This is a genomic window from Streptomyces mobaraensis NBRC 13819 = DSM 40847, from assembly GCF_017916255.1.
GTDB lineage: Bacteria > Actinomycetota > Actinomycetes > Streptomycetales > Streptomycetaceae > Streptomyces > Streptomyces mobaraensis.
The window spans coordinates 3,497,501-3,555,171 of sequence record NZ_CP072827.1; the positions used below are offsets into that span (position 1 = coordinate 3,497,501).

Genomic DNA, 57,671 nt, shown 5'->3' on the forward strand with positions numbered 1-57,671 from the left:
CTTTCCTCCGGGCGCTTCCCTTCGGTGTTTCCAACCTTACCAGATCCTTTTCCGTTCCGTTTCCGGCCCGGATTCGAAATCCGATCCCCTGTTGGCGGGGTTTGTTTCTCGCCTTGCGGCGTGATCACTACTTTACCGGATTTCCCCCGTGGCTCCTAATCGGAGCCCCGGGCCTGAATCGAAACGAATTCCGGCATGCCGAAATCCATCCCGTTCAGGGGCCGTGCAGTAGTGGATCCCGCCGAGTGGCGTGAAGCGCCGCCCCGGTTCCCTCTCGGGCCCCGCTAGCAACTCGAAGAACCTTACACGAGCGACTTGGTCCGGATCAAACCCGTGGCGCAAGCGGTTTCCTGGCGGTACGGTCGTCGGCATGACCCTGCATGCCCGTAACGGCCAGTGGTGGCCCGCCTGACGGCGGCCACCCCCTGCGCGTACCCACGCATGCACCCCACGGCCGCCGCCTCGGCGGCCGTTTTTGCTGTCTGTGGCGGTGGTCCCCGTTCCCAAGGAGAGGGACCCCATGACCTCCACGACCCGGATCTTCAGCGGTGTGAAGCCCACCGGCCACCTGACCCTCGGCAACTACCTGGGCGCCGTCCGGCAGTGGGTCGAGTCGGACCAGCACCGCGCCGACGCCCTTTTCTGCGTGGTCGACCTGCACGCACTGACCGTCGAGCACGATCCGGCGCGGGTCCGCCGGCTGAGCCGGCAAGCCGCGACCCTGCTCCTGGCGGCCGGCCTCGACCCCACCCTCTGCACGGTGTTCGTGCAGAGCCACGTCGACGAGCACACCCGGCTGTCCTATCTCCTGGAGTGCACGGCCGCGGACGGCGAGATGCGGCGGATGATCCAGTACAAGGAGAAGTCGGCACGGGAACGCGCGACCGGCGGAAGCGTCCGCCTCTCCCTTCTCACCTATCCCGTTCTGATGGCCGCCGACATCCTCGCGTACCGCGCCGACGAGGTTCCCGTCGGCGACGACCAGGCGCAGCACGTCGAGCTGACCCGCGACCTCGCCGTGCGCTTCAACCAGCGGTACGGGCAGACGTTCACCGTCCCCCGCGCCGTCCTCCCGCCGGTCGCGGCCCGGGTCATGGACCTCCAGGACCCCACGTCGAAGATGGGGAAGTCGCACGCGGAGACCTCCGGCATCGTCTACCTCCTCGACGAGGCCGACGTTGTACGCAAGAAGGTGATGCGCGCTGTCACGGACAGCGCGACCGACGTCGTATACGACCGCGCCGAGCGGCCCGGTGTGGCCAACCTCCTGGAGTTGCTCGCCGCCTGTACCGGGACCGCGCCGGACACCCTGGCCGCGGGCTACGGCTCGTACGGCGCGCTGAAGCGGGACACCGCCGACGCGGTGGTGGAGCTGTTGCGCCCGGTACGGGAGAGGCACGCCCAACTGTGCGCCGACCCGGCGTACGTGGACGGCGTCCTCCGCGACGGGGCCCGGCGGGCCCGGGAGCTGGCCCGGCCGACGGTCGACGCCGCGTATCGGGCCATCGGTCTGCTCCCGGCAGCCTGACCGCAGGGCCTCCACCGTCCGCGGATGACCACGGAAGTCCGCGGACCAGCGGCCCGCCCTCCCTCGTCAGCCCGTTCCGGAGGCCAGCTCGCGGCTGCGGTCGCGGGCCGCCTCCAGGGCGGCGATGAGCGCGTGCCGGACACCGTGCTTCTCCAGCTCGCGGATGGCGTTGATCGTCGTGCCGGCCGGCGAGGTCACGGCCTCGCGCAGCTTGACGGGGTGTTCGCCGCTGTCGCGGAGCATCACGGCGGCACCGATGGCCGCCTGGACGATCAGGTCGTGGGCCTTGTCCCTGGGCAGGCCGAGGAGGATGCCGGCGTCCGTCATCGCCTCGACGAGGAAGTAGAAGTAGGCGGGGCCGGAGCCCGAGAGCGCGGTCGCGGCGTCCTGCTGCGTCTCGGGGACGCGCAGCGTCTTGCCGACGGGCTTGAAGATCGCCTCGGTACGCAGCAGGTGTTCCTCGGTGGCGTGCGTGCCCCCGGAGATGACCGACATGCCCTCGTCCACCAGGACCGGGGTGTTGGGCATGACGCGCACCACCGGCGTCCCGGCCTGGAGCCGCTCCTCGAAGAACGCGGTGGGGACGCCGGCCGCCGCGCTGATGACGAGCCGGTCGGCCGGCACGTGCGGGGCGAGTTCGTCCAGGAGCGTCGCCATGTCCTGCGGCTTGACGGCCAGGATGAGCGTGTCGGCCGCCTTCGCGGCGTCGGTGTTGCCGACGGTCTCGACGCCGTAGCGCTCGCGCAGCGCCGCGGCCCGCTCCGGGCGGCGGGCGGTGCAGAGCAGCTGCGCGGGGTCCCAACCGGCCCGGATCATGCCGCTGAGCAGCGCTTCACCGATCTTTCCGGTCCCGAGGACGGCGACTGTCTGGGTCACGGTGCTCACCTTTTCCGCTTTCGCTGTGCCGTGCTGTTGCCGCCCTGCGCCACGTCGTCCGACGGGATGGCGTGGTCGAAGAGGGCCGGTTGTCATCCTCGCACCCGGCTCCACGCCACGGTGAGCGACGAGGGCGAGCGACGGCGCAGAGCAGGGAGTCACGGCGCGTGCTGGGGCGCGTGGGTCGCGGCATCCGCCGGAGTGAACGGACGGAGTTCTTCCTCCTCCTCGATTCCGCGTTTACAACGCGGTAACGCACCGGTCGGTCCAGGGGCACAGGGCTTGGTCACACTGTGGGCGGGTGTTCACGGCGCGATGCCGAAGGAGGCGAGGACGCGTCCGTACGGGCACCGCGCGCGGACCCGTACGACGTACCGCCGCCGGCTCCCGCCCCTCCGCTCGTCCCCGCCCTTCTCTCCCTGCTCACCCTCTCTCTTCACCCTTTTCGCCCTCTTCACCCTTCGGCCCGACCCGTTCCGCGCGCAGAGACTTCCCGGTCCGTACGCCCGTACTCGTCGTCCACCGCAGGTTCTCGATCCCCGGCCGCCGCCGTGCGCCCGGGGTCGTTGGAGGCAATCCCCATGGAACACAAGGAACTTGGCCCCGCCCGCTTCCTCACCCCCCGCCTCGACACCGGCTCCCTCCTCCGGCTTCCGCGGCTCCTCCGAGCCGACGTCCACGCGTCCCTCGTCGTCTTCCTCATAACCGTGCCGCTCTCGGCCGGTGTGGCCATGGCCTCCGGAGTGCCGGTGGAGCTCGGCCTCGTCACCGGGATCGTCGGCGGGCTGCTGACCGGGCTGCTCCCCGGCAGCAGCATCCAGGTGAGCGGACCGGCCGCGGGCCTCGCCGCGCTCGTGTACGAGGCCGTGCGGACCTACGGGCTCGGTGGCCTCGGCATACTCGTCCTCGCCACCGGCCTGTTCCAGGTGGTACTGGGTCTGCTGCGGCTCGGCCACTGGTTCCGGAAGGTCCCCGTCGCAGTGGTGCAGGGCATGCTGGCGGGAACCGGACTCGTCCTGATCACCGGCCAGTTGTACGAACTCGCCGACGCGGACGCCCCCGGCGGCGGCCTGGAACGGCTCGGCGGCCTCGTCCTCCTGGTCACCGGAACCCTGGAGTCCCCGACGGCGCTGACCGCCGGCGCGGTGGGCGTCGGCACGATGGCACTGCTGGCGTTGTGGCAGCGCTGGCCGCGCGGCGTGCGCCTGGTCCCGGCGCCCCTGGTCGCGGTTCTCGCGGCGACGGTCGTGGCCTCGGCACTGCGCCTGCCGGTGGACCGGCTGCGCATCGGCGATCTGATGACCGCCGTCCAGCCGCCGGACGGCCCGGACTTCGTGCGGCTCGGGCAGGTCGGCGTTCTGGGCACGATCCTGGCCTTCACTCTCGTCGCCTCGGCCGGCAGCCTGCTCGGGGCGACGGCGGTCGACCGGATGCACGACGGTCCGCGCACCGATTACGACAAGGAGCTCATCGCGCAGGGCGCCGGCAACACGGTGTGCGGCATCCTCGGCGCCCTCCCGCTGACCACGGTCGTCGTGCGCAGTACCGCCAACGCCCGCGCGGGCGCGCGGACTCGGGCTTCCCGTGTACTGCAGGGCGTGTGGCTGGCCGTGTTCGCCGCCCTGCTGCCCTGGGCATTGGGAGCGGTGCCGGTCGCGGCACTCGCCGGTGTGCTCGTGGCCCTGGGGCGGCAGCTGTTGCCGGTACGGGAGTTGGGGCGGTTGTGGGGCGGGCACCGGAGCGAGGTCGTGGTCCTCCTCGCCACCGCCGGCGCGATCCTGGTGACCGACCCCTTCGAGGGCGCCGTCATCGGACTGCTCCTGGCCGGCGCCAAGGCCGGCTGGGAGGCGACGCGGTTCCGGGCCGACCGCGAGCGCGGGGCACAAGGGCGGGCTGATGACGACCAAATGCCTTTGATCGGCAGGAAGTAGAGCCGCGGACGGCATGGGGCGCCGGGAATGGCGCCGGAAACGCAGAAGAGCCCCGGGCCGGATTGCTTTCACAATCCGAGCCCGAGGCTCTTCTTCAAATTTAGTTCGGCGGCGTCCTACTCTCCCACACGGTCCCCCATGCAGTACCATCGGCGCTGAAAGGCTTAGCTTCCGGGTTCGGAATGTAACCGGGCGTTTCCCTAACGCTATGACCACCGAAACACTATGAAACATATCAATCAACAACCGGCATATTGGTTGTTCGTGGTTTCAGAACCAACACAGTGGACGCGAGCAACTGAGGACAAGCCCTCGGCCTATTAGTACCAGTCAGCTCCAACCGTTACCGGTCTTCCACACCTGGCCTATCAACCCAGTCGTCTACTGGGAGCCTTACCCCATCAAGTGGGTGGGAGTCCTCATCTCGAAGCAGGCTTCCCGCTTAGATGCTTTCAGCGGTTATCCCTCCCGAACGTAGCCAACCAGCCATGCCCTTGGCAGAACAACTGGCACACCAGAGGTTCGTCCGTCCCGGTCCTCTCGTACTAGGGACAGCCCTTCTCAAGACTCCTACGCGCACAGCGGATAGGGACCGAACTGTCTCACGACGTTCTAAACCCAGCTCGCGTACCGCTTTAATGGGCGAACAGCCCAACCCTTGGGACCGACTCCAGCCCCAGGATGCGACGAGCCGACATCGAGGTGCCAAACCATCCCGTCGATATGGACTCTTGGGGAAGATCAGCCTGTTATCCCCGGGGTACCTTTTATCCGTTGAGCGACGGCGCTTCCACAAGCCACCGCCGGATCACTAGTCCCGACTTTCGTCCCTGCTCGACCCGTCGGTCTCACAGTCAAGCTCCCTTGTGCACTTACACTCAACACCTGATTGCCAACCAGGCTGAGGGAACCTTTGGGCGCCTCCGTTACCCTTTAGGAGGCAACCGCCCCAGTTAAACTACCCACCAGACACTGTCCCTGATCCGGATCACGGACCCAGGTTAGACATCCAGCACGACCAGAGTGGTATTTCAACGACGACTCCACACACACTGGCGTGCATGCTTCACAGTCTCCCACCTATCCTACACAAGCCGAACCGAACACCAATATCAAGCTATAGTAAAGGTCCCGGGGTCTTTCCGTCCTGCTGCGCGAAACGAGCATCTTTACTCGTAGTGCAATTTCACCGGGCCTATGGTTGAGACAGTCGAGAAGTCGTTACGCCATTCGTGCAGGTCGGAACTTACCCGACAAGGAATTTCGCTACCTTAGGATGGTTATAGTTACCACCGCCGTTTACTGGCGCTTAAGTTCTCAGCTTCGCCTGGACGAATCCAAGCTAACCGGTCCCCTTAACGTTCCAGCACCGGGCAGGCGTCAGTCCGTATACATCGCCTTACGGCTTCGCACGGACCTGTGTTTTTAGTAAACAGTCGCTTCTCGCTGGTCTCTGCGGCCACACCCAGCTCAAGGAGTAAATCCCATCACCGGACATGGCCCCCCTTCTCCCGAAGTTACGGGGGCATTTTGCCGAGTTCCTTAACCATAGTTCACCCGAACGCCTCGGTATTCTCTACCTGACCACCTGAGTCGGTTTAGGGTACGGGCCGCCATGAAACTCGCTAGAGGCTTTTCTCGACAGCATAGGATCATCCACTTCACCACAATCGGCTCGGCATCAGGTCTCAGCCTTAACGTGTGACGGATTTGCCTACCACACGGCCTACACCCTTACCCCGGGACAACCACCGCCCGGGCTGGACTACCTTCCTGCGTCACCCCATCGCTTACCTACTACAAGTCTGGATCGTCGGCTCCACCACTTTCCATTCCCCGAAGGGTCCGGAACGGCTTCACGGACTTAGCATCGCCTGATTCGATATTGGGCGTTTCAAAGCGGGTACCGGAATATCAACCGGTTGTCCATCGACTACGCCTGTCGGCCTCGCCTTAGGTCCCGACTTACCCTGGGCAGATCAGCTTGACCCAGGAACCCTTAGTCAATCGGCGCACACGTTTCCCACGTGTGTATCGCTACTCATGCCTGCATTCTCACTCGTGAACCGTCCACAACTCGCTTCCGCGGCTGCTTCACCCGGCACACGACGCTCCCCTACCCATCACAGTCCCCGTTAGAGGTATGTACTGCAATGACACGACTTCGGCGGTACGCTTGAGCCCCGCTACATTGTCGGCGCGGAATCACTTGACCAGTGAGCTATTACGCACTCTTTCAAGGGTGGCTGCTTCTAAGCCAACCTCCTGGTTGTCTCTGCGACTCCACATCCTTTCCCACTTAGCGTACGCTTAGGGGCCTTAGTCGATGCTCTGGGCTGTTTCCCTCTCGACCATGGAGCTTATCCCCCACAGTCTCACTGCCGCGCTCTCACTTACCGGCATTCGGAGTTTGGCTAAGGTCAGTAACCCGGTAGGGCCCATCGCCTATCCAGTGCTCTACCTCCGGCAAGAAACACACGACGCTGCACCTAAATGCATTTCGGGGAGAACCAGCTATCACGGAGTTTGATTGGCCTTTCACCCCTAACCACAGGTCATCCCCCAGGTTTTCAACCCTGGTGGGTTCGGTCCTCCACGAAGTCTTACCTCCGCTTCAACCTGCCCATGGCTAGATCACTCCGCTTCGGGTCTTGGGCGCGCTACTCAATCGCCCTATTCGGACTCGCTTTCGCTACGGCTTCCCCACACGGGTTAACCTCGCAACACACCGCAAACTCGCAGGCTCATTCTTCAAAAGGCACGCAGTCACGACACAAGAAGCAAGCTCCCTGTGCGACGCTCCCACGGCTTGTAGGCACACGGTTTCAGGTACTATTTCACTCCGCTCCCGCGGTACTTTTCACCATTCCCTCACGGTACTATCCGCTATCGGTCACCAGGGAATATTTAGGCTTAGCGGGTGGTCCCGCCAGATTCACACGGGATTTCTCGGGCCCCGTGCTACTTGGGTGTCTCTCAAACGAGCCGCAATGATTTCAGCTACGGGGGTCTTACCCTCTACGCCGGACCTTTCGCATGTCCTTCGCCTATCACTACGGTTTCTGACTCGTCCCGTCGCCGGCAGACGACAGAAGAGAGATCCCACAACCCCGCATGCGCAACCCCTGCCGGGTATCACACGCAAACGGTTTGGCCTCATCCGGTTTCGCTCGCCACTACTCCCGGAATCACGGTTGTTTTCTCTTCCTGCGGGTACTGAGATGTTTCACTTCCCCGCGTTCCCTCCACACTGCCTATGTGTTCAGCAGCGGGTGACAGCCCATGACGACTGCCGGGTTTCCCCATTCGGACACCCCCGGATCACAGCTCGGTTGACAGCTCCCCGGGGCCTATCGCGGCCTCCCACGTCCTTCATCGGTTCCTGGTGCCAAGGCATCCACCGTGCGCCCTTAAAAACTTGGCCACAGATGCTCGCGTCCACTGTGCAGTTCTCAAACAACGACCAGCCACCCGTCACAACCCACCAACAGGCGGACCTTTACCGGGGCCGGCAGAAGGCAACAAGCTCACGCTCGCACCCTCAGACACCCAACAGCGTGCCCGACCCAGCCTCGCAAGACCCTGTGTTCCACGCCGAAGCAGTACTAACAAGTCCTTTGAAACTGTGCCGAATAGTCAACGTTCCACCCATGAGCAACCGTACGAGACATTCGCTCGTAGTCGGCTATGTGCTCCTTAGAAAGGAGGTGATCCAGCCGCACCTTCCGGTACGGCTACCTTGTTACGACTTCGTCCCAATCGCCAGTCCCACCTTCGACGGCTCCCTCCACAAGGGTTGGGCCACCGGCTTCGGGTGTTACCGACTTTCGTGACGTGACGGGCGGTGTGTACAAGGCCCGGGAACGTATTCACCGCAGCAATGCTGATCTGCGATTACTAGCAACTCCAACTTCATGGGGTCGAGTTGCAGACCCCAATCCGAACTGAGACCGGCTTTTTGAGATTCGCTCCACCTCGCGGTATCGCAGCTCATTGTACCGGCCATTGTAGCACGTGTGCAGCCCAAGACATAAGGGGCATGATGACTTGACGTCGTCCCCACCTTCCTCCGAGTTGACCCCGGCAGTCTCCTGTGAGTCCCCATCACCCCGAAAGGCATGCTGGCAACACAGAACAAGGGTTGCGCTCGTTGCGGGACTTAACCCAACATCTCACGACACGAGCTGACGACAGCCATGCACCACCTGTACACCGACCACAAGGGGGCACCCATCTCTGGATGTTTCCGGTGTATGTCAAGCCTTGGTAAGGTTCTTCGCGTTGCGTCGAATTAAGCCACATGCTCCGCTGCTTGTGCGGGCCCCCGTCAATTCCTTTGAGTTTTAGCCTTGCGGCCGTACTCCCCAGGCGGGGAACTTAATGCGTTAGCTGCGGCACGGACGACGTGGAATGTCGCCCACACCTAGTTCCCAACGTTTACGGCGTGGACTACCAGGGTATCTAATCCTGTTCGCTCCCCACGCTTTCGCTCCTCAGCGTCAGTATCGGCCCAGAGATCCGCCTTCGCCACCGGTGTTCCTCCTGATATCTGCGCATTTCACCGCTACACCAGGAATTCCGATCTCCCCTACCGAACTCTAGCCTGCCCGTATCGAATGCAGACCCGGGGTTAAGCCCCGGGCTTTCACATCCGACGCGACAAGCCGCCTACGAGCTCTTTACGCCCAATAATTCCGGACAACGCTTGCGCCCTACGTATTACCGCGGCTGCTGGCACGTAGTTAGCCGGCGCTTCTTCTGCAGGTACCGTCACTTTCGCTTCTTCCCTGCTGAAAGAGGTTTACAACCCGAAGGCCGTCATCCCTCACGCGGCGTCGCTGCATCAGGCTTTCGCCCATTGTGCAATATTCCCCACTGCTGCCTCCCGTAGGAGTCTGGGCCGTGTCTCAGTCCCAGTGTGGCCGGTCGCCCTCTCAGGCCGGCTACCCGTCGTCGCCTTGGTAGGCCATCACCCCACCAACAAGCTGATAGGCCGCGGGCTCATCCTGCACCGCCGGAGCTTTCCACCACCGAGCATGCGCTCAGCAGTCATATCCGGTATTAGACCCCGTTTCCAGGGCTTGTCCCAGAGTGCAGGGCAGATTGCCCACGTGTTACTCACCCGTTCGCCACTAATCCCCTCCCGAAGGAGGTTCATCGTTCGACTTGCATGTGTTAAGCACGCCGCCAGCGTTCGTCCTGAGCCAGGATCAAACTCTCCGTGAATGTTTCCCCGTAATCGGGGCGACACCACGAGAGCGGAACGACCAGGCGGAATAGGCCCGGTCGTTCACAGCGTCCTCGCTGTGTTTTTCAAAGGAACCTCATCCAGGACCACAAGGATCCGTGGACGGGGTTGTTTTATAGTCTGGCGTTGACTTTTGGCACGCTGTTGAGTTCTCAAGGAACGGACGCTTCCTTTGTACTCACCCGAGAGACTCTCTCAGGCTTTCCTCCGGGCGCTTCCCTTCGGTGTTTCCAACCTTACCAGATCCTTTTCCGTTCCGTTTCCGGCCCGGATTCGAAATCCGATCCCCTGTTGGCGGGGTTTGTTTCTCGCCTTGCGGCGTGATCACTACTTTACCGGATTTCCCCCGTGGCTCCTAATCGGAGCCCCGGGCCTGAATCGAAACGAATTCCGGCATGCCGAAATCCATCCCGTTCAGGGGCCGTGCAGTAGTGGATCCCGCCGAGTGGCGTGAAGCGCCGCCGCTGAGAACCGTACGGCTTCGCGGCAGCTCGGAGTACATTACGGATCCGCCGACCCCGTGTCAACTGGGCTGCGCCTCTGCCTTACAGGCGGGTCAGTCGAGGTCCCTGAGGCGTCCGCCGGCGTCCGGCTGGGCCGTTTCCACCCGGCGGAGGAGCCGGATCAGAAGTTCGCCGAGCTTGCTGCGGTCCTCGCCGGAGAGATCCTGGAGGAGCTCCTCCTCGAAGACGGAGGCGAGCCGCATCGCCTCCAGCCACTTCTCCCGGCCGTCCTCCGTGATGCCGACGATGACGCGCACGCGGTTGGCGCCGTCGCGCTCCCGGGTGACGAGGCCCTCCGCGACCATGCGGTCGATGCGGTGGGTCATCGCGGCCGGGGTCAGGCCGAGCCGCTTCGCCAGGTCGCCCGGGCCCAGGCGGTACGGGTGACCGGCGAGGACGAGCGCCTTGAGGACCTCCCACTCCGCGTTGCTGATCCCCAGCTCCGCGGTTTGCCGGCCGTAGGCGACGTTCATGCGCCGGTTGAGTCGGCTGAGAGCCGAGACGACCTTCTCCACCTGGGGATCGAGGTCCTGGAACTCGCGCTGGTAAGCGGCGATCTGCTCTTCGAGGCTCGGCTCGGCGGAGCCGGGGGTGTCAGCCATGGGCCGCAGTATGACACGACACCTTGCCGCTAAAGCCCTTTGATGTGTACTCTTTAGCTTCGAAGTTTAGCTCTGAAGTCTTCAGGTCTGGACTGTTGCCCGTACGCGGCACGGTCCGGACCGTTTTCGTGATCAAGGAAAAGGAAGGTGAGTGTGACCACCGCGATGGGCGCGGCACTGCGCCGGATCCAGCTGGGCAACGCGCTGAGTGCGTTCGGCAACGGCTTCACGGTTCCGTTCCTGTTCATCTATGTGTCGCAGGTACGGAACCTCGGGGCGAGTACGGCCGGTGTCGTGCTCGCGACGTTCGCCGTGGCCGCGTTGTTCGTGCTGCCCTTCGTCGGGCGGGTGATCGACCGGCGGGGCCCCCTCCCCGTCGCCGTCGCGGGTACGGTGTCGGCCGCCGTCGGTTCCATGGGTCTCGGTCTGGCCGACAGCGAGTTCCTGGTGGTCGCGGCCGCCGCCGCGCTCGGTGCCGGTATCGCGGTCGTCCAGCCCTCGCTGGCCACGATGATCGTCTGGTGTTCCACGACGACCACCCGGTCGCGGGCGTTCGCCACGCAGTTCTTCCTCAACAACCTCGGTCTGGGTGTCGGCGGCCTGCTGGGCGGCCAGCTGGTGGACACCTCCGACCCGTCGAGCTTCGTCCGGCTGTTCGCGATCGAGGCCGTGATGTTCCTGGTGCTGGGCGCCACCGTCGCGACCGTGCGGCTGCCGAAGGCGCCGCGGGTCGAGGACGCCGTCCCGACGGACGGCTCCGCGCGGAACGGATGGCGGGCGCTGCTCGCCGACCGGGCCATGGTGCAGCTGTGTGTGCTGGGCTTCGTGATGTTCTTCGCCTGCTACGGGCAGTTCGAGTCGGGTCTCTCCGCGTTCGCCGTGGAGGTCACGCGGATCTCGCCCGCGACGCTCGGCATGGCCCTCGCGGCGAACACGATGGCGATCGTGCTGACGCAGTTCGTGGTGCTGCGGCTGGTCGAGCGGCGACGGCGGAGCCGGGTCATCGCCCTGGTCGGCCTCATATGGACGGTGGCCTGGGTGGCGGCCGGGGTCTCGGGTCTCGTTCCGGGGGCGCACGCGGTCGCGACCACGCTGCTGATCTCGACGTACGCCCTCTTCGGTATCGGTGAGTCGATGCTGGCGCCGACGATGGCGCCGCTGGTCGCGGATCTGGCCGCGCCTGGGCTCGTGGGGCAGTACAACTCGGCCTTCGCCCTGGTGAAGCAGCTGGCGCTGGCCGCGGGGCCGGCGGCCGGCGGGCTGATGGCCGGTTCGGGTCTCTACGCGCCGTACATCGTGCTGCTGGTCGCCTGCTCGCTGGGCATCTCCGCGCTGGCCTTGCGGCTGGGGCGCCGGCTCACGCCCGCGCAGGAGAACCCGCTGCGGGCCCAGGAGCAGCGCACGGTGGCCGCGCGGGTCGTTCCGCAGGAGGAGCGGGCCACGGTCGGCGCCTGACGGTCGGCACGGCACGGACGGCGGAGTGGTGCGGCGGAGCGGTGGGCTCCGGTCGTACCGCTCCGCCGTCGTCGTTGTCCCGTCGTTGTTCTGTCGTCGTTCCGTCCGCGCGGTCGGGGCGGCGTTTCCCCGGCGTCCTCGTCCCGGCCGGCTCCGGCCGGCTCGTGTGCGCCGGCCCGGTGCCGGGCCGCCGCGGTCACACGTGCGCGTGTTTCGTGGGCAGGGCGAATTCGCACCAGACCGCCTTGCCGCCGCCCGGCGTGCGGCGTGAGCCCCAGGACGAGGCGATGGTGGCGATGATCGAGATGCCGCGGCCGGCCTCGTCGGCGGGTTCGGCGCGGCGGCGGCGCGGGAGGTGGTCGTCGCCGTCGGTGACCTCGATGATCAGGCGGCGGTCGGTGCGGCGCAGGCGCAGCTTCATCGGGGGCGTGCCGTGCTGGAGGGAGTTGGCGACGAGTTCGCTGGCGGCGAGGACGCCGAGGTCGCGCAGTTCCGGTGGGAAGCGCCAGCTGGCGAGGACGCCGGAGGCGAAGGCGCGGGCGCGGGGGGCGGCCTCGACGCCGCCGAGCAGTTCGAGCGCCGCGTTGTGGAACAGCTCGGCGTCGTGGCCGGTGCGGGCGGGGTGCTGGAGGACGAGGACGGCGACGTCGTCGTCGTGCTCCTCGGTGATGCCGAGGGAGCGGATGAGGCGGTCGCACATGACCTGGGGGGTGCCGGTGGCGCCGGCGAAGGCGCGTTCGAGGGCGGCGACGCCGTCGTCGATGTCCTCGTCGCGGCGTTCGACCAGGCCGTCGGTGTAGAGGACGGCGCTGCAGCCGGGGCCGAGCGGGACGCTGCCCGAGGTGTGCAGCCAGCCGCCCGTGCCGAGGGGCGGGCCGGTGGGTTCGGCGGCGCGGTGGACGGTGCCCTCGGGGTCGCGGACGAGGATGGGCAGGTGGCCGGCGGACGCGTAGACCAGGCGGCCCTCGTTGGGGTCGTGGACGGCGTAGACGCAGGTGGCGATCTGGGTGGCGTCGATCTCGGCGGCCAGGCCGTCGAGGAGCTGGAGGACCTCGTGGGGCGGCAGGTCGAGGCGGGCGTAGGCGCGGACGGCGGTGCGGAGCTGGCCCATGACGGCCGCGGCGCGCACTCCGCGGCCCATGACGTCGCCGATGACCAGGGCGGTGCGGCCGGCGCCGAGGGTGATGACGTCGTACCAGTCGCCGCCGACGGCGGTGTCCTGGCCGCCCGGCTGGTAGGTGGCGGCGACGCGCAGGTCATCGGGCTGTTCGAGCTCCTGGGGGAGCAGGCTGCGCTGGAGGGTGACGGCGGCCTCGCGCTGGCGGCGTTCGCTGGTGCGCAGCCGTTCGGCGGCCTCGACCTGGTCGGTGACGTCGGCGGCGAAGATCAGGACGCCGGGTTGCGGCGGGCCGTCGCCGGGGACGCCGACGCGCAGGGGGCTGCAGGTGAAGGTGTAGTAGCCGTGCCGGGGGCGGGGGGTGGTGCCGCCCGGGTCCGCGGTGGTGTCGGGGGTGGTGACGCGGCGGGATTTGACGGTGCGGGGTTTGCCGCTGCGCAGTACCTGGTCCATGAGGGCGAGGAGGCCGAGTTCTTCCAGCTCGGTGAGGGCCTCGCGGGCGGGGGCGCCGGGGGTGCGGGGGCCGAAGAGGGCGGCGTAGGCGTCGTTGACGTAGGCGATGCGGTGGTCGGGGCCGTAGACGACGGCGACGAGGGCCGGGACCTGGCCGAGGACGTCGTGGACCGACAGCCCGTCGAGGGTGGCGACGGGGCCGTCGGGCGTGGGGAGCGGGCCGGAGCCGGCGCGTGCGGCGGGGACGGATCCCGTGGCGGGCGTCGCCGCGGTGGGGGCGGCCGGGGTGCTGCGGTCGGCGCGCGTCGCGGCCCGGCGCTGTGTGCCGGGGAGCCGGGCGCTCCAGCGGGTGAAGTTCACTGAGGATTACCTCGCGGAGTCGGTCCGGGTCAGCTCGGCGACGCGTGGCGGCCGAGCCGCGCGCCCGGCGCGGGGGCGCGGTGGTCGGTGCGGGGGCCGGCCCCCGGGGGAATGCGGCAAACGTCTGATTCCTTCGAATCCTCGCGATCGTTACTCTTCGGAAGTGCGAACCCACCCATGGTCACACGTCCAGTGTGGCCGACCGGACTGACATCCGTGAGACGTCGGAGCCGGCGGCGGGAGTTCCCCGCTCCGGTACCGGCGTGGCGCGTGCGTCACCCGGCCTCCGGATGGCGGCCGGTGCCCGCGGCGAGTTCGAATTCGGCCCGGGGGTTCTCCAGCGAGCCCAGCGAGACGATCTCCCGTTTGAAGAGGCCGGCGAGGGTCCATTCGGCGAGGACGCGGGCCTTGCGGTTGAAGGTGGGGACGCGGCTGAGGTGGTAGGCGCGGTGCAGGAACCAGGCGGGGTAGCCCTTGAGCTTCTGCCCGTACAGGTAGGCGACGCCCTTGTGCAGGCCCAGGGAGGCCACCGAGCCGACGTACTTGTGCCGGTAGTCCGTGAGGGAGTGGCCGCGGAGGGAGCACAGGACGTTGCCGGCGAGGACCTTCGCCTGGCGGACGGCGTGTTGCGCGTTGGGGGCGCATTCGACGCCCGGTTCGTGCGCCGTCAGGTCGGGGACGGCGGCGGCGTCACCGGCCGCCCAGGCGTGGTCCACCCCTTCGACGCGCAGGTCAGGACGGCACTTCAGCCGGCCGCGGGCGTTCAGCGGCAGGTCGGTGGCGGCGAGGAGGGGGTGTGGTTTGACGCCCGCGGTCCACACGAGTGTCCGGGCGGGGTGGCGGGAGCCGTCGCTGAGCACCACGACGCGGTTCTCGCAGGAGTCGAGGCGGGTGTCGAGGCGGACGTCGATGTTCCGGCCGCGTAGCTCGCGGACGGCGTAGCGGCCCATCTCCTCGCCCACCTCGGGGAGGATGCGGCCGGTGGCCTCGACGAGGATGAAGCGCAGATCGTCCTGGTCGATGTTGTGGTAGTAGCGGACGGCGTAGCGGGCCATGTCCTCGAGTTCGGCCAGGGCCTCCACACCGGCGTAGCCGCCGCCGACGAAGACGAAGGTGAGGGCGGCGTCGCGGACCTCCGGGTCGCGGGTGGAGGAGGCGATGTCCAGTTGCTCCAGGACGTGGTTCCGCAGGCCGATGGCCTCCTCCACGGTCTTGAAGCCGATGCCGTGCTCGGCGAGGCCGGGGATCGGGAGGGTGCGGGAGACGGATCCCGGGGCGATGACCAGTTCGTCGTAGGGGACGGTGAGGGCGCCCGCGCCGGCCTCCTCGGTGGCCGCCGTCCGGACGGTGGCGGTCCGCGCCGCGTGGTCGAGGGCGGACACCTCGCCGACGAGGAGCCGGCAGCCCTTGAGGACGCTGCGGAGCGGGACGACGACGTGCCGGGGCGAGATGGAGCCGGCCGCGGCCTCGGGGAGGAAGGGCTGGTAGGTCATGTACGGGTCGGGGCTGACGACCAGGACCTCGGCCTCGCCCTTCCGCAGCTTGCGCTGGAGGTGCAGTGCGGCGTACATGCCCACGTAGCCGCCCCCGACGACCAGAATGCGCGTCGCTTCCTTCGTCGCTTCCTTCACCGCCGGTTCTTTGGCCAAGGCTGTCCCTTCGCATCCTCGCGGTCGCACGGCTCCCTTCCATGACGCACCGGGTACCGGTGTTTGTCCACAGGGCCGGGCGAAACGTATGACCGGAGGCGTAGCCGGAAGGCGGAGCCTCCGCTTGCCCCGCCTCGGACAAGGTATGCAGGTCAGCGCGGATCCGCCGGGGTGGTGAGGTGGTGCGGAATCAACCGCGGACCGGCGCGTACTCCTATTGGGGGCAGGCTGTGCGGAACTACCCTCTTCTTTCTTGACCTGGGCTCAACTATGTTCGTACTTCGTCGGGGTTTCAGGCAGCGGTCTGCTCCGGCAGTCAGGGCGGGGAGTCTCCGGGGGGAGACGTCATAACCGGGGGAACGTATGCACATTCAGGGCTCTCATTGGTCTACCGCTGTCGCGCCCTCCGACGGGAACGGCGGCCGTAGTACGCCGCTGCGCGTGGACGCGCAGCGCAATCTCGAACATGTGCTGCGGGCGGCTCGCGAGGTCTTCGGCGAGCTGGGGTACGGAGCGCCGATGGAGGACGTGGCGCGCCGGGCCCGGGTCGGCGTGGGAACGGTCTACCGGCGGTTCCCGAGCAAGGACGTCCTGGTCAGGCGGATAGCCGAGGAAGAGACGGCACGGCTGACCGAGCAGGCGCGGACGGCGCTGGGCCAGGAGGAGGAGCCGTGGTCGGCGCTCTCCCGGTTCCTGCGCACCTCGGTGGCCTCGGGCGCCGGGCGGCTGCTGCCGCCGCAGGTGCTGCGGGTCGGCGTCGAGGGCGAGTCCGCCCCGGAGCCGGTGGCGCCGGTGGCGGCGCCGCAGGCCCGGGTGCCGCAGCAGCGGCAGCCGGGGGCGGCCGGGGGCCAGCTCCACGAGCTGCGCCTCGTCGAGCAGCGGCCGGCGTCGGTGCCCGAGGGGCAGCGGGACGGTTCGGGCGCGGCGGCGCTGCTGGAGGTCGTCGGGCGGCTGGTGGACCGGGCGCGGGCGGCGGGCGAGCTGCGGCCGGACGTGACGGTCGCGGACGTGCTGCTGGTCATCGCCACGGCGGCGCCTTCGCTGCCGGACGCGGCGCAGCAGGCGGCGGCGTCCTCGCGGCTGCTGGACATCCTGCTGGAGGGGCTGCGGTCGCGGCCGGCGGCTTGACCGCTGACGGCTTGACCGCTGACGGCCTGATGCGTGACGGCTTGATGGCCTGATGGCGGGGCGCTCGGTGGCCGGCTGACGGCGGTCGTCCCGCCGTCGGCCTTTCGGTGGCGGCCGTCCCGCCGTCGGCCTTCCGGTGGCAGGCGTCTCGCCGTCGGCCTCTGGTGATGGCCGTCCGACGGTGGATCGGTGGAATCGCGTCCGCGTGCTTCCCGAAAAGGCACGGAAGTGAAGCCCGAGGTGACATCGGGAGCGGTGCCCGTGAGCCGCACCCGAAAGGAGGGTGCCCCTTCGGAAGGTTGTTCCCGTTCGGGTGATCCCGAGAGCGGTGGGAACCGGTTCGGAGCGAGGGTTTTTCGACGCTCCGGTGTGCGAACGTTCCTCGGACGAGTGGTTGCCGTTCGCGCGTCTGCCATCGCCGTGTGCGTCTGTGTCACGCTGACCCCTGTTTTGTTCGGTGTCCGGCGTGCACGGGAGCTTCCGCTATGGGTCGTGACGGGCGGGAAGAGCCGTACGGGAACGAGGAGTCGGGCGCCTCGGCGTCGCACCGGACGCCGTCCGGGGTTCCCGGGCAGGGCGGTCCGCACGGCCGCGGCCGAGGACGGCGCGGAGGGGCCCGGGCGAGCGTTCCCCAGCAGCGCGGCAGCGCGTGGGGCGGCGCGTTCGACGCGGCCATCGCGCACCCCACCGCCGGCAGGCCGCTCCCGCGGCCGTCGGCACCGGCGGCGCTGCCCGGACCTGCCGGTCCGGTCGACGCCGGTGGTGCGCCTGATGCGGACGGGGGACCTGACACATCCGATGCGTCCCGTTCGTCGGATGCCGGGCGAGCGCCCGCCGATGACTCCCGTACCGGCCTCGGGTCCGGGGCCGGTGAGGCCGGGCCGGGGGCAGGTGACGCCGGGTCAGGGGACGGCATCGGTGCGGGCGCGGAACGCCTCAGCGGGACCGAGGACGTCGACGGTGGCGGCGAGGAGGCGGATACCGAGAGCGGATCGGGGTTCTCGGACACGGAGTTGGTGGCCCGGCTGCGGGACGGCGAGGACGTCAGCGGGGAGGCGTACGCCCTGCTCTACCGGCGGCACGCCGCCGCGGTCCGCGGCTACGCCCGGACGTGCTGCCGCGACGTCCACACCGCCGAGGACCTCACCAACGAGGTGTTCGCCGCGACGCTGCAGGCGGTACGCCGGGGCGCGGGCCCCGACACGGCCGTGCGCGCCTACCTGCTCACCACCGTGCGGCGGGTCGCCGCCGCCTGGGCGCGGACCGCTCGGCGGGAGCGGCTCGTCGAGGACTTCGCGGTGTTCGCCGTATCCGCGGCCGGGGCCTCGGTGGACCCGGAGGACACGCCCGTCGACCCGGGCGCGGACGTGCGCGCGATGCAGCAGGCCGAGACGTCCCTCGCCGTGCAGGCGTTCCGCAGCCTGCCCGAGCGGTGGCAGACGGTGCTCTGGCACACCACCGTCGAGGAGGAGTCGCCCAGCCAGGTGGCGCCGCTGCTGGGGCTGAGCCCCAACGCCACCGCCGTACTCGCGCACCGGGCCCGCGAGGGGCTGCGTCAGGCGTATCTCCAGGCGCACGTCAGCGCGTCGTTGACGTCCGCGGGGAGTTGCGCGCAGTACGCCGACCGGCTCGGGGCCTTCGCGCGCGGCGGGCTGCGGACACGGGCCGAGCGAGGGCTGCGCAAGCACCTGGCGGAGTGCGCCCGGTGCCGTACCGCCGCGCTGGAGCTGGCGGACGTCAACGCCCGGCTGCGGGCGGTGCTGCCGGTGGCGCTCGTCGGGTGGTTCACGGCCGGCGCCTCGGTCAAGGCCGTGGCCGGGCTGGCGGCCGGGGCGGGGGCCGCCGCGGGCACCGGTGCGGCGGTGAGCGGTGGTGCGGCTTCCGGGGCGGCCGGGGCTGCGGGGGCCGGTGGGAGCGCCGCGGTCGGCGAGGGTCTCGGTGCGCCCGCGAAGGTCGCGCTCGGTGTGGGGGCGGCCGTCGTCGCCGCGGGGGTGGCTCTCGCCTGCGTCCTTACGGGGGGTTCGGGCGGGCCGCCGCCCGCGAAACCGCGGGCACTGCGGTCGGCCCCGGCACCCGTCGTACCGTCCTCCACGCCACCGCCGTCCCGTCCGGCCCACTCCACGCCCCCCGCGGTGAAGGCGCGGCAGGCCGCGGCCCCGGCGCGGACGTCGGCGAAGCCCACGGCCGGCCCCTCGCCTTCCTCGGCCCACCGGACGACGCCCGCTCCCTCGCCTCGGCCCGCGCCGCCGTCCGCGTCCCCGTCCCGGGCGCCCTCGCCGCCGAAGCCCTCGTCCACTCCCCCGCCACCCCTGCCCGCCCGTGCCGTCTACCGGCTCGACGACCTGGACTTCGACGTGTTCGGCAACGGGCACGAGCCGCGCGTGCGGATCGACGAGGGCGGTCCGGTGTGGCAGCGGGACGGGCTGCGGATCGGGGGCGTCGTCTACCGCCACGGTGTGAGCGTCGGGTCGGCGTCGTCGGTCGCCATCGACCTGAACCGCTCCTGTACCGCCTTCGACGCGGTCGTGGGCGTCGACGACCTGTCGCTCGGGCGCCCGTCGCTGCGGTTCTCGGTGCTCGCGGACGGGGAGCCCGTGTGGCGGTCGGGCGTCGTCCGCCGGGACGGTCCGGCCGTGCCCGTCCACGCGGAGCTGACCGGCCGGCGGACGCTGCGCCTGGTGGTACGGACGGTGGCGCCGGCCGAGGACGCGGCGCCGGCTCCGGAGGAGGGCGCGGCCGAGGCCGTCGGAGACGCGCCGGACCGGTGGTGGGGGCGGTGGCGGAGCGGGCGCCCGGGTGGTGCGAGCATGGCGTCGGCGGCGCGGCGGACGGCGCTCGTACCGTTCGACGACGTGGCGCTCGCGGACTGGGCGGCGGCGAGCATCACCTGCTCCTAGCGCGGAACGCGGGCGACACGGGCAGGATGCCCCCTCACCCACGCGGGCCGGTGAGCGCTGCTTGCGGCCCCTGCCGCGTCAAAGGCACGGCCGCGACATCACACCCACGCCCCGACGAGCAGGGCACTCTGCCGCCCCGACCGCGTCAAAGGCTCGGCCGCGGCACCACTCCCCCCGCCACCGCCCGCATCCGCGGCGCCGTCGGGCCCGTCCAGCAGGTGCCGCGGCGGGCCAGCAGGCGGCGGAGCCAGATTTCCGTGGCGACCAGTTCGGCGAGGCCGTCCAGGGGCAGGGACGCGCCCTCGGCCGCCGACTGGAGCGCGTCGCGGACGACGCCGGCCTCGACCAGGCCCGCGTCCGCGAGGAGGGGCGCGTCGAAGAGGCGGAGGAGGAGGGCCGCGTAGGCGCGCAGGCCCGCTCGGGCCGCCGCCGCGTGGGCGGCGTGGGTGGGAGCGCCCCAGCCGGGCGGCAGTTCGCGGATGCCCGCTCCCGCGAGGACGGAGCGCAGGACGCTGGCGCGCGCCCCGGGTTGTACGCGGAGCGCTTGGGGCAGCGCGCGGCAGGCCCGTACGACCTGGTTGTCGAGGAAGGGGGCGTGCAGGCGCTGGCCGCGGATCTCCGCGGCCTGTTCGAGGACGCGGAGGTCCGCCGCGTGCCGGGCGAGGGCGGCGGCGGCCCGGCGCTCCCCGGGGCGCTGTGCCGCGCCGGTCGGCCGGACGGCGGCGGCTTGGAGCCGGACCGACACCTCCGCGAGCGCCGCTCCGGTGAGCCAGCGGGCGGCGGGCCCGGGCCGGCACCAGGTGAGCGCGGCGAGGGAGGCGTCCACGGCCCCGGCCGCGCCGGTGAGGTGTTCGGCCGTGGCGAAGTCCGGGGCCAGGAAGCGGGCCGCGGCGCCCTCCAGTCCCTCCCGGTAGGAGGTGCGGGCCAGCCGGCGTGCCGCGCGGTAGACGGTGAAGGGGACGGACGCCGAGAACCCGGCGATCGCCGTCGGGCCCGGCCCGTCCGCGCGGGCCAGGGCGGAGACCGGGCGGAGGAGGTGGCGGCGGCGTCGGCCCAGCAGGAGGTCGGCGAGGCGCGCCGGGTGGGCGTCGAGGACCTGGCGGGCGCCGTGCCCGGTGAAGTGGTCGGCGCTGCCGGCCGCGAGCCGGTGGCGGTGGCGGGCCGCGGTGACGAGGGCGGGGGACGGTTCGTCGGTGAGCGGGCCGTCGAGCAGGTCGGCGTAGGGCAGGGCGTCCTCGGCCGCGGCGACGACGACGTGGTGCAGGCGCGGGTCGGCGGCGAGCGCGCGGGCGCGTTCGAGTTCGGCCTCGCGTGCTCCGCCGCGGTCGGCCACCAGGTCGTTGAAGGTGACGACGAGGAGCCGTTCACCCGCGCTGGTCCCGTGGCCGAGCGGGGTGCCGGGTGCGCCGGGGAGGCCCGCGGCGAGCAGGGCCAGCGTGGCGGAGGCGCTTCCTCCGGAGAGGTCGGCGCCGATGCCGGGGGCGACCCCGCCGCGGGCGGCGCGGCGGAAGGCGGGGCCCATGCCGGGGACGGGTCCGGGGTCGGGCGCGGGGGTGCGGGGGAAGCCGTTCGGGGCGTGGCGGGGGGCGGCGAAGCGGGCGCGTACCGCTTCCACCAGGGCGTCGCGGACTCCTTCGACGGCCTGGTCGGCGTCGGGTTCGGGGGCGGCGACGACGAGGGAGGCCGCCGGTTCGTAGCTCGTGACGTCGCGTGCGCCGTCGCGCACCACCAGCGCGTGCCCGGGCGGGACGCGCCGTACGCCGGTGTAGGGAGTGCTGTCGCCCAGCGCCTCCGGGGAGTCGGGGCAGGCGAGGAGGGCGGCGAGGTGGCCGATGTCGAGCTCGGCCTCGACGAGGTCGGCGAGGGGCAGGGCGGCGGTGGCGTAGGCGGTGCCGCCGGCCCACGCGGCGTGGAAGACGGGCCGGGCGCCGGCCAGGTCTCCGGTGACGGTGACGCGGCGGCCGATCTGGGCGACGGCGGTGTAGCTGCCGGGCCAGGCGGTGAGCGGGCGGAGGGCGCCGCCGCGGGTGGCCAGGAGGCCGGTGCGCAGCTGGTGGTCGTCGGCTCCGCAGCGGCCGAGGACGGCGAGGCGGGCGACGGGCGGCGCGGTGGCGGGGCGCGGGCCGTGGGAACGGGATCCGTCGGGGTGCGGTCCGGCGTGGACGACGCGTACCTCGTCGGGCCGCCAGTCGCCGACGGCCCACAGCGGATCGGGGTCCTCCCACAGGAGCCGGGCGCCCACGGGCTGGACCGCGGGCGCGGCGGGGACGCCGGGCCGGGAGCCGGCGCGGCTCCACCCCACCAACCAGCGCATCGCCGCCTCCACAGGCTGTGGACAACCATCGGGTAGCAGTCATCATGCACAGCGGGACGGGTGGCGCGACATCGTTCGGGCCACTCGGGCCGGCCGACGGGCGGCCCAACTGACGGGAAAGCGGGGCTGAATGGCGTCCGACGACGTCACACCGTGGCGCATGCGCACCCCATGCTGCCACGGCCGCAGCGGACTTGGCCGTTCCGGGCCGCTGTCCGGCCATGTGGGCCCCTTGGCGTACGGCGGGTTTCGGCCGTTTCCCGCGCGCCCCGCGCGCGGTACGGGCGGCGCGCTCCCACCGCGCGTTCCCGCTCGCGAACACCCCTGGGACCCGTTCTCGCGGTGACCCTCCGTACGGTGAACGCCGCCGGGCGGAAGGGGCGTTCAGCCTCGTACGGGCCCGTCGCGGCACCCGCCACCGGGGCGCGCCGCGGCGTCCGCGCAGCCCGGGAGGCACGAGCCGCACCCCCCGGGCCGGTCCGCCGCCCGCGGGGAATGGGGCGACGGCTTCCCCCAGCCCACTGGATCCAGTACAGCGGGCCAACCCACGCAGAACCATGGAACCGCCCCGGCGATGGCGTATACAAGGCGCACAGCAGGCGCACGGCCACACTCCGCCGGAGCACGTGCCCCTCCGTGCACGCGCATGCGGACCAGAATCCCGCCATCCGGGACAACGCCCCTTAACGGTCGGGATGTGGGGAACTACGCTGGGTTTACGAATGCCCCGCGCCTATGCCGGGGCGGGCATCGTTGTTGCCGAGGGGTGCGCATGTCCAGGGAGCCACGCGGACCGAACGAGAAGCTGGGCACGGTCCTCGCTCTCGCGGGGATCAGCAACGCCGGTCTGGCGCGGAGGGTCAACGACCTTGGTGCGCAGCGGGGATTGACGCTTCGGTACGACAAGACGTCGGTCGCCCGGTGGGTCAGCAAGGGCATGGTGCCACAGGGCGCCGCGCCCCACCTGATCGCCGCCGCGATAGCGGGCAAGCTGGGCCGGCCGGTACCGCTGCACGAGATCGGGCTCGCCGAGTCGGATCCGGCGCCGGAGGTGGGCCTCGCGTTCCCGCGCGATGTCGGCCAGGCGGTCCGGTCGGCGACGGAGCTGTACCGGCTGGATTCCGCCGGTCGCCGTGGGGGCGGTGGGATCTGGCAGAGTCTCGCGGGTTCGTTTTCCGTCAGCGCGTACTCCACGCCTGCCTCGCGCTGGCTGATCACGCCCGCCGACAGTTCGGTGGCGCGCGAACCGCAGCAGGCGGCCCGGGAGCGCGACGCCGGCGCGGTACCCGACTGCGGTTTACCGCAACGTGTCGGCCACAGCGACGTGGCCAAGTTGCGGGAGGCGGCGGAGGACGCGCGCCGCTGGGACTCCAAGTACGGCGGCGGGGACTGGCGTTCGTCCATGGTGCCGGAGTGCCTGCGCGTCGACGCGGCGCCGCTGCTACTGGGGGCGTACAGCGACGAGGTGGGGCGCGCGCTGTTCGGCGCGACCGCCGAACTCACCCGGCTGGCCGGGTGGATGGCCTTCGACACGGGCCAACAGGAGGCGGCGCAGCGCTACTACATCCAGGCGCTGCGGCTGGCCCGCGCGGCGGCCGACGTGCCGCTGGGCGGCTACGTGCTCGCCTCGATGAGCCTCCAGGCCACCTACCGCGGCTACGCGGACGAGGGCGTGGACCTGGCCCAGGCCGCGCTGGAGCGCAACCGCGGCCTGGCCACCGCGCGGACGATGAGCTTCTTCCGGCTCGTCGAGGCGCGGGCGCAGGCGAAGGCCGGCGACCAGCCGGCCTGCGGGGCGGCGCTCAAGGCCGCCGAGGGCTGGCTGGAGCGGGCCCGGCCGGGCGACCCGGACCCGTCCTGGCTGGACTTCTACACACAGGAGCGGTTCGCCGCGGACGCCGCCGAGTGCTACCGCGACCTGGGCATGCCGCGGCAGGTCCAGCGCTTCACCGAGCAGGCGCTGTCCCGGCCCACCGAGGAGTTCGTGCGCTCGCACGGGCTGCGGCTGGTCGTGTCGGCGGTCGCCGAGCTGGAGTCCGGCAACCTCGACGCGGCGTGCGCGGCCGGGGTGCGGGCGGTGGAGGTGGCGGGGCGGATCTCGTCGGCGCGGACGACGGAGTACGTACGGGACCTGCTGCACCGGCTGGAGCCGTACGGGAACGAGCCGCGGGTGGTGGAGCTGCGGGAGCGGGCGCGGCCGTTATTGGTGGCTACTACGGCGTGAGGGTGGGGGTGGGGGCGGGGGCGGGGGCCTCTTTTGGTCGCTGAGGGTCGGCTTCGGTCGCTGGGGGTTCGCTTCTTATCGCTGGGGGTCGGCTTCAATCGCTGAGGTCCGAGCCGAAGCGATTCCTTTCCGGACGCCGGGGCCGAGGGGAGCGGCCTCTTCCCGGACGCCGGGGCCGAGCGGAGCGGTCCCTTTCGGTCGCGGGGCCGAGCGGAACAGTCCCTTTCGGTCGCGGGGGCGGAGTGGAGCAGTGCCTTCCCGGTTGTCCGGGACCGACGAGAGCAATCCCCTCCCGTTCACCGCGGGCCGACCGGAGCGGCCCCTTCCCGTTCGCCGGGTGTTGTCGCGGTGTTCCTCCGGGGGTGGTGGCGGCCGTCCGCGGTGTTCTCGGCGCGGTGCCGGCCGCTCCGCCCGGGAAGATCCTTTCCGTCTTTCCCCTGGTCCGACGATGTTTCGGGCCGTTGTCAGTGGCGCACGTCATGATAGGAGCCGTTGAGTCGGCCGCAGCGGAGACGGCCGGTGGGTGCGGGAGGGCGGGGAGGTGAGCCCATGGGGGCGTACGACTGCGACGTGCTGGTGATCGGCGGCGGCATCGTGGGCCTGTCGACGGCCTACGCGGTCACGCGCGCCGCGCCGGGTACGAGCGTGGTCGTGCTGGAGAAGGAGCCCGGCCCCGCGCGGCACCAGACGGGCCGCAACAGCGGAGTGATCCACAGCGGGATCTACTACCGTCCGGGCTCGCTGAAGGCGGAGTTCGCGGTGCGGGGCGCGGCGGAGATGGTGAAGTTCTGCACGGAGCACGGCCTGCCGCACGAGGTCACGGGGAAGCTGATCGTGGCGACCGAGCGGGCCGAACTGCCGCGGCTGCACGCCCTGGTGCAGCGCGGGCGGCAGCACGGCATTCCCGTTCGCGAACTGGGTCCGGCGCAGATAGCCGAGTTCGAGCCGGACGTACGGGGCGTGGGCGCGATCCACGTCGGCACCACGGGCGTCTGCGACTTCGGAGCGGTCGCCGCGCACCTGGCCCGGCTCGCCGAGGACGCGGGGGCCTCGGTGCGGTATGGCGCGGAGGTACGGGTCGTGGGGCGGCGCGGCGCGGTGGTCGCCGTGCGGACGGCGGACGGCACGGTGGTACGCGCCCGGGCCCTGGTCAACTGCGCGGGCCTGCACAGCGATCGGGTGGCCCGGCTCGCGGGCGACGACCCCGGGGTGCGGATCGTCCCCTTCCGCGGGGAGTACTACGCGCTGGCGCCCACCGCCGCGGCGCGGGTGCGCGGCCTGGTCTACCCGGTGCCGGACCCCGCCTTCCCGTTCCTGGGCGTCCACCTCACGCGGGGCGTCGACGGCGAGGTGCACGTGGGGCCGAACGCGGTGCCCGCCCTGGCGCGGGAGGGGTACGCGTGGCGGACCGTACGGCCGGCGGAGCTCGCCGCCACCGTGGCGTTCCCGGGCACCTGGCGGCTGGCGCGCCGGCACTGGCGGTACGGGGCGGCCGAGGCGCGGCGCTCGCTGTCGAAGGCGGCCTTCACCGCGGCCGTGCGCAGGCTCCTGCCCGGGGTCGCGGAGGACGATCTGATACCCGCGCCGTCCGGGGTCCGCGCCCAGGCGGTACTGCGGGACGGCACGCTCGCGGACGACTTCCTGTTCGCCGGCTCGCCGCGGATGGTGCACGTCCTGAACGCGCCGTCACCGGCGGCGACGGCCTCGCTGCCGATCGGGCGGGAGGTGGCGCGGAGGGTGCTGGCGGAACTGCGCTGAGGCGGACGGGGGTCCGGCGGCGGGGGGGTTGCGGGGGTGCGCTGAGACGGTCGGATGCCCCCGCGCCGGAGGTTCGCGGAAGTGCGCTGAGGCAGTCGGATGTCCCCGCGCCGGAGGCTTGCGGGTGCGCTGAGGCGGTCGGAGCTTCCCGTCGGGACTCGGCTGACATGTACGGAACCAGCCGGTCCGGGCCTCGCCCGTACTATGGAAGGACTGTGTCCGAGAAGTCCGTGAACCCCGCCCGCCACGCCGTCTCCGCCGCGTCCGCGGCCGAGGACGCCCTGGCCGCCACCCCGGTCGACGCCCCCGCCGACGCCGCTGCCACCGCCTCTCCCGAGGCCCCGGCCGACGCCTCCGTCGCCGAGCCGGCGGGCGAGTCGGCCGACGAAGCCGCCGCCGTACCGTCCCCGGCCGGGGACGGTACGCGCGCCCGTGCCCGTGCCCGCCGGGAACCGATGTTCCCCGACGGTCCCGCCCCGGATCCGGCCGGTTCGCACCACGAGCGGCGCATCCGCTCGTTCCAGCCGCGCCGCAGCCGGGTCACGACCGGGCAGGGCGAGGCGCTGCGCCGGCTCTGGCCGGTGTGGGGTCTCGACATCGACGGCCTGCGCCGGATCGACCTGGGCGAGCTCTTCGGCGACCCGGGGCTGCCGGTGGTCCTGGAGATCGGCTTCGGCATGGGCGAGGCCACGGCGGAGATGGCCGCGGCGGACCCCGGCACGGGCATCCTCGCGTGCGACGTCCACACCCCGGGCCAGGGCAACCTGCTCGCGCTCGCGGAGCGGCGGGGCCTGAAGAACGTCCGGGTCGCCAACGGCGACGCGATCATCCTCCTCCGCGAGATGCTGGCGCCCGACGCGCTGGCCGGCATGCGCGTGTACTTCCCGGACCCGTGGCCCAAGAAGCGGCACCACAAGCGCCGGCTGATCCAGCCCGAGTTCCTGGCCCTGGCGGCGACGCGGCTGGCGCCGGGCGCGCTGCTGCACTGCGCGACGGACTGGGAGCCGTACGCCGAGCAGATGCTGGAGGTCCTGACCGCCAGCCCGGACTTCGAGAACACCCAGCCGGACGGCGGCTTCGCCCCGCGCCCCGACTTCCGCCCGCTGACCCGCTTCGAGGGGCAGGGCCTGGAGAAGGGCCACGCGGTGCGCGACCTCCTCTTCCGCCGCCGCGGCTAACGGGAAGCACGGCCGCCGGGAGGCTGGGAGCGCGGGGCCCTGGGGCTGGTGAGCCGGAGGACGGGCGAGCCAGGGGCCACGAGCCCGTCGGCCGAGAGCCCGCTGACCCGCTGACCGCTGACCGCTGACCGCTGACCGAGAGAGTCTGCCGCCCGGGGACGCGTCGGCTGAGGAACCCGTCGGCCGGAGTACATCGGCCTGCGAGCACCGCCGGCCGAGGAATCCACCAGCCCGCAAGCCCGCCGGCCGGGGACCCGTCGGCCCAGACCCGGTCCGTCCACGAGCCCGGCGACTGGAGACCCGCCGGCCAGGGAACCCACCGGCCCGCCAGCCCGCTGACCGCTGAACTCGCCGGCCCAGCCCGCCACCCCGTTATGTTCTCCCTGGTCCTGCAAGAGGGCCGCTGGCCTCCGGGCCCGGCATGACTGTTGCCCCCTGTCGAAGTCGATGACCTGGGGGGTGGTGTCACCGGGCCCGAGGGGTGCCGTCGGAGACGCTGATGAGAGGCCCGACCACCGCCTGATCAGGCGCAATGCCCGATCGTTCGCGGGCGGCAGGTCTGCATAACGTGGATGCGCGAGAACGGCCCCGACGCACAGGCCGGCACCGCAACGACGAGTGGGGGCACGGTGATCGACACCGAAGACGTGGGCGTCTTCCTCGGCCTGGACGTCGGCAAGAGCGCCCATCACGGCCACGGGCTCACCCCGGCCGGCAAGAAAGTCTTCGACAAACAACTGCCCAACAACGAACCCAGACTGCGGGCCGTCTTCGACAAGCTCGCCGCGAAGTTCGGCACCGTCCTGGTGATCGTGGACCAGCCCGCCTCCATCGGAGCCCTTCCTCTGACAGTCGCCCGCGACACCGGCTGCAAGGTCGCCTACCTGCCCGGACTCGCGATGCGGCGGATCGCCGACCTCTACCCGGGCGAGGCGAAGACCGACGCGAAGGACGCCGCGGTGATCGCGGACGCCGCCCGCACGATGGCGCACACCCTGCGCTCGCTGGAGCTGACGGATGAGGTCACCGCCGAGCTCACCGTGCTGGTGGGTTTCGACCAGGATCTCGCCGCCGAGGCCACGCGCACCTCCAACCGGATCCGCGGCCTGCTCACCCAGTTCCACCCGTCCCTGGAACGAGTCCTCGGGCCCCGGCTCGACCACCAGGCCGTCACCTGGCTGCTCGAACGCTACGGCTCCCCGCAGGCCCTGCGGAAAGCCGGACGCCGCAGGCTCGTCGAGCTGGTGCGACCCAAGGCCCCGCGCATGGCCGAGCGGCTGATCAACGAGGTCTTCGACGCACTCGACGAACAAACCGTCGTCGTTCCCGGGACCGGCACCCTCGACGTCGTGCTCCCGTCCCTGGCCCGCTCCCTGGCCGCCGTCCACGAACAGCGCCGGGCGTTGGAAGCCCAGATCAGCACCCTGCTGGAGGCCCACCCTCTTTCAAAGGTCCTGACCTCGATGCCGGGGATCGCGGTCAGGACCGCCGCCACCTTGCTGGTCACCGTCGGCGACGGCACCAGCTTCCCCACCGCCGCCCACCTCGCCTCCTACGCCGGCCTCGCCCCCGCCACGAAGCAGTCGGGCACCTCGATCCACGGCGAACACGCGCCCAGAGGCGGCAACCGCCAGCTCAAACGCGCGATGTTCTTATCCGCCTTCGCCGCCCTGCACGACCACTCCTCCCGCACCTACTACGACAAGTGCCGGGCCAGAGGGAAGACCCACACACAGGCCCTTCTCCGCCTCGCTCGGCACCGCATCAGCGTGCTCTTCGCGATGCTCCGCGACGGCACCTTCTACGAACCCCGAACCCCCCGCCTCGCTTGACGAAAGACATAGAGGCACCCCCCAGCCCACCGGCCCGGGACACAAACCACTCCGCCCGTGCCGCCGCCTTGGCTAGGGTCGTCCAGTGCATGAGTCCCAGCCTCACCCACCCCAGCCCGCCGATCCGGGCCCGATACCCGCGCCCGGGGCCCCAGGGGCGCCCGGGATCCCGTCGGGGTTCGGCGCCCTGCCAGCCCCGGCCCGCTGGCACTACCGGCCCCGCCGCGCCCTCTGGGACAACAAGGCCGTCCGCGCGGGCACGGTCGTCCTCCTCCTGGCCCTCTGCGGCCTGCTGATCCTGGCCCTGGTCCGGGAGCAGACCGGCACCCGGGGCTTCCTGGTGGGGCTGGGACTGGCGGTACTGCCGGTGCCGCTGCTTATCGCCGCGTTCCGCTGGATGGACCGCGTCGAGCCGAAACCCTGGAAGAACCTGGTCTTCGCGTTCGCGTGGGGCGCCTGCGCGGCCACTCTGGTGGCGCTCATCGCCAACAGCTACGCGACCGAGTGGATCATGAACAGTGTCGACACGGCCCACCGCAACGACGCCGGCACGTTCGGCGCCACGTTCGTCGCGCCGGTGGTCGAGGAGAGCGCCAAGGGAGCGGCCCTGCTGCTCCTCTTCCTCTTCCGGCGCCGCGACTTCAACGGCATCGTGGACGGCGTCGTCGTCGCCGGCATCACCGCCACCGGTTTCGCGTTCACCGAGAACATCCTCTACCTGGGCAACGCGTACGCCTCCGACCAGAGCTTCGGCGCCTCCGGCTTCTCGACGACGGCGGCCACCTTCTTCGTCCGCGTCCTGCTGTCCCCGTTCGCCCACCCCCTCTTCACGTCCATGACGGGCCTGGGCTTCGGCATAGCCGCCGGCCTGCCCATCCGCCGCCGCGTCCTGCGCGTCCTGGTCCCCGTCGCGGGCCTGCTCACGGCGATGGTCCTGCACGGCGTCTGGAACGGCTCGGCGTCCCTCCCGGGGCTGGGCTTCCTGGCCGTCTACTCGCTCTTCATGCTCCCGGTCTTCGGCACCCTCACCTGGCTGACCATCTGGTCCCGCCAGACCGAACTCCGCACCGTCCGGGCCCACCTCCCCGAGTACCAGGCGGCCGGCTGGCTCACCCCGCCCGAACCCCTGGCCCTGTCCTCCATGCGCGCCCGCGGCATCGCCCGCGCCGTGGCCAAACGCACCGCCGGCCGCTCCGCCGCCCGCGCGGTCGCCGAGTACATCTCCTTCGCCACGTCCCTGGCCTTCCTCCGCCAACGCGCCTACGCGGGCCGCCTCACCCCGGACTTCACCGCCCGCGAACAGGAACTCCTCCACCACCTCTGGCAACGCAAACACATCGCCCAACCGGCCCTGGAACGCGCCGCGATGTCGGTGTCCCGACCGTTGCCCGTCCCCATGGGGGCGTACCCGGGCCCGATCGCGCCCGGTCCGTACGGCCCGGTGGCCGGCTACGGTACCGGCGACGCGTACCGGCCGACCGGCCCGGCCCAGGTGCCGGGTCCCTACGGGTGGGAGCCGCGGCGGCCCTCCTGACGCCACGGCCGCCCACCCGTCGGCGGGACGCTCCCGCTCCTAGGCCGCCGCGTCGGCGGTCCGCTCGGCCTCCTGGGGCGCCGCCTTCTCGGCGGGCGCCGCGTCCGGTGACGTCCGCCGTCCGATGGCCGTGCTCAGGGCGCCGACGCCGAGGGCTGCTGCCGTGCCGGCCGTGGCGCTGAACCACCAGAGGGTGGCCGGGCCCGCGGTGGCGTAGAGGGTGGTGCCGAGGGAGAGGGCGGTGAAGCGGGCGGTGCCCCAGGTCCACTGGTAGGCGCCCTGGTAGCGGCCCCGGGCGTGGTCGGGGGCGAGGGCCGCGACGATGGAGCCGGCCACGCCGCCGATGACGGCTTCGCCGAGGGACCAGAGGGCGACGGTCGCGGCGTAGGCCCAGGGGGTGTCGGCGACGCCGGTGAGGGCGACGCCGAGGGCGACGAGGATGCTGCCGGCCACGTAGACGGGGATCTGGCGGAAGCGGGCCAGGACGGTGATGGCGACCGGCTGGAGGACGACGACCAGGGCGGCGTTGAGGGTGGACATCAGGCCGAGGGTGGTCGTGGAGAGGCCGTCGTCGCGGATGGCGAGGGGGAGGGCGACCTCGGTGAAGGTGTAGATGACGAGGGCGATGTAGAAGAGGGGGAGCAGGGCGCGCATCAGCGGGTCGCGGAGGACGACTCCGTAGCCCGCGCCGTCGCCGGCGGCGCGGCGGGTGCGGTCGGGGCGGCCCGCCGGGAGGAAGGACGCGGCGATCACCGCGTAGGTGAGGGTGCTCACCACGTCGACGGTGAAGAGGAGCCAGTAGCCGCGCGCCGCGAGGAAGCCGCCCAGCATGCCGGCGACCGCGGTGCCGATGTTGACGGCCCAGTGGAACAGGGAGAACGCCGCCCGGCGGCGGTCGGCGGTGACCTGGTCCGCGAGGAGGGCGCTCGCGGCCGGGCCGACCATGCTGCCGGCGCCGCTGAGGAGGACGGCGGCGAGGGCGAGGGTGGCGGTGTCGGGGGCGGTGAAGAGGAGGCCCTGGCCCGCCGCGGTGCCGACGAGCCCGGTGATCATCGTGGAGCGGCGGCCGACCCGGTCGGCGAGCAGGCCGCCGAGGGCGGGGCCGACCAGGTTGCCGGCGCCCAGGGCACCGAGCACGTAGGGGATCTGTTCGGTCGGGATGCCGCGGGAGCCGAGGAAGAAGACGAGGAAGGGGGTGACGAGGTAGCCGAGTCTGTTGACGACCGTGCCGGTGAAGACGATCCAGGCGGCGCGGGGCAGTCCGCTGAAGGTGGAGAGCATGCCCCGACTCTCGCCCGGTGCCCGCGCGGCCTCCATTGATTAAGCTCAGGCCGAATGCAACCGGACGACGGGGGTGTCCGTGCTCTCCGAACTCGCCTTTTCCGCCGACGACCTGGCGCTCACCCGCTTCGCGGTCTCACCGATGTGGGAGGTGGTCGCCGGCTTCCGGCTGCTCGTGTCGCGGGCCGCGCACCCCGTCCACCGCCCGTGGACCGAGCAGGTACGGAGCCGGGTGGACGACGCCGGGCTGACGGCCGGGTGGCTGGCCGATCTCGTGCCGCCGCAGAACTACCTCTGCGACTTCCTCACCCCGTTCCCCACCGAGTCGGCGCCGTCCCTCGACGCCGAACTGGCGGCGATCCGGGCCACCCCCGCCGCGTTCGTGCGCCGCGACATCGCCAAGCTCCGGGAGTCCGCGCGGACCCGGGCGCTGCGCGCCGATCCGGAACGGTGGCTGCCGCAGATCACGGAGGAGATCGAGACCTTCTGGGAGATCGCCCTCGCCCCCTACTGGGCGAAGATCCGCGCCGTCCTGGACGCGGAGGTCTTCCACCGCGCCCGCCAGGTCGCCGAGCACGGGGCCGCGCACTTCTTCAACGACCTGCACACGACGGTGAGCTGGGACGACAACACGCTCCGGCTGGTCCGCCGGTGCTGCGTGCTGTCCCGGCAGACCGCCGGGCCGGGGCTGCTGCTCGTCCCGTCCGTGTTCGCCGCCGGCGTCCTGACCTGGATGCGGTACCCCGACCCGCCACAGCTCGCCTATCCCGCCCGCGGCACCGGCACCCTGTGGGAGCGGCGGCCACCGGCCCGCGCCGAGGCCATCGCCGCGGTCCTCGGCCGCTCCCGGACCCGACTGCTGACCGAGCTCGCGGCCCCCGCCTCCACCACCGAACTGGCCGGCCGCACCGGCATCTCCGCCGCCGGCGTCTCCCAGCACCTGGCGGCGCTGCGCGGGGCGGGCATGGTCAGCGCGCACCGCGCCGGACGCTCCGTCCTCTACGCCCGGACGGCCGTCGCGGAGACGCTGCTCACGGCGGCCGATTGAGGCCGTTCCCCCCGCAGCCTGCGGTCACCGCCGGGTGCGGAGGGGCGGCTTCCGGCCGCTCGCCGACGGAGCGTCCACGCGGGCGGGTTAGTGTCGGGAGAGACGTACGCGTCTGCAGATGTCTCTGACGCGGGTTGTTGCAATAGATGCGACAGCCGCAGCCAGGCGCAGACAGACGCGATTGATACGGATGATACGGATCGATGCGGAGGTTGCCGGCATGGCAGCGATGAGTGCAGTGACACGGGTTCCGGCGTCCGTGGTGGCCGCGGCCGGGCTCGTCGGCGGGTACGGCGTGGCCCGGCTGACCAAGAAGCGGCCCCTCGGCGGGGTCGCCCTCGGCGCGGCCGGCGTGGTGGCGGCCCGCCGGTGGGCCGGCACGGTGGGGTCCGGCAAGGCCGCCGCCCTGACCGGGCTGTACGTGGCCGCGTTCGCCGGCTCCCACCCGCTGGCCAAGAAGGTCGGCGCCTGGCCGTCCGTCCTGGGCGTGGCCGGCACCGTCGCGCTCGCCTCCTGGGGCGTGGAGCGCATGGCGGCCCACGAGGGCTGAGCCGGCGCGGGGGGGCGCCCGGCGTGCGGGGATCCGGCCCGTCGTGCGAGGCACCGGCCCGTCGTGCGAGGCACCGGCCGGGCCCCCACGCCCCCGCTACGCCGACGCCTCCGTCAGCCTCGCCAACTCCTCCTCCGTGAGCCGCAGATCCGCCAGCGCCAGCAGCGCCGGCAGCTGCTCGACGGTGCGGGCGCTCGCGAGCGGGGTGGCGACCGTCGGCCGGCTCGCCAGCCAGGCCAGGGCCACCGTGGCGACCTCCGCGTCGTGCGCGGCGGCGATCTCGTCGAGGGCGGCCAGCACCCGCAGGCCGCGTTCGGTCTTCAGGTGCCTGGCGGCACCCTCCGCGCGGGAGCTGTCGACGGTCGCGTCCGGCCGGTACTTGCCGGTCAGGAAGCCGGAGGCCAGGGAGTAGTACGGGACGGCGGCGAGGCCGTGCCGGGCGGCGACCTCGGCGAGCGGGCCCTCGTAGCTCTCGCGCGCGACGAGGTTGTACTCGGGCTGGATCGCCACGTACTTGGCGAGCCCGGCGGAGTCGCTGAACTCCAGGGCGCGGGCGAGCCGTTCGGGAGTGACGTTGGAGGCCGCGATCTCGCGGACCTTGCCCTCCTTCACCAGCCCGTCGAGCGTGGCGATGTAGTCCTCGACCGGCAGCGACGGGTCGTCGTAGTGCGTGTAGTACAGGTCGACGTAGTCCGTGCGCAGCCGGCGCAGTGAGCCCTCGATGCCCTCCTTGATGACGGCCGCGGAGAGGCCCGGACGCTCCGGGTAGCCCGCGCCCACCTTGGTGGCCACCACGATGTCGTCGCGGTTGCGGCGGGAGGCCATCCAGTCGCCGATGATGGTCTCGGACTCGCCCCCGGAGTTGCCGGGGGCCCAGGCCGAGTAGGCGTCGGCTGTGTCGATGAAGTTGCCGCCGGCCGCGGCGTAGGCGTCCAGGACGGCGAACGACTGGTCCTTGTCGGCCGTCCAGCCGAAGACGTTGCCGCCGAGGGCGAGCGGGTGGACGGACAGACTGCCGATCTTCCGGGTGTGATGACGGTGCTTGTCGCTCATGTCCTGTTCCAGCGTGCGCGGTTCGGAACGTATTCCTCCGCCGGCCTCCGTCCGCTGTCCGCACGCGTCACGCCGGCTCAGTCCTCCGACACCGGCGCCGGCGCCGGCTCTCCGCCCGGCCCGGCCCGGAGGGTGCTGCCCCAGCGCGACGACGAGGGCGAGGCCGGTGAGGGCGGCAGCGGATCGGGCTGGACGGAGAGCGGGGTGGCGATGTCCTCCAGGGAGCGGCCCTCGGCGCGTACCGCCAGGAAGGCGGCGGTCACCCCGGCCAGGCACATCAGCGTCGCGCCGATCTGGAAGGCCAGTACGGCGTCGCCCACCACGCCCGTCGTCGTCAGCTCGGCGAAGAGCAGGGGGCCGCTGATGCCGCCGGCCGCCGTGCCCACCGCGTAGAAGAAGGCGATGGCCATGGCCCGCGTCTCCGTCGGGAACACCTCGGAGACCGTGAGGTAGGCGCTGCTCGCGCCGGCGGAGGCGAAGAAGAGGACGACGCACCAGCAGGCGGTCAGGGTGTTGGCGGTCAGATGACCGGCGTCGAAGAGCCACGCGGTGACGAAGAGCAGCGCCCCGGACAGCAGGAACGTGGAAGAGATCATCACGCGTCGGCCGACAGTGTCGAACAGTTTGCCGAGGAAAAGCGGACCGAGGAAATTGCCCAGCGCCATGACCGCGAAGAAGTATCCGGTGCGCGCGGTGGCGACGCCGAAGAACTTGGTGAGGATCTCCCCGAACCCGAAGGTGATGGCGTTGTAGAGGAACGCCTGGCCGATGAAGAGGGCGAGGCCGAGAACGGCGCGCCGCCGGTAGTCCGTGAAGACCGTACGGGCGATGGCCCGGAATCCCGTGCGCTTGCGCTGGCGAATGGTGATCCGCCCGGTGGCGGGTGCCAGTGTGATGCCCTTGTCCGCCTCGATGCGCCGCTCGATGGCGTCGACCAGCCGTTCGGCCTCCTCGGCCTTCCCGTGGATGAACAGCCAGCGGGGGCTTTCCGGAACCTGCCGGCGGACGAGCAGGATGACGAGGCCGAGCACCACGCCCAGTCCGAACGTCAGCCGCCAGCCGATGTCCTTGGGGAAGATCCGGGTGTCCAGGAGGACGATCGACAGCAGCGAGCCGGCGATGGCGCCCAGCCAGAAGCTGCCGTTGATGACGAGGTCGACGCGACCCCGGTAGCGGGCCGGGATCAGCTCGTCCACGGCCGAGTTGATGGCCGCGTACTCGCCGCCGATGCCGAATCCGGTGAGGAAGCGGAAGGCGAAGAACCACCAGGACGAGTACGAGAACGCCGTCAGGGCCGTCGCCCCCAGGTAGACCGCGAGGGTCACCATGAACAGCTTTTTACGGCCGAACCGGTCGGTCAACCGCCCGAAGAACAGCGCCCCCAGGCAGGCGCCCGCCACGTAGAGCGCGGCGGCCACACCGGTCACCTGGGCCCCGGTGATGGGCAGTCCACTCCCGCGCTCGGAGAGGCGTCCCGCGATGTTGCCGACGACCGTGACCTCCAGGCCGTCGAGGATCCAGACCGTGCCCAGCCCGATCACCACAGTCCAGTGCCACCGGGACCAGGGCAGCCGGTCCAGGCGCGCAGGCACAGAAGTGCTGATGGTCGCGGTCGTCACACAATCTGAGTTCCCGATCGCACTCGGAACATTCGCGGCAAATTTCCGGATCGGGGTGCGGGGGGACGATCACGGCGCACGGGCGGACCTTCGAGCCCCGGGCCCGCGCGGGCGGCGCCCGGCCGCCACCGCGGGCCCGGGGCCCGGCGTACGCGACCTACGGGCGCAGCCCCTTCGACCGCAGCCAGTGCAGCGGATCGACGGGGTGCCCGCCGTGCGGCCGGACCTCCAGGTGCAGATGCGCCCCGGTGACGTTGCCCGTCGCCCCGACGCGGCCGATGACCTGCCCGGCGGCGACCTTGCCCTTCGTCCTGACGATGGACGACAGATGGCAGAACCACAGCTCCGTCCCGTCGTCGAGGCGCAGCACGATGCGGTAGCCGTACGAACCCGCCCAGCCGGCGTGGGCGATCGTGCCCCCGTGCACGGCCTTGACCGGGGTGCCCGTGGGGGCGGCGAAGTCCGTGCCGGTGTGCCGGTGGGACCACATGCCGCCGGCCTGGCCGAAGCGGGCGGTGATCCGGTACGAGGAGACCGGCAGGACGTAGGTGCGCTTGGCCCGCGCGGCGGTGATCCGCTCGGCGGTGCGCCGCGCCTCGGCCTGGGCCTGGCCGGTCGCCTTGACCACCGAGGACTGGGCCGCGGCCGTGGCCTCCGCCCGGGCCTTCGCCGCGTTCCCCGCGGCGTGCGGCCGACCGGCGTGCGCCGCGCCGTCGGCATGCTGCGACGCCGTGGGGTGCGCGGCGGCGGTCCGGGCGGTCGCGGCGTGCGCCGCCTGCGCCGTGGTCCGGGCCTTCCGGTCCGCGGTGGCCTTCGCCGCCGCCATCCGCTGGGCGTCCGCGGCGGCCCGCTCCTGTGCCTGAGGCGTCTGATGCGTCTGGTGTGCCTGGTGTGCTTCCTGCGTCTCGTGCGTCGCCTCCGCGTCGGCGGAGTGCCGCTGGTGATCGGCCTGCTGGAGGATGCGGGCCCGCAGCGCCTCACCGGCGTCGGAGGCATCGGCGGCGGCGCTGGAAGCGTCGGAGGTGGCGTGGGAAGCGTCGACAGTGGTGTGGGAAGCGTCGGCGGCGGCAGCAGCGGCCTGGTGCGCATCGGGCTCGGCGTGCGCCGGAGCGGCGGCCTCGTCGTCGTCCCCGTCGTCGATCAGGTACGGGCCGGCGCCCGGCAGGTGGGAGACGTCCGGCACGGATATGGCCGCCGGGCGCTCCTGCGCGTTGGCCATGCCGCCGGCGCCGACCGCGGCGATCACGCCGACGCCGAGGACCGCGCCGCTGCGTGCCATGGAGCCGCCGCGCTGTTTGGGGACGCGGTGCCGGCCGCGGACCGGAGGCTCGTACTCCGCACCGGGCCCGGCCGGAGCAACGGATTCCGCGTTCACGCCGTCATCCACCACGCCCGCACCGGTCTCTTCCGTCTCTCCGGGCGTTCCGATGCCGTCATAGGAATCGGGAGTACCGAAGGTGTCGTAGGTGTCGTACGCACCGTAAGGAGCGGGAGAGCCGGAAGTGCCGGGTGATTCAAAAGATCCGTACGCGTCGTACGGACCCTGCCCTTCCAAAGAGCCGCCGAACGAGCCGCCGAACGAGCCGTCGGCGCCGCCCGGAGGGGGCGGGGCGGGGGAGGAGCCGGGTTCGTCCCCGTAGGGGGACTCCGCCCAGGAGCCGTGCGAACCGTCTCCGCCTGCGGACCTGTTGGACGCCACGGGGGCGCTCTCCTTTCCTTCCCTCTCGCCTGCCGCGTCAGCGGTGGAAGTCCCCGGGACGTTCGGGAACCGGGAGGGTGCGGAGCAGACCGGAGAAGGAAGTCCCCGACGGGCCGGGCGCGGCCCGGTGCGATCCCGAGGGCTGGTGGTTCCCCGGTTCCCTCTCGTGCCCACGGGCCGTACCCACGGGATTCGGCGAAAGCGCGCGGTGCCGCTTTGTGCGGCGGTATGAGGAACGCGCTGCGTTATCGAACGTTAATAGACAGGACTGGTTGTTTCCAAGCCGAAAGCGTGAATCCACGGGCCCGTTGGCAAGATCTGCCGGCGATATCCACTGATGGTGTGTCACTCGTTATGCAGCGTGGCCGCAGTGCGGCGGGGTACGGGCGGGTGGTGGTGCTCGGTGCGCCGGACGGCCAGCAGGGCCATGTCGTCGTCGCCGTGCCCGCCGGTGTGCCGGTCGACGTCGGCCACGAGGTGGTCGAGCAGCGCGTCCGGGCTCCGGAAGTGCCGCCCCGCGAGCCGCCGCACGGGGTCGTAGAAGACGCCCGCCGCGTCCCTCGCCTCCGTCACCCCGTCGGTGAACAGCAGCAGCGTCGTCCCCGGCGGGAACGGGCGCTCCTCCACCCGGTCCGGCCCCTCCGGCTGGTCCCCCAGTTCGCCCATGCCCAGCGGCAGCGCGTGCGCGCTCGGCGGGACCTCGGTCACCGTGCCGTCCGGGTGGGCCAGCAACGGGGGCGGGTGGCCGCGGTTCACCAGCCGGACGACCGGTACGTCGCCGTGCGGCACCTCCGCCAGGACGGCGGTCGTGAAGCCCTCGAACTGGTCGATGCCGGCCCGTCGGCCGCCCTCCCGCCACAGGGCGCGCTCCAGTCGCTGCGCGACGCCGTCCAGCGTCGGCTCCCCCTCCGCCGCCTCGCGGAACGCGCCGATCAGCACCGCGACGGCCTCCACGGCGCCCAGCCCCTTGCCGCGCACGTCACCGACGATCAGCCGGATGCCGTGCGGGGTGTCCTGGACGGCGTACAGGTCGCCGCCGATCCGGGCGTCGGCCTGCGCCGCCACGTACCGGGCCGCGACGCGCAGCCCGTCGAGCCGGGCCGGCGGGGCGGGCAGGACGGCGCGCTGCGCGGCCTCGGCGATGCCGCGGGCGGAGCGCAGGCGGCTGTCGCTGCGGCGCACCACGCGGTTGATGCCCAGGGCGAGGAGGGCGACGGTCAGCACGGTGACGTTCTCGGTGACCGATTCGCCGGTGCTCGGGGAGCCGCGGTGGACGGTGATGTCCACGGACGCCAGGACGGCGATCACCGCCGTCACGGCGGTGGCCCGGGCGGAGAGCAGGGAGGCGGCGACGAGGGGAGCGGCGGAGAAGAAGGGGGCGGAGTTGTAGTTGGGAGGGGTGAGGAAGGCGAAGACCTCCCCGGCGACGAGCAGCAGGGCGGGCAGCCAGCAGGCGGCGCGCCACAGCATGGTCGGGCCCGCGTCCGCCGGGTGCTCCGGGTGCCCCGGGCGCTCGGACCCGTCTCGCTTCCCCACCGTGCGCTCCCTGACCCGGCCGACGCCCGACCCGGCCGGCCTCCGCTGCTCCCTCCCAGCGTCGGGGCAGGGAGGGGCGGCGTCCATCGGAGGTGGTCCGTGCGGGCGCGCGACGGCGCGGACGCGGGCGTACGAAGGGTGAGGGCGCCCCGAGCCGGACAGCCCGGCGGACCGGCAGCCCGGCGGCTGATAGGCGGCTCCCGAGGAGCCGCCGTGTCTCAGCCCGCCGACGGGCGCCGCGAGCGGCCGCCGCCGCGGGGAGCCGGGGCGGCGCCGTCCGGGCGGGGGCGGCGGCGGGGGCCGCGCGCGCCGGTGGTGCTCTGCTCGGCGCCCGTCTCCGAGCCCGCGCCGGAGCGTCCGCGGCCGCGCCCGCGCCCGCGACCCGAGCGCGAGGACGACGACGAGCCGGACGAGGCCGAGCCCGAGGACGCCTTACGGGCCGGGGCCGGCTGCGGCGGCGGCGCGATCACCACGGGCACCCCGCTGGGCTCACGCGCCCCGGTGACCCGGCTGACCTCGGCGTCCGCGGGCTGCACCCGGGACACCTGCGGCGTGATCTGGGCGTTCGCCATCATGCGGGTCATCTCGCGCCGCTGCTCCGGCAGCACCAGGGTGACCACCGTGCCGGACTCCCCCGCGCGGGCCGTCCGGCCGCCGCGGTGCAGGTAGTCCTTGTGGTCCACGGGCGGATCGATGTTGACGACCAGGTCCAGGCCGTCGATGTGGATGCCGCGGGCCGCGACGTTGGTCGCGATCAGCGCGGTGACCTGGTCGGTGCGGAACTGCTCCAGGGTCCGGTTGCGCTGCGGCTGGCTCTTGCCGCCGTGCAGCGCCGCCGCGCGCACGCCCTGCGACAGCAGCCGCTTGGTCAGCCGGTCGGCCCCGCGCTTGGTGTCCACGAACATGATCACGCGCCCCTCACGGGCGGCGATCCGGGTCACCGTGTCCTTCTTCGTGGTCTCGTCCGCGAGGTGGAACAGGTGGTGCTCCATCGTCACCACCGCGCCCGCCGAGGGGTCCACCGAGTGGGTGACGGGGTCGCTGAGGAACCGGCGGACGAGCCGGTCGACGTTGCGGTCGAGCGTCGCGGAGAACAGCATCCGCTGGCCGCCCGGGGCGACCTGCTCCAGCAGCCGGGTGACCTGGGGCAGGAAGCCCATGTCGGCCATCTGGTCGGCCTCGTCGAGCACGGTGATCGCCACGTCGGCCAGCGAGCAGTCGCCCCGCTGGATCAGGTCGGCCAGCCGGCCGGGCGTGGCCACCAGCACCTCGGTGCCACGCGCGAGCTGGTTGGCCTGCCGGCCGATGGACATGCCGCCGACCACGGTGGCCGTCCGCAGGTTCACGGCGGTGGCGTACGGGGCGAGCGAGTCGGTGACCTGCTGGGCCAGCTCGCGGGTGGGGACGAGGACGAGCGCGAGCGGCCGGCGGTGCTCGGCGCGCCGGCCGGCGGTACGGGCCAGCAGGGCCAGGCCGAAGGCCAGCGTCTTGCCGGAGCCGGTACGGCCGCGGCCGAGGACGTCGCGGCCCGCGAGCGAGTTCGGGAGGGTGGCGGCCTGGATCGGGAAGGGCGCGGTGACGCCCTCGCGGGTCAGGGTGGTCAGCAGCCCGGCGGGCAGGCCGAGCTCGTCGAAGGACTCCACCGGCGGCAGCGCGGGCGTCGTGCTCACCGGGGTCTCGAACTCCGCCGGGGCGGCGGCCGGTGCCGGCTTGCGCCGGGACGGCTGCTGGCCGCCGCGGGGGCGCGGCTGGCGGGCGGGACGGGCGGAGCGGGTCATGCGGGGAACCTTCCCTCAAGGGGGTGGCACGCCCGATGCGGGCTCCCACGTTCCGTATCCGGAGTGAGCCTGGGCGCGCTTGGTGCGGGGGGCACAATGGGGCCCGCACCCAGATGGTGCGGGCCCCATTGCGTGATGCCTCATGCGGGGCGCGTCCAGCGGTGTGGCGGGACGCGCCGCGCGGAGTGCGGCCTAGGGCCGCGGGCGTCAGATGGTGACGATGTTCTCCGCCTGCAGGCCCTTCTGGCCCTGCGTGACGTCGAAGGACACCTTCTGGCCCTCGAGGAGCTCACGGAAGCCGGTGGAGGCGATGTTCGAGTAGTGGGCGAAGACGTCCGGGCCGCCGCCGTCCTGCTCGATGAAGCCGAAGCCCTTCTCCGAGTTGAACCACTTCACGGTGCCAGTAGCCATGTCTATCTCCTTGGGAATGGGATGGCCCCACGCCGGAATAGACCGGCAAAACAAAAATGCGCCTTCGGCTACATGGCCGAGGCGCACACGAGTTCATGGGTACCACAACTGCAACTTCGTCGACAGTAGCACACGGCGAACGGGCCGCGCTGTGACGCCCGTCTCACCGGCCGCACTCTCCCGCGCCACGCCCTATAACTCGACCCCCAGAGCCCGAGCGTGCCGGTCCGCCGCCACCTCCGCCTCCGCCTCGTCCAGGTACACCTCGCACACCAGCCGCCCGTCGGACGTCATGTTGTGCTCCAGCTCCCAGAGCGAGACCTCGCCCCCGCCCTCCAGCAGGAACGCGTGCTCGTAGAACCGGCACCAGGTGGCGTCCCGGTCCGGACCGCGCCGCCGCGGCTTGGTGATCAGCGCGATGTGGTGACCCAGGGCGCCCCGCAGGATCTCGCCGACCACCTCGCCGGGCCCGTCCGGGTTCTCGGCACGGCGCAGCAGCCGCCGGGCGTGGTCGGGGGACGCCTCGGAGACGTACTCGCGGCGGGGCCGCACCGGGCCCATGGCGAGCAGCAGCTCCTCGGCCAGCCAGGCCGGCAGCTCCTCGTCCTCGGCACCGGGGCCGATGCCGCCGCCGATCCGCTCGTGGACCCGGCGCTCGGCCTCGTCCAGGGCGTCCTCGCGGGCGTACAGCTCGTAGAGCAGGTCCTCGCTCGGCCCGGTGTCGTGCTCCAGCTCGTACAGCAGCAGGCTGCTGCCGTCCGCGAGGAGGAAGACGTGCCGGTACGTGTTGCACCGCAGCGGACGGTCGCCGTCGTTGCGCTGGCGGTACGAGCGGAGCTCGGCCTGATGCATCAGCGCGGTGCGCAGCCGCTCCAGCAGCGGCTCGCCGATCTCGAACCCGTTCTGCGCGCGTGCGAGCAGTCCGGCGACGTGCTCGGCGGGTGTCGGGCCACCACCCCGGTTCGCTCCCCCGCCCGTGCGCATCTGCTCCATGCCCCTCGACCTCCCGGCCTTCTCCTGCCCACCCCGCGCACTTACGGTAGCGGCGCGAACACGGGGCAGGGGCGGGTTCGCCGCATCCGCCGAGGCGCCCGTTTGACCGGCGAACGCGCGCCCCCCGGGCCCCCGGCCTACAGTCGAAGACGTGTGCCGGGCGCCGAGCGGGGCCCGCGGCACCGCCCACCGGGACCCGACGCGCAGGAGGCCGCCGTGACCGCCGCCCCGCCCCCCGAGGAACTCAGCGAACCGGTCGTCCGCGCGCTCGTCGTCGCCATGCGCGACGGCGACCGGGACACCTTCTACGGCTCCTTCGCCGCCGATGCCGAGCTCACCGACGACGGCGCCCTCCAGGACCTGCGCTCCTGGGCGGAACGCGAGGTGTTCGAGGCACGCGGGCGGCTGGAGGTGGCGGAGGAGCGGCAGCACGGGCGGTACCTGCTCGGCCGCTTCCGCTCGGACCGGGCGGACCTGCACGGGACGTACTGGCACTTCCAGATCACCGACGGACGGATCACCCGGCTCGACGTCGGCCAGGGCTGACCGGATCCGGTCGCCGGCCCGCGGGCGGAAGGCCCCCGGCCCGCGGACCGGAAGGGCACAGGACCCGCCAAGCGTGAGGATGTTGTGGACACGGCCGGCGCCGAGGCAACCCGCGCCCGGGCCCCCTCTTCTTACCGCCGGTGGGAGGCGACCGCCTCCCCGGGGTCAGAGGAGGATCGAGATGTCCCCGCACGAGATGTCCCTGCGCCCCCCGCGGACCCTCAGCCGTCCGCCGCGCCCGGCCGGCCACCGGGTCGCCCTGGACTACCGGCGGCGCACGGCCGTCGTCGAGGGCCGGGAACTGCGGCTCACCGGCCGGGAGTTCGAACTCCTCGCACACCTGGTCGGCCGCCCGCACCAGGTGCACACCCGGCGCCAGCTGCTGGTCTCCGTCTGGGGCCCGACCTGCGTCGGCGGCGGACGCACCGTGGACGTCCACATCGCCCGGCTGCGCGGCAAGTTGGGGCCGGGGCACCGCGAGACGATCGTGACGGTGCGGCACGTCGGGTACGCGTACGACCCGTCGCGCGCGGCGGCGTGAAACACGCGCCGGGGTGTGAGACGGCGGAACGGCGGCACGCACCGGGCGCGCGTCCCCTGAACACGATCCGGAAGTGATTGCGAGGGCTGACCTGCGCCTTTGTGCCAGTCGGACCCGCCCGCAACGGGACTGGGAGCCACGTTGCTCCGTCCGTGAAGGAGATGGACAACGACACAGGTCCATGATCGGCAGCTGCGCATGGGAGGCCGCTATTCCGTAGTGCCGCGACAGAGGCCCTCGACGCGGAACCACAGGCCCGGGGCGTAGACCGCGTGGATGACGGCTTCCTCTCCTCTTGTGGCCCGCAGGATCCTCAGGATGCCGCCGGGAAGTACGTCGTACTGGTAACTGATCTCGGCGTTGCCCTCGACGGTGTCGTCGTAGGAGATGTCCGCCGTCCGATCGTTCGCGTATTCCTTCGGTGGGCGATTTTCCACCAGTTTGATGAAGACGCTCATGGGCCAACGGTACGGTCCTTTCGCGAGCTTCGCCCTCCGGGATGAGAAGGTCGCGGCACCCACCGTGTGGAACCCTCCTCATGTGCGGGGCAGCCCGGCCGGGTGCGGAGCTTCCTCCACGCGGAGCCCACGCCGATCAGGTCGAGTCGGCGATTCACTGGTGCCCTCAGGTCACTGACCTGGGGGCATGTGCGGGGGCGTGCACGGACTGTCAGGCTTCGTCGTCCTGCGGGTGATCGGCCGCCACGCTCCGGCTGGTCGCCAGCCAGGATCGCGCGGGCTCGGCGGGACGCGTGGTGTCGACGGTGAGGTGGAGCCGGGTACCGCCTTCGCGGCCGGCCGGATAGCTGCGTTGCTCGGTGGAATCGAAGCAGCGCCGGAGGACTTCCGCGACGCGGCGGGCGGTCTCGGGGGACGCGGCGGTGATGCGGATGTCGGCGCGCCCTGCCGGCGGCACCGGCTCCGCTGGTATGGGGGTGGTGCGTGCGGACGTCATGGTCACTTCCTCCGGCCGGAGAAGAGGCGGAGTCGCCTGCGGTCCCCATGTGGTTGCTCGTGGCGGTTTCGGGCGCGAAGAGGCCCGGCGGGGCCGATGGCCGACCGCGGGCGGTTCCGGCTCCTGCTGTCGCGCCACGGCAGGACACCGCTGTAGCGGAAGCCCGCGATTCTTTCGTCGTGCTGGGCGTTGAGCCGGTGGATCAGGAAGGCCCCCACAGCGATCACGATGAGCATCACGGCCAGGGTGACGGCGGTCTCCACGGTCCTCACATCCCTTGGGCGGAGCGCGGAGGCCCGGTCGGGTGCCCGGCCGGGGGCGGCGCGGTCCCGCCCTCCGTCTCCCACTCCTCTTCGCGGTCCCGTGACTCCGTCGCGTCGGCGGCCGCTCGTTCGTCCTCCATCAGCCGGCTCGCGGTGAGGAGGCTTCCGGGGGTGGTCGCGGCGGACATCAGCCGGGCGGCCGCGGCCGGCTCGGTCTCCGGCGGGATGATCAGCAGGTCCAGGCGGTCCGCGGAGTAGGAGAACAGCAGGAGCTTGTGCGGGTCCTGCTCATTGGTGAACCAGCCCACATGCACCGTGTGCCCCTTGACGGGAACCTTGCGCGGGATCACGGGCCAGAAGGCCGGATTCACCGTGACGCGGGTGACCCGCCCCCAGGAGTGGTCCAGCCTCTCCGCCAGTGCGGGGAGCTCACGGGCCAGGTCGCGAGAGCGGGGCCACCAGGCCCCGTCCAGCAGGCCCGACGCCGTCCCCGGCGTCAGGGACAGGCGAGCGGGCGGCGAGGGGGCACGCTCATCAGCGGTCGCAGAGCCGGTGGTCACGATCATGATGCGGACCTGTCCCCGGGCTCGTCGTCGACTGCCCGGCGTTGTGACTCGCCGGGAACGACACCCGCGTGGAGGCCGGTGTACGAGGTGTTCCCGGTCTCTCCACCCTACTCCGGTAGGCGACCTGCAGACCTTGCGCGACCAGGCAATTTTCGGGAGCGCAGGCGCGCGCGGGTCGAGTGGGCGAGCCGGCCACCGGCCTGCGGAGTACGGTGGGATTACTGCGAGCGGCTCGCCCGGTGACTGCGACGCACCCCGGACGACGAACGAAGACGCCGAACCCTCGGAGGCAGGCGAGCAGGCCATGGCCGATTCCGACACTCCACGCCTCCCCGGACTTCTGCCGGACGCGATCCACCATGCCGTGAAACCCGGGACGGCCCTCCTGCGGCTGGAGACGACACGGGAGCGCGGGGGAATCCTGGACGGCGCGTGGTGGCCGCGCTCCCGTGACATCGGTGCCGAGCTTCCCGGCCTGATCACCGCCCTGACCGAGCATGTCGGCCCCATCACGCGCGTCGGCCTGGACGCGAGCGCCTGGGAAGAGCTCCCGACCCGGCTGATCATCGAGGACCGGGTCGTGCGCATCGATTCCTTCCCGGTCGGTGACGACACGGTCCTCATCACCCGGGGCGAGAACGACCACTTCGCCCTGCTGGTGGTCCCACCCGACGCCACGCCCGACGCGGCACGCGTCGCGATGGCCAGAGCCGTACGGGCCGACAACGTCACCCGGGCCGAACAGATCCTCATCGACACCGGCAGCACCCCGCGGACCTGAACGTCGAGGCGACGGCTCGGGTCAGCCGAGGAAGGACAGCCGGACCTGGCGGTCGGGGCCGCCCTGGTCGGTGGTCACCACAACGACGGCCTGCGAGGTCCCCAACCCCAACCCACCACCGATCACGGGCAGTGTGGCGTGCGGCGGCACCAGAGCCGGGAGCATGTGATCACGGCCGGGGCCCGAACCGCCGTGACGGTCCCGCCAACGGTCGTCCGCGGGAAGAACCTCGCGGAGGGCCGCCAACAGGTCGTTGTCGCTACCCGCGCCGGTCTCGATGACCGCCAGACCGGACGTCGCGTGCGGGGTGAAGACGTTCAGCAGCCCATCTCGCCCGTGAGCGACCTCCCGGAGGAACGCGGTGCACGCGTTCGTCAGGTCGTGCATGGTCTCGGCGGAGCCTGTTGTCACGTCGACAATGCGGGTGGTGAAGGTGCCGGTCATGGTTCACCAGTACCCGCTGTTCGGGAGCAGCGTTGACGGCTGGACGGGTTGTTCCGCGGGGACTCCGGCCGCCCGAACAGCCCCACTGCCCGACAAACCTCAAAAGCAGCCCGATCAGCCCTGTGCGTGACGTGGGGCCGGAACGGGTTGCGCGGTGAGGCCCATCCCTCGCAGGTACACCGTGCCGCCAGCTGACGGCTCGTAGCTCTCCAGCTTCTGCGCCTGCCACGGCCCGGAGCGGGCCGCCACAGTTCTGGAGAAGGGTCCTGGGGCGGCCGTCGCCCCTACCGTTGGACGCCCGACGAGTGGTGGGCCGATCCCCGGCGGTCGCTCGATGTACTCGCCGGAGTCCCCGGCGGGCGGACGACGGTCCGCGACCGCTGGGCGGCGGCTGCCTCAGCCCAATGCCCGGAACTGCTGGCTGTTAGGAGGGATGATGTCCAGGCTCGGGGTTGACGCGGCCACCAGCAGGCACGCGGCAGCCGGGGAGAGGCCGGGCCGGATGAGCTCCACCAGCTCGGGGGGCATCAGATCGATCAGTTCGCCGCCGTGCAGCGGTGACGAGGCGAACGTGGTCAGCCCGGCGGCGCGGGCCTGGACGAGCGGGCCCCAGCCGCCGAGGGACCGGCGGATCGGGCGGTCCATGATCAGGCTGACCGTCCAGGACGGCAACGCCCCCTCCACCGCGTACATGGGAACCCTCTCCGCCGACGGGCAGTGCCTGACCTTCTCCGACGTCGACCTGGCCATCCCCACTGGTGGCGCGCACCCGGCCAGGTGTGTCTGCGTGAGCACCGGCGATGACACCCCCTGGGCCCCACCAGCGGGGAGTTCTCCGTCGGCGGCCAGACCTCGCCGTCCACGACCATCGAGGTCATCTGAAGAACGAGCGGCCTCGCGTCTCCTGGTGACCGGGGACGCGAGCCCGGTGAAGGACCGCAACAGGTGGCTGCGCGCCCACGTGCGGGAATGTCGTTCAGCTCGTCAGTGCGTACCCGAGTCCCTGGTAGACCCATCCGGCGTCGGTCCAGCGGCGGGCGTCGAGGGTGCCGCGTGCGTCCACCAGTCGGTACTGGGCTGGCTTGGCGATGAGGAGTTCGGGGTCGGCGTCGGCGTACTGCGGCCAGTGGGTCAGGTGCAGCAGAACGTCAGCGCCGTCCAGAACCCGCTCGAAGTCGTCGACGCATTCCAGCTCGGGGGCTTGGCGGCGGACTGTGGGCAGGGCCTTGGGGTCGTGGATGGCGACCGAGGCCCCAGCGGCGTGAAGGTCAGCGGCCACGGCGAGGGCGGGCGAGTCGCGGACGTCGTCGGTGCCGGGCTTGAAGGCGGCTCCCCACAGGGCGACCCGGCGACCGGCGAGGCTGCCGTCGCACGCCTGACGGGCGCGGCGTGGGTCGACACGGGCAAGGTCTTCACGGAAGAGGACGGTTCCTGGCTGCATCCCGAGAAGGTGTCCGAAGCCTTCCGGCGGATCTCCAAGGCGGCCGGATTGCCGCCGATCAATCTCCGTGACCTACGTCACGTAGCCGCAACCCTGATTCACGGCGGTGGTGGGGACATTCACACCATCAAGGAGACCTTGCGGCAGTCCTCCATCAAGCTCACCTCGGATACGTACACGAGCCTGCTCCCGGAAGTCGATCGCGAGGTGGCCGAGGCCGCAGCGCGATTGGTCCCCCGGGCGCGCTCGGCAGCGGGCGAAAGCACCGCCGCTCACGCATCGCTCACGCAGAAGCCCGAAAACACGGCTTCGCCCCGGCTGGAGAAACCCAGCCGGGGCGAAAAGATGCAGGTCACAGGTGGTGCTGTGACCTCATCGGGTAGTAGGCCGTGTGGGACTCGAACCCACAACCAATGGATTAAAAGTCCACTGCTCTGCCAATTGAGCTAACGGCCCGCACCCCGCAGCATAGCCCGGCAGGGCACCGGATCCCGAGTCGTTATCCCCGGCACTTTTCCGGAAGGGCTCCAGGAAGGAGCCCTTCCGCTACCGGGGCGCCGTACGGGCCCTCAGTTCCGCTGGTGGGAAGGGTGCTTGCCGTTCCCGATCGAATGATCAGCCGTTGCGCTTCCAGCGCGGCTTGTCGGCACGGCGGTCGAACGACGAGCCGGCGCCGCGGTGGTCGTCACGGCGGCCGTACGGGCGGTCGCCGCCGCCGGAGCGGTGGCCACCGGACGGGCGGTCGTCACGACGGTCGCGGTTGAACGGACGGTCGCCGCCGCCGGAGCGGTAGCCGCCCGACGGGCGGTCGTCACGGCGGAAGCCGGCGGACGGACGGTCGTCCCGGCGGAAACCGCCGGAGTGCCGGTCGTCGCGGCGGTCGCGGTTGAACGGACGGTCGTCACGGCGGTCGTCACGGCGGAAGCCGCCGCGGTCGCCGCCACGGTCGTCGCGCTCGTCACGGCGGAAGCCACCGGAGGGGCGGTCGTCGCGACGGTCGCGGTTGAACGGACGGTCGTCGCGACGCTCCTCGCGGCGGAAACCACCGGACGGGCGGTCGTCACGGCGGAAGCCACCGCGGTCACCACGGTCGCCGCGGTCGTCCCGGCGGAAACCGCCGCGGTCGCCCCGGTCGTCGCGGCGGTCGTCACGGCGGAAGCCACCGCGGTCACCACGGTCGCCGCGGTCGTCGCGACGGAACCCGCCGCGGTCGCCCCGGTCCTCGCGGTCGTCCCGGCGGAAACCGCCCGAGCGGCGCTCGAAGTTGCCCCGCTCGTCGCGGCGCTCGGCCTGCGCGGGCACGGCGGCGGCAGCGGCCTCCTCCGCGATCCGGGCGGCCTCGGCGGCGGCCTCCTCGGCGGCGGCGGCCACGGCGGCCTCCGGGTCCTCGCCGCGCTCACGGGCGGCGCGGGCCAGCAGGCGGTCGGCCTCCTCGCGCAGCTCGGTGGCGCGGCGCTGGGCGCGCTCCAGCTGACGGTTGAGGTCGGCCAGGTCGCGCTCCGCCTGCTTGGCGGCGTTCGCGGCCGAGTCGGCCTGCACCTCGGTGAGCGAGCGGGCACCGGTGATCTCGGCGACCTCGGGGTCGAAGGCGCCGGCGCCGCCGACGATGTGGCGCGAGGCGTCCACGCCCGCGTCCTCCATCAGGCGGAAGATCTGGCGGCGCTGGTGCGGCAGGGCCAGCGAGACGACCGTGCCGGACTGGCCGGCGCGGGCCGTACGGCCGGAGCGGTGCAGGTAGTCCTTGTGGTCGCCGGCCGGGTCCACGTTGAGGACCAGGTCGATGCCGTCCACGTGGATGCCGCGGGCGGCGACGTCGGTGGCGACCAGGCAGTTGACGCGGCCGGCCTTGAAGTCCTCCAGGACGCGGGTACGGGCGCCCTGGGTCATGCCGCCGTGCAGCGCGTCCGCGCGGACACCGGCGTCGAGCAGCTGCTCGGCGACGCGGTCGGCGCCCATCTGGGTGCGGACGAAGATGATGGTGCGGCCCTTGCGGGCGGCGATGGCGGCGGTGACCGGCGCCTTGTCCTTCGGCTTCACGACGAGGACGTGGTGGGTCATGGTGGTGACCGCGCCGGCGGACGGGTCGACCTCGTGCGTGACCGGGTCGACCAGGTAGCGCTTGACCAGGGTGTCGATCTCGTTCTCCAGCGTCGCGGAGAACAGCAGGCGCTGGCCGCCGGTCGGCACCAGGTCGAGGATCTCGGTGACCTCGGGCAGGAAGCCCATGTCGGCCATCTGGTCGGCCTCGTCGAGGACGGCGACCTGGACCTTGTCGAGCGAGGCGGCGCCGCGGTTGATGATGTCGCGCAGGCGGCCCGGGGTGGCGACGAGGATGTCGACACCGCGCTCCAGGGCGTAGATCTGGTTGCCCATGGACGTACCGCCGCAGACGACCTTCATCTTCAGGCCGAGGACGTCGCCGTAGGGCTGGAGGGCGTCGGCGACCTGCATCGCCAGCTCGCGGGTCGGGGTGAGGATCAGACCGCGCGGGCGCTTCTTCTCGGTGTGGCCGCCCGCGAGGATCGACAGCAGCGGCAGACCGAACGAGAGGGTCTTGCCGGAGCCGGTGCGGCCGCGGCCCAGGATGTCCTTGCCGGCCAGGGCGTCCGGGATGGTCGCCGCCTGGATCGGGAAGGGGGTGGTGACGCCGTTCTGGGCGAGCTTGCGGACGATCGCCTCGTCCAGGCCCAGGTCGGCGAAGGTGATCGTCGGCTCGGTGGCCTCAGCCGCCTCGGCGGTCTCGGCGGTCTCCGCGACGACATCGGTCGCGGTGGCCTCAAGGGACTCGACGATCGTCTCGTCGACCTCGGGCATGACGGTCTGGTCAGTGGAAATGGACATGCGAAATGCGAAACCTTCCGGAGTTTCGGCACGCGCCCAAGCTCCGTGTCGGCTTCACAAATGACCGCCTCGATGCGGTCAGCCACGGCAAGGTAAGGAACGCGCCACACGGCGCGCATCTGACAGGCGCCGGGCAAATGGGATCAAACGATCTACCACCATACGCACTCGACACCGTCGAGCGCAACCCCGTCCTTCCCGCCACCCCCGTGACCCGCCCCACAGCGCCCTCCCGCCCGCCTAGGCGACCGGCCCGGCCTGCGGCGTCGGATGCGGGGCGGGCGAGTCGGAGGTGGGGGCGGGCGGCGACGGCGGAACCGGCGGGTCCGGATCGGGGGCCGGCCGACTGGGCGGCGCGGGCGAGGCGGGCGGTTTCGCGGGGGCGGGCGACGCGCCCGACGCGGGGGGCTTCTTCCGGTCGCCCGGCTTGGCGGGCTTGCCCTGCGGCGAGGGCGCCGACTGCGACCCCGCGTCCGCGCCGGCGGACGGAGCGGCGCTCGACGACCCGTCGCGCGCGTCCTTGACCCCCGGGCTCCCGCCGGCGCCCCGCACCCCCTTGGCGTCCGCCCGCTCCGGCCGGCCGTCCGGCGCCGTCTTCCCGCCGTCCGGCCGGGCCCCGGCCTCCCGCTGCCGCCCCGACACGGAGGGCGCCGGCCGACCGGGCTCGCTCACGCTCATGCAGCCGCCGAGGGTCAGGGTCGCCACGGCCACCGCCGCGAGGCGGGTGGCGGCCGACCGCAGCCGGCCGGACGCCGGGTGCACCCGGCCCGCGGGGGGTTCGGAGTGCACGGGAATCGCGCGCATGGGAGGGACCGCCTTCGGGACTCGCGGGGACAGGCTCCCTGCCCAACTGGCCCCGCACCGCCCAGGACACGCGCCCCGCCGCACCGGCCCAAGACGGAACCCGCGCCTCCGGCGTCATCCGCGCCGCGCGGGCGCCCGCCGGGGCGGGCGCGGCCGCTACGAAGCCGGGACGTACGCCGCACCCCCGGCATCCCGAAGCCCGACGCCGCCCCCGCACGGTCACCCCGCGCGCGCCCGCCGTCCGGACTCAGCCGTACCCGAGCGCGTGCAGCCGCTCGTCGTCGATGCCGAAGTGGTGCGCCACCTCGTGCACCACGGTGACCTCCACCTCCGCGACGACCTCCTCCCGCGTCGCGCACATCCGCAGCGTGGGACCGCGGTAGACGGTGATCCGGTCCGGCAGCACGCCCGCGTACCACTCGCCGCGCTCCGTCAGGGGCGTCCCCTCGTAGAGCCCGAGCAGCTCCGGGTCGTCCGCCGGGGGCTCGTCCTCGACGAACACGGCGACGTTGTCCATCAGCCGTGTCAGCTCCGGCGGGATCCGGTCCAGCCCCTCGGCGACCAGCTCCTCGAACTCCTCGCGCGTCATCTCCAGCACGCTCGCCATTGTCCGCCACGGAGGGCCGCGGCGGCGGGGCGCGCGCGGGGCCTTCTCCGGCCGCCGGGACCCGTGCCGCGGTTGGCCTCGGCAAACCGTTTTGGCGTTCGCTCCCGACATCCCATATGCTTCTCACGTCCCCGAGGCGCCGCAAAGCGCCCAGGTGGGCCATTCAGCCCTCATCGTCTAGTGGCCCAGGACGCCGCCCTTTCAAGGCGGTAGCACGGGTTCGAATCCCGTTGGGGGCACGCTGTACCGTGTGCGAGACTAGTGCTCGCACATAGCAAGGTCCTGTGGAGCAGTTTGGAGTGCTCGCCACCCTGTCAAGGTGGAGGCCGCGGGTTCAAATCCCGTCAGGACCGCTGCAAGCATCCCGATGCTTGCGTGGCTGGGTAGCTCAGTTGGTACGAGCGTCCGCCTGAAAAGCGGAAGGTCGCCGGTTCGACCCCGGCCCCAGCCACAAAGAGGCCCCTGTCTTCGGACGGGGGTCTCAGTGTTTTCGGCCGCGCACCACCGCCCCCGCCCCCCGCCCGCCACCCTGCCAAGGTGGGGGCCGCGCCCGCGGCGCAGCCGCGATCGGGTACCGCAAATCCCGTCAGGACCGCTGCAAGCATCCCGGTGCTTGCGTGGCTGGGTAGCTCAGTTGGTACGAGCGTCCGCCTGAAAAGCGGAAGGTCGCCGGTTCGACCCCGGCCCCAGCCATAGTCAGAAGGCCCCGATCCTAGGATCGGGGCCTTCTTCGTACGATCTCCCGCACCCCGCCGGGGAAATGCGTTCGCCGCTTCGTCCCGCCTGGTGCGATCCTGGGGTCCGTATGTCTACGCAGCCTGCCCTCACCCCTGCCGGCCTCGCCGCGCGCCTGTCCGAGCTGTCCCTGCGCGACGCGCAGCGGCTGGGCCGCAGGCTGGACGGCGCCCGCCGGATCCGCAAGCCCGAGGCCCGGGAGGCGGTCCTCGCCGAGATCGAGGCCGAGATCGGCCAGGCCGAGGAGCGCGTGGCGCGCCGCGCGGCCCGGGTGCCGGCCGTCACGTACCCCGAGCAGCTCCCGGTCAGCCAGAAGAAGGACGCGATCCTGGAGGCGATACGCGACCACCAGGTCGTCATCGTCGCGGGTGAGACCGGTTCCGGCAAGACCACGCAGATCCCCAAGATCTGCCTGGAGCTGGGCCGGGGCGTCCGGGGTCTGATCGGGCACACCCAGCCCCGCCGGATCGCCGCCCGCACGGTGGCGGAGCGGGTCGCGGAGGAGCTGCGGACGCCGCTGGGCGAGGCCGTCGGCTGGAAGGTCCGGTTCACCGACCAGGTCGGCCCGGACACCATGGTCAAGCTGATGACCGACGGCATCCTGCTGGCGGAGATCCAGACCGACCGCGAGCTGCGCCAGTACGACACGATCATCATCGACGAGGCCCACGAGCGCAGCCTCAACATCGACTTCATCCTGGGCTACCTCGCCCAGCTGCTCCCCCGCCGCCCCGACCTCAAGGTCGTGATCACCTCGGCGACGATCGACCCGGAGCGTTTCTCCCGGCACTTCGGCGACGCCCCGATCATCGAGGTCAGCGGCCGGACGTATCCGGTCGAGGTGCGCTACCGCCCGCTGCTGGAGGAGGACTCCGAGGACGCGGACCGCGACCAGATCACGGCGATCTGCGACGCGGTGGACGAGCTCCAGCGGGAGGGCGACGGCGACATCCTGGTCTTCCTCTCCGGCGAGCGGGAGATCCGGGACACGGCGGACGCGCTGGAGAAGAAGAAGCTGAGGTTCACGGAGATCCTGCCGCTCTACGCGCGCCTCTCCCACGCCGAGCAGCACCGCGTCTTCCAGCGCCACACCGGCCGCCGCATCGTCCTCGCGACGAACGTCGCCGAGACGTCGCTCACCGTGCCCGGTATCAAGTACGTGATCGACCCCGGCTTCGCCCGGATCTCCCGCTACAGCCACCGCACCAAGGTGCAGCGGCTGCCGATCGAACCGATCTCGCAGGCCAGCGCCAACCAGCGCAAGGGCCGCTGCGGCCGGACGAGCGACGGTGTCTGCATCCGGCTGTACTCGGAGGACGACTTCCTCTCCCGGCCGGAGTTCACGGACGCCGAGATCCTCCGCACCAACCTCGCCTCCGTCATCCTCCAGATGACCGCCGCCGGGCTCGGGGACATCGAGAAGTTCCCGTTCATCGACCCGCCGGACCGGCGCAACATCAAGGACGGCGTCGACCTGCTCCAGGAGCTGGGCGCGCTCGACCCGCAGCAGAAGGATGCGAAGAAGCGCCTGACGCCCCTCGGCCGCAAGCTGTCGCAGCTCCCCGTGGACCCCCGCCTCGCCCGCATGGTGCTGGAGGCGGACCGCAACGGCTGTGTCCGCGAGGTGATGGTGATCGCCGCCGCGCTGTCCATCCAGGACCCGCGCGAGCGGCCGTCGGAGAAGCAGCAGCAGGCGGACCAGCAGCACGCCCGGTTCAAGGACGAGACGAGCGACTTCCTCGCCTTCCTCAACCTCTGGCGCTATGTGCGCGAGCAGCAGAAGGCGCTGTCGTCCTCGGCGTTCCGCCGCATGTGCAAGTCGGAGTTCCTGAACTACCTGCGGATACGCGAGTGGCAGGACATCTACACGCAGCTGCGCACGGTCGCGAAGTCGATGGGCGTGCACCTGAACGACGAGGACGCGGCACCGGAGCGCGTCCACCAGTCGCTGCTCGCCGGCCTGCTCTCCCACCTCGGTCTGAAGGACACCGAGAAGAACGAGTACCTGGGCGCCCGCAGCGCCAAGTTCGCGATCTTCCCCGGTTCCGCCCTCTTCAAGAAGCCGCCGCGCTGGATCATGTCGGCGGAGCTGGTGGAGACGTCCCGGCTGTGGGCCCGGGTGAACGCCCGGATCGAGCCGGAGTGGATCGAGCCGCTCGCCCAGCACCTGGTGAAGCGCACCTACAGCGAGCCGCACTGGGAGCAGAAGCAGGCGGCCGTCATGGCGTACGAGCGGGTGACGCTCTACGGCGTGCCGATCGTGGCGCAGCGCAAGGTCAACTACGGCCGGATCGACCCGGAGACCAGCCGCGAGCTGTTCATCCGCAACGCGCTCGTCGAGGGCGACTGGAAGACCCACCACCAGTTCTTCCACGACAACCGCAAGCTCCTCGGCGAGGTCGAGGAGCTGGAGCACCGCGCCCGCCGCAGGGACATCCTGGTGGACGACGAGACGCTGTTCGACTTCTACGACCAGCGACTGCCCGAACACGTCGTGTCCGGCGCGCACTTCGACTCGTGGTGGAAGCACAAGCGGCGCGAGGAGCCGGGGCTGCTCGACTTCGAGCACTCCATGCTGATCAACGAGAACGCCGAGGCGGTCACCAAGGACGACTATCCGGACTCCTGGCGGCAGGGCCGGCTGAAGTTCCGGGTGACGTACCAGTTCGAGCCGGGGGCGGACGCGGACGGTGTGACGGTCCACATCCCGCTCCAGGTGCTCAACCAGGTCTCCCCGGAGGGCTTCGACTGGCAGATCCCGGGCCTGCGCGAGGACTTGGTGACGGAGCTGATCCGCTCGCTGCCGAAGCCGCTGCGCCGCAACTGCGTACCGGCGCCGAACTACGCGAAGCGCTTCCTCGACAGCACCGTCCCCGTGCAGGAGCCGCTGACCACCGCGCTCGCCCGCGAGCTGCACCGGATGACCGCCGTCCGGATCGAGCCGGACGACTTCGACCCGAGCCGCGTCCCCGACCACCTGAAGATCACCTTCCGGATCGTCGACGAGCGCAAGCGGAAGATCGCCGAGGACAAGGACCTGGAGGCGCTGCGCACCCGGCTGAAGCCGAAGACGCAGGCGGCCATCACCAGGGCCTTCGAGAAGGCCGCGACGGCCTCCGGGAGCGCCGCCGGGCCCGAGCAGCGGTCCGGGCTCACCCAGTGGACGATCGGGGCCCTGCCGCGCACCTTCGAGACCCGGCGCGCGGGACAGCCCGTCAAGGCGTACCCGGCCCTGGTCGACGAGGGCGCCTCGGTCGCCGTCCGCCTCTTCGACACCGAGGAGGAGCAGCGGCAGGCCATGTGGCGCGGCACCCGCCGCCTCATCCTGCTCAACCTGCCCTCCAATCCCGCCAAGTTCGCCCAGGACAAGCTGAGCAACCAGCAGAAGCTCGCCCTGTCCCGGAACCCGCACGGCTCCATCCAGGCCCTCTTCGAGGACTGCGTGGCCGGTGCGGCGGACAAGCTGATCGCCGGGCACGGCGGGCCCGCCTGGGACGAGGAGGGCTTCCGGAAGCTCTTCGACGCGGTCCGCGCGGACATCGTCGATGTGACGCTGGACACCATCCGCAAGGTCCAGGAGGTGCTGGCCGCCTGGCAGGCGTGCGAGCGCCGGCTGAAGGCCACCACCAGCCCCGTGCTGCTCACCTCCCTCACGGACATCAAGCAGCAGCTCGCGGAGCTGATCAAGCCCGGCTTCGTGACCGCCCACGGCGTCCGCCGGCTGCCCGACCTGCTGCGCTACCTGGTGGCCGTGGACCGGCGGCTGACCCAGCTCCCCACCAACGCGGAGCGGGACCGGGCGCGGCTGGCCAAGGTCAAGGAGATGCAGGACGAGCACGCGTGGCTGCTGGAGCAGTTCCCGAAGGGGCGCCCGGTGCCCCAGGAGGCCCTGGACATCCGCTGGATGATCGAGGAGCTGCGGGTGAGCTACTTCGCGCACGCGCTCGGCACGGCGTTCCCGGTCTCGGACAAGCGCATCGTGAAGGCCATCGACGCCCTCGCGCCCTGACCCGGGGAGCCCATCGGGGCGGCCCCGGGAAGGCGAGTTCGACCGCACCCCCTGACCTGCTGTAGAGTCTTGCCACGCAGCACCGCGAAGGCGGGAAAGCAGCAAGGTCCTGTGGAGCAGTTTGGAGTGCTCGCCACCCTGTCAAGGTGGAGGCCGCGGGTTCAAATCCCGTCAGGACCGCATCGGAAGAGGCCCGTTCTCCGCGAGGAGAGCGGGCCTCTTCGCGTGTCGCGCAACGGCCCGCCGCCTGGCCGAAACCGGCCCCTCCCCCGCGCCTCCGGCCGATGGCCGAGGCCACCCGCCCGTCCCGCACCGCTCCTTGACGGCGACACGTGCCAGGGGTACCCAGTCAGTGGGAGGTGCGCGCCCGATGACCACGACCAGCCCGACCGCCACGCCCCGGCACGAGACGGGGGCGCTGCTGCGAGCCCACCTCTCGGCGTCCGTCCGCTACCGCCATCTGACCCGTCACTGCGCAGTCTGCCACCGGCTGCTGCGGCTGGCCCTGGAGACCGCGCCCGGCGGCCCCGCGGGCGTCCAGGGCGGCCCGGGGAGCACCGCGGAGGGCCCGGCGGCATGACGGA

41 protein-coding genes, 6 tRNA genes, 3 rRNA genes and 1 pseudogene are annotated in these 57,671 nt (G+C 71.7%); 23 read left to right on the forward strand and 28 right to left on the reverse strand.

The window, feature by feature from the left end:
- Nucleotides 1-520: 520 nt before the first annotated feature.
- Nucleotides 521-1,528 (forward strand): tryptophan--tRNA ligase, encoded by a 1,008-nt coding sequence (gene trpS, locus J7W19_RS14770; RefSeq protein ID WP_004956127.1) that lies wholly within the window; start codon nucleotides 521-523, stop codon nucleotides 1,526-1,528.
- 66 nt (nucleotides 1,529-1,594) lie between these two features.
- On the opposite strand, the gene proC is transcribed toward trpS, so the two are convergent.
- On the reverse strand, nucleotides 1,595-2,404 hold the full coding sequence (gene proC / locus J7W19_RS14775; protein ID WP_004956123.1) for a pyrroline-5-carboxylate reductase: 810 nt from the start codon (nucleotides 2,402-2,404) through the stop codon (nucleotides 1,595-1,597).
- Nucleotides 2,405-2,709: 305 nt separating this feature from the next.
- Nucleotides 2,710-2,844, reverse strand: a complete 135-nt coding sequence (locus J7W19_RS33495) for a hypothetical protein (RefSeq protein WP_267939149.1) — start codon at nucleotides 2,842-2,844, stop codon at nucleotides 2,710-2,712.
- Nucleotides 2,845-2,985: 141 nt separating this feature from the next.
- Here J7W19_RS33495 and J7W19_RS14780 point away from each other — a divergent pair, with 141 nt between their 5' ends.
- Nucleotides 2,986-4,335, forward strand: coding sequence for a SulP family inorganic anion transporter (locus J7W19_RS14780; RefSeq protein WP_004956121.1), 1,350 nt, complete (start codon nucleotides 2,986-2,988; stop codon nucleotides 4,333-4,335).
- Nucleotides 4,336-4,438: 103 nt separating this feature from the next.
- Here J7W19_RS14780 and rrf read toward each other — a convergent pair.
- The 4 genes from rrf to J7W19_RS33500 all read right to left on the reverse strand — a co-directional run bounded on the left by rrf (nucleotide 4,439) and on the right by J7W19_RS33500 (nucleotide 10,688).
- Nucleotides 4,439-4,555: ribosomal RNA gene (rrf, locus tag J7W19_RS14785) — 5S ribosomal RNA — on the reverse strand.
- An 80-nt stretch (nucleotides 4,556-4,635) separates the two neighbouring features.
- Nucleotides 4,636-7,759, reverse strand: a 23S ribosomal RNA gene (locus J7W19_RS14790).
- Between the two features lie 276 nt (nucleotides 7,760-8,035).
- Nucleotides 8,036-9,561, reverse strand: a 16S ribosomal RNA gene (locus J7W19_RS14795).
- Together the 16S, 23S and 5S rRNA genes form the textbook arrangement of a ribosomal RNA operon.
- 578 nt (nucleotides 9,562-10,139) lie before the next feature.
- A complete protein-coding gene (locus J7W19_RS33500; protein WP_004952792.1) occupies nucleotides 10,140-10,688 on the reverse strand; it encodes a MarR family winged helix-turn-helix transcriptional regulator in 549 nt (182 codons plus the stop codon).
- A 153-nt stretch (nucleotides 10,689-10,841) separates the two neighbouring features.
- Between J7W19_RS33500 and J7W19_RS14805 the strand changes: the two genes are divergently transcribed.
- Nucleotides 10,842-12,143: an MFS transporter gene (locus J7W19_RS14805; protein ID WP_004952795.1), complete on the forward strand. Its 1,302-nt coding sequence runs from the start codon at nucleotides 10,842-10,844 to the stop codon at nucleotides 12,141-12,143.
- Between the two features lie 196 nt (nucleotides 12,144-12,339).
- On the opposite strand, the gene J7W19_RS14810 is transcribed toward J7W19_RS14805, so the two are convergent.
- Nucleotides 12,340-14,073: an ATP-binding SpoIIE family protein phosphatase gene (locus J7W19_RS14810; protein ID WP_004952798.1), complete on the reverse strand. Its 1,734-nt coding sequence runs from the start codon at nucleotides 14,071-14,073 to the stop codon at nucleotides 12,340-12,342.
- 275 nt (nucleotides 14,074-14,348) lie between these two features.
- Nucleotides 14,349-15,722 (reverse strand): NAD(P)/FAD-dependent oxidoreductase, encoded by a 1,374-nt coding sequence (locus J7W19_RS14815; protein ID WP_267939150.1) that lies wholly within the window; start codon nucleotides 15,720-15,722, stop codon nucleotides 14,349-14,351.
- Between the two features lie 363 nt (nucleotides 15,723-16,085).
- Between J7W19_RS14815 and J7W19_RS14820 the strand changes: the two genes are divergently transcribed.
- A complete protein-coding gene (locus J7W19_RS14820) occupies nucleotides 16,086-16,850 on the forward strand; it encodes a TetR/AcrR family transcriptional regulator (RefSeq protein ID WP_051072741.1) in 765 nt (254 codons plus the stop codon).
- 1,016 nt (nucleotides 16,851-17,866) lie between these two features.
- Nucleotides 17,867-19,747 carry a sigma-70 family RNA polymerase sigma factor gene (locus J7W19_RS14825; RefSeq protein WP_004952808.1) on the forward strand — a complete coding sequence of 627 codons (1,881 nt, stop codon included), beginning with the start codon at nucleotides 17,867-17,869 and terminating at the stop codon, nucleotides 19,745-19,747.
- 145 nt (nucleotides 19,748-19,892) lie between these two features.
- Here the strand turns inward: J7W19_RS14825 and J7W19_RS14830 are convergent, their stop codons facing one another.
- Nucleotides 19,893-22,061 (reverse strand): asparagine synthase-related protein, encoded by a 2,169-nt coding sequence (locus J7W19_RS14830; protein ID WP_004952811.1) that lies wholly within the window; start codon nucleotides 22,059-22,061, stop codon nucleotides 19,893-19,895.
- 772 nt (nucleotides 22,062-22,833) lie between these two features.
- Between J7W19_RS14830 and J7W19_RS14835 the strand changes: the two genes are divergently transcribed.
- From J7W19_RS14835 to J7W19_RS14855, 5 genes are all read left to right on the forward strand, one after another.
- Nucleotides 22,834-24,285: a hypothetical protein gene (locus J7W19_RS14835; protein ID WP_004952813.1), complete on the forward strand. Its 1,452-nt coding sequence runs from the start codon at nucleotides 22,834-22,836 to the stop codon at nucleotides 24,283-24,285.
- Nucleotides 24,286-24,834: 549 nt separating this feature from the next.
- Nucleotides 24,835-26,043: an L-2-hydroxyglutarate oxidase gene (gene lhgO, locus J7W19_RS14840; protein WP_004952815.1), complete on the forward strand. Its 1,209-nt coding sequence runs from the start codon at nucleotides 24,835-24,837 to the stop codon at nucleotides 26,041-26,043.
- Nucleotides 26,044-26,258: 215 nt separating this feature from the next.
- Entirely contained in the window at nucleotides 26,259-27,221 is a 963-nt protein-coding gene (gene trmB / locus J7W19_RS14845) for a tRNA (guanosine(46)-N7)-methyltransferase TrmB (RefSeq protein WP_004952818.1), read from the forward strand.
- A 629-nt stretch (nucleotides 27,222-27,850) separates the two neighbouring features.
- On the forward strand, nucleotides 27,851-29,053 hold the full coding sequence (locus J7W19_RS14850) for an IS110 family RNA-guided transposase (protein WP_004956478.1): 1,203 nt from the start codon (nucleotides 27,851-27,853) through the stop codon (nucleotides 29,051-29,053).
- An 85-nt stretch (nucleotides 29,054-29,138) separates the two neighbouring features.
- The gene (locus J7W19_RS14855) at nucleotides 29,139-30,587 is read left to right on the forward strand and encodes a PrsW family intramembrane metalloprotease (RefSeq protein WP_004954399.1); all 1,449 of its coding nucleotides are present in this window, start codon (nucleotides 29,139-29,141) and stop codon (nucleotides 30,585-30,587) included.
- 39 nt (nucleotides 30,588-30,626) lie between these two features.
- Here the strand turns inward: J7W19_RS14855 and J7W19_RS14860 are convergent, their stop codons facing one another.
- Nucleotides 30,627-31,868 carry an MFS transporter gene (locus tag J7W19_RS14860; protein ID WP_004954403.1) on the reverse strand — a complete coding sequence of 414 codons (1,242 nt, stop codon included), beginning with the start codon at nucleotides 31,866-31,868 and terminating at the stop codon, nucleotides 30,627-30,629.
- A 73-nt stretch (nucleotides 31,869-31,941) separates the two neighbouring features.
- Here J7W19_RS14860 and J7W19_RS14865 point away from each other — a divergent pair, with 73 nt between their 5' ends.
- Together J7W19_RS14865 and J7W19_RS14870 are read left to right on the forward strand one after the other, a co-directional pair.
- The gene (locus J7W19_RS14865) at nucleotides 31,942-32,916 is read left to right on the forward strand and encodes an ArsR/SmtB family transcription factor (RefSeq protein ID WP_004954406.1); all 975 of its coding nucleotides are present in this window, start codon (nucleotides 31,942-31,944) and stop codon (nucleotides 32,914-32,916) included.
- 238 nt (nucleotides 32,917-33,154) lie between these two features.
- Complete coding sequence (locus tag J7W19_RS14870) at nucleotides 33,155-33,466, forward strand: hypothetical protein (RefSeq protein WP_004954410.1); 312 nt, start codon at nucleotides 33,155-33,157, stop codon at nucleotides 33,464-33,466.
- Nucleotides 33,467-33,562: 96 nt separating this feature from the next.
- Here the strand turns inward: J7W19_RS14870 and J7W19_RS14875 are convergent, their stop codons facing one another.
- From J7W19_RS14875 to J7W19_RS14905, 7 genes are all read right to left on the reverse strand, one after another.
- On the reverse strand, nucleotides 33,563-34,519 hold the full coding sequence (locus J7W19_RS14875; protein WP_004954413.1) for an aldo/keto reductase: 957 nt from the start codon (nucleotides 34,517-34,519) through the stop codon (nucleotides 33,563-33,565).
- Nucleotides 34,520-34,596: 77 nt separating this feature from the next.
- Nucleotides 34,597-36,111, reverse strand: coding sequence for an MFS transporter (locus J7W19_RS14880; RefSeq protein ID WP_411848836.1), 1,515 nt, complete (start codon nucleotides 36,109-36,111; stop codon nucleotides 34,597-34,599).
- A 184-nt stretch (nucleotides 36,112-36,295) separates the two neighbouring features.
- Complete coding sequence (locus J7W19_RS14885) at nucleotides 36,296-37,837, reverse strand: M23 family metallopeptidase (protein ID WP_233478109.1); 1,542 nt, start codon at nucleotides 37,835-37,837, stop codon at nucleotides 36,296-36,298.
- A gap of 345 nt (nucleotides 37,838-38,182) precedes the next feature.
- Nucleotides 38,183-39,373 carry a PP2C family protein-serine/threonine phosphatase gene (locus tag J7W19_RS14890; RefSeq protein WP_004954421.1) on the reverse strand — a complete coding sequence of 397 codons (1,191 nt, stop codon included), beginning with the start codon at nucleotides 39,371-39,373 and terminating at the stop codon, nucleotides 38,183-38,185.
- A 218-nt stretch (nucleotides 39,374-39,591) separates the two neighbouring features.
- Nucleotides 39,592-41,151, reverse strand: coding sequence for a DEAD/DEAH box helicase (locus J7W19_RS14895; RefSeq protein WP_004954425.1), 1,560 nt, complete (start codon nucleotides 41,149-41,151; stop codon nucleotides 39,592-39,594).
- Between the two features lie 207 nt (nucleotides 41,152-41,358).
- Nucleotides 41,359-41,562, reverse strand: coding sequence for a cold-shock protein (locus tag J7W19_RS14900; RefSeq protein WP_004954428.1), 204 nt, complete (start codon nucleotides 41,560-41,562; stop codon nucleotides 41,359-41,361).
- Nucleotides 41,563-41,754: 192 nt separating this feature from the next.
- Nucleotides 41,755-42,555, reverse strand: a complete 801-nt coding sequence (locus J7W19_RS14905; protein WP_004947893.1) for a DUF6227 family protein — start codon at nucleotides 42,553-42,555, stop codon at nucleotides 41,755-41,757.
- Between the two features lie 216 nt (nucleotides 42,556-42,771).
- On the opposite strand from J7W19_RS14905, the gene J7W19_RS14910 reads away from it, so the two are divergent.
- The gene (locus tag J7W19_RS14910) at nucleotides 42,772-43,101 is read left to right on the forward strand and encodes a hypothetical protein (RefSeq protein WP_040890704.1); all 330 of its coding nucleotides are present in this window, start codon (nucleotides 42,772-42,774) and stop codon (nucleotides 43,099-43,101) included.
- A gap of 181 nt (nucleotides 43,102-43,282) precedes the next feature.
- Nucleotides 43,283-43,642: a winged helix-turn-helix domain-containing protein gene (locus tag J7W19_RS32950; RefSeq protein ID WP_004947889.1), complete on the forward strand. Its 360-nt coding sequence runs from the start codon at nucleotides 43,283-43,285 to the stop codon at nucleotides 43,640-43,642.
- 209 nt (nucleotides 43,643-43,851) lie between these two features.
- On the opposite strand, the gene J7W19_RS14920 is transcribed toward J7W19_RS32950, so the two are convergent.
- The 4 genes from J7W19_RS14920 to J7W19_RS14935 form a co-directional block, all read right to left on the reverse strand.
- Complete coding sequence (locus J7W19_RS14920; protein WP_004947884.1) at nucleotides 43,852-44,100, reverse strand: hypothetical protein; 249 nt, start codon at nucleotides 44,098-44,100, stop codon at nucleotides 43,852-43,854.
- Nucleotides 44,101-44,311: 211 nt separating this feature from the next.
- The gene (locus J7W19_RS14925) at nucleotides 44,312-44,596 is read right to left on the reverse strand and encodes a hypothetical protein (protein ID WP_004947881.1); all 285 of its coding nucleotides are present in this window, start codon (nucleotides 44,594-44,596) and stop codon (nucleotides 44,312-44,314) included.
- A 2-nt stretch (nucleotides 44,597-44,598) separates the two neighbouring features.
- Entirely contained in the window at nucleotides 44,599-44,859 is a 261-nt protein-coding gene (locus J7W19_RS14930; protein WP_040890699.1) for a hypothetical protein, read from the reverse strand.
- Between the two features lie 5 nt (nucleotides 44,860-44,864).
- Nucleotides 44,865-45,425 carry a DUF5994 family protein gene (locus tag J7W19_RS14935; protein WP_004947876.1) on the reverse strand — a complete coding sequence of 187 codons (561 nt, stop codon included), beginning with the start codon at nucleotides 45,423-45,425 and terminating at the stop codon, nucleotides 44,865-44,867.
- A gap of 304 nt (nucleotides 45,426-45,729) precedes the next feature.
- On the opposite strand from J7W19_RS14935, the gene J7W19_RS14940 reads away from it, so the two are divergent.
- Complete coding sequence (locus J7W19_RS14940) at nucleotides 45,730-46,206, forward strand: DUF5994 family protein (RefSeq protein WP_004947874.1); 477 nt, start codon at nucleotides 45,730-45,732, stop codon at nucleotides 46,204-46,206.
- Between the two features lie 21 nt (nucleotides 46,207-46,227).
- Here the strand turns inward: J7W19_RS14940 and J7W19_RS14945 are convergent, their stop codons facing one another.
- The 3 genes from J7W19_RS14945 to J7W19_RS14955 form a co-directional block, all read right to left on the reverse strand.
- Nucleotides 46,228-46,650: a YjbQ family protein gene (locus J7W19_RS14945; protein ID WP_004947873.1), complete on the reverse strand. Its 423-nt coding sequence runs from the start codon at nucleotides 46,648-46,650 to the stop codon at nucleotides 46,228-46,230.
- Between the two features lie 396 nt (nucleotides 46,651-47,046).
- A complete protein-coding gene (locus J7W19_RS14950) occupies nucleotides 47,047-47,343 on the reverse strand; it encodes an aldo-keto reductase family protein (RefSeq protein WP_201768232.1) in 297 nt (98 codons plus the stop codon).
- A 283-nt stretch (nucleotides 47,344-47,626) separates the two neighbouring features.
- Complete coding sequence (locus J7W19_RS14955) at nucleotides 47,627-48,091, reverse strand: UDP binding domain-containing protein (RefSeq protein ID WP_004947870.1); 465 nt, start codon at nucleotides 48,089-48,091, stop codon at nucleotides 47,627-47,629.
- On the opposite strand from J7W19_RS14955, the pseudogene J7W19_RS32955 reads away from it, so the two are divergent.
- Nucleotides 48,038-48,337 (forward strand): annotated as a pseudogene (locus J7W19_RS32955) (site-specific integrase); the annotation flags it as partial. The gene J7W19_RS14955 and the pseudogene J7W19_RS32955 overlap by 54 nt on opposite strands.
- A 137-nt stretch (nucleotides 48,338-48,474) precedes the next feature.
- Here J7W19_RS32955 and J7W19_RS14960 read toward each other — a convergent pair.
- The 4 genes from J7W19_RS14960 to J7W19_RS14975 all read right to left on the reverse strand — a co-directional run bounded on the left by J7W19_RS14960 (nucleotide 48,475) and on the right by J7W19_RS14975 (nucleotide 52,334).
- Nucleotides 48,475-48,547: transfer RNA gene (locus J7W19_RS14960), tRNA-Lys, on the reverse strand.
- 159 nt (nucleotides 48,548-48,706) lie between these two features.
- On the reverse strand, nucleotides 48,707-50,932 hold the full coding sequence (locus J7W19_RS14965) for a DEAD/DEAH box helicase (protein ID WP_004947868.1): 2,226 nt from the start codon (nucleotides 50,930-50,932) through the stop codon (nucleotides 48,707-48,709).
- A 240-nt stretch (nucleotides 50,933-51,172) separates the two neighbouring features.
- Nucleotides 51,173-51,736 (reverse strand): hypothetical protein, encoded by a 564-nt coding sequence (locus J7W19_RS14970; protein ID WP_004947867.1) that lies wholly within the window; start codon nucleotides 51,734-51,736, stop codon nucleotides 51,173-51,175.
- Nucleotides 51,737-51,983: 247 nt separating this feature from the next.
- Nucleotides 51,984-52,334, reverse strand: a complete 351-nt coding sequence (locus J7W19_RS14975; RefSeq protein ID WP_004947857.1) for a metallopeptidase family protein — start codon at nucleotides 52,332-52,334, stop codon at nucleotides 51,984-51,986.
- Between the two features lie 175 nt (nucleotides 52,335-52,509).
- On the opposite strand from J7W19_RS14975, the gene J7W19_RS14980 reads away from it, so the two are divergent.
- From J7W19_RS14980 to J7W19_RS15010, 7 genes are all read left to right on the forward strand, one after another.
- Nucleotides 52,510-52,582, forward strand: a tRNA-Glu gene (locus tag J7W19_RS14980).
- Between the two features lie 39 nt (nucleotides 52,583-52,621).
- Nucleotides 52,622-52,696 (forward strand) — tRNA-Asp (locus J7W19_RS14985).
- 24 nt (nucleotides 52,697-52,720) lie between these two features.
- A tRNA-Phe gene (locus J7W19_RS14990) sits at nucleotides 52,721-52,794 on the forward strand.
- A 168-nt stretch (nucleotides 52,795-52,962) separates the two neighbouring features.
- A tRNA-Phe gene (locus J7W19_RS14995) sits at nucleotides 52,963-53,036 on the forward strand.
- Nucleotides 53,037-53,148: 112 nt separating this feature from the next.
- Nucleotides 53,149-57,087: an ATP-dependent RNA helicase HrpA gene (gene hrpA, locus J7W19_RS15000; protein WP_004947855.1), complete on the forward strand. Its 3,939-nt coding sequence runs from the start codon at nucleotides 53,149-53,151 to the stop codon at nucleotides 57,085-57,087.
- 105 nt (nucleotides 57,088-57,192) lie between these two features.
- Nucleotides 57,193-57,267 (forward strand) — tRNA-Asp (locus J7W19_RS15005).
- Between the two features lie 190 nt (nucleotides 57,268-57,457).
- A complete protein-coding gene (locus J7W19_RS15010) occupies nucleotides 57,458-57,667 on the forward strand; it encodes a DUF6274 family protein (protein WP_004947853.1) in 210 nt (69 codons plus the stop codon).
- Nucleotides 57,668-57,671: the final 4 nt, after the last annotated feature.

Coding starts and splice junctions, on each gene's coding strand:
- trpS (WP_004956127.1), top strand. CDS start 521: ATGACCTCCACGACCCGGATCTTCAGCGGTGTGAAGCCCACCGGCCAC.
- J7W19_RS14945 (WP_004947873.1), bottom strand. CDS start 46,650: ATGACCGGCACCTTCACCACCCGCATTGTCGACGTGACAACAGGCTCC.
- J7W19_RS14830 (WP_004952811.1), bottom strand. CDS start 22,061: ATGCGCTGGTTGGTGGGGTGGAGCCGCGCCGGCTCCCGGCCCGGCGTC.
- J7W19_RS14820 (WP_051072741.1), top strand. CDS start 16,086: ATGCACATTCAGGGCTCTCATTGGTCTACCGCTGTCGCGCCCTCCGAC.
- J7W19_RS14895 (WP_004954425.1), bottom strand. CDS start 41,151: ATGACCCGCTCCGCCCGTCCCGCCCGCCAGCCGCGCCCCCGCGGCGGC.
- hrpA (WP_004947855.1), top strand. CDS start 53,149: ATGTCTACGCAGCCTGCCCTCACCCCTGCCGGCCTCGCCGCGCGCCTG.
- J7W19_RS14900 (WP_004954428.1), bottom strand. CDS start 41,562: ATGGCTACTGGCACCGTGAAGTGGTTCAACTCGGAGAAGGGCTTCGGC.
- J7W19_RS14925 (WP_004947881.1), bottom strand. CDS start 44,596: ATGACGTCCGCACGCACCACCCCCATACCAGCGGAGCCGGTGCCGCCG.
- J7W19_RS33500 (WP_004952792.1), bottom strand. CDS start 10,688: ATGGCTGACACCCCCGGCTCCGCCGAGCCGAGCCTCGAAGAGCAGATC.
- J7W19_RS32950 (WP_004947889.1), top strand. CDS start 43,283: ATGTCCCCGCACGAGATGTCCCTGCGCCCCCCGCGGACCCTCAGCCGT.
- J7W19_RS14905 (WP_004947893.1), bottom strand. CDS start 42,555: ATGGAGCAGATGCGCACGGGCGGGGGAGCGAACCGGGGTGGTGGCCCG.
- J7W19_RS14955 (WP_004947870.1), bottom strand. CDS start 48,091: ATGCAGCCAGGAACCGTCCTCTTCCGTGAAGACCTTGCCCGTGTCGAC.
- J7W19_RS14940 (WP_004947874.1), top strand. CDS start 45,730: ATGGCCGATTCCGACACTCCACGCCTCCCCGGACTTCTGCCGGACGCG.
- J7W19_RS14920 (WP_004947884.1), bottom strand. CDS start 44,100: ATGAGCGTCTTCATCAAACTGGTGGAAAATCGCCCACCGAAGGAATAC.
- J7W19_RS14965 (WP_004947868.1), bottom strand. CDS start 50,932: ATGTCCATTTCCACTGACCAGACCGTCATGCCCGAGGTCGACGAGACG.
- J7W19_RS14970 (WP_004947867.1), bottom strand. CDS start 51,736: ATGCGCGCGATTCCCGTGCACTCCGAACCCCCCGCGGGCCGGGTGCAC.
- J7W19_RS14860 (WP_004954403.1), bottom strand. CDS start 31,868: ATGCTCTCCACCTTCAGCGGACTGCCCCGCGCCGCCTGGATCGTCTTC.
- J7W19_RS14780 (WP_004956121.1), top strand. CDS start 2,986: ATGGAACACAAGGAACTTGGCCCCGCCCGCTTCCTCACCCCCCGCCTC.
- J7W19_RS15010 (WP_004947853.1), top strand. CDS start 57,458: ATGACCACGACCAGCCCGACCGCCACGCCCCGGCACGAGACGGGGGCG.
- J7W19_RS14875 (WP_004954413.1), bottom strand. CDS start 34,519: ATGAGCGACAAGCACCGTCATCACACCCGGAAGATCGGCAGTCTGTCC.
- J7W19_RS14950 (WP_201768232.1), bottom strand. CDS start 47,343: ATGTACGCGGTGGAGGGGGCGTTGCCGTCCTGGACGGTCAGCCTGATC.
- J7W19_RS14835 (WP_004952813.1), top strand. CDS start 22,834: ATGTCCAGGGAGCCACGCGGACCGAACGAGAAGCTGGGCACGGTCCTC.
- J7W19_RS14935 (WP_004947876.1), bottom strand. CDS start 45,425: ATGATCGTGACCACCGGCTCTGCGACCGCTGATGAGCGTGCCCCCTCG.
- lhgO (WP_004952815.1), top strand. CDS start 24,835: ATGGGGGCGTACGACTGCGACGTGCTGGTGATCGGCGGCGGCATCGTG.